A 57,671-nucleotide genomic window follows, 5' to 3' on the forward strand; every position below is an offset into this window, starting at 1 on the left:
TTAATCGCGGGGTGGAGCAGTATGGTAGCTCGTCGGGCTCATAACCCGAAGGTCGTTGGTTCAAATCCGACCCCCGCAACCACGTTATTGTATAATAGTGATAGTAGTAAATGAAATTCAGATTTATGAAGTTTTATAATGTGATTTATTTTCCTTGATTAAATACAAAAAGTATCAAACTATAAAAGATATTATTGATTGCAGCTGTGTAACTTCAATGCACATTAGTCTTTCCTATTTGAAGGAGGTAGAAGCTGTTTTTTCTTATTTTTTCTAATACAATATTTATTTAAATATTCGAATAGTATTAAAGGAACTTATGTTTAATGATGTTTTAGAAACATATATGTACCTATGTAAAGTTAATTAAAATTTTTGCATGTATTGTAACTTTGTATATTTAGATATTATACTATTATTGTCAATGTAAATACAAAAAGGAAAAAAGTTAAAAAATTATTCTAATAATGTTGTTAGCAACTGAGTAATTGAGATCACTAGGATGAATAAAGAAATTTTATTTGTGGTAGAGGCTGTTTCTAATGAAAAATCGGTGCCTAAAGAAAAAATTTTTTTGGCATTAGAATCAGCTTTAATCACTGCGACTAAAAAACAATACCAACAAGATATTGATATAAGAGTGACAATTGATCGAAAGTCGGGAAAAATATGTACTTTTCGTAGGTGGATTGTAGTAGATCAAGTTGTTCATCCTACTAAAGAAATTACGTTAGAAGCCGCTCGTTTGGAGAATTCAAAAATTAGTATAAATGATTATATTGAAGATATCGTTGAATCTGTTGGATTTGATCGAATTACAACTCAAACAGCTAAACAAGTAATTATTCAGAAATTACGTGAAGCAGAACGTATGATTATTATTGAGCAGTTTTTAAATCGTCAAGGAAGTATTATTACGGGAGTAATAAAAAAAATAAATAGAAATGCTATTCATGTAGATTTAGGAAATAATGCAGAAGGTATAATTAAAAGAGAAGATATGTTGCCTAGAGAAAATTTTAGATTAGGGGATCGAATACGTGGAATATTATGTTTAGTAAAACCTGAGTCTAAGGGGCATCAATTATTTATAAGTCGTACTTGTACTGAAATGTTAATTGAATTGTTTCGTATTGAGGTTCCTGAAATCGGAGAAGAAGTTATTACAGTAAAATCAGCAGCTAGAGATCCTGGATCTCGATCTAAAATTGCTGTCAAAACAAATGATAAGCGTATTGACCCGATAGGAGCGTGTGTTGGTATGAGAGGTGCACGTGTACAAGCTGTTTCTAGTGAATTGGGAGGAGAACGGATTGATGTTATATTATGGGATGATAATCCTGTTCAATTTGTTATTAATGCTATGTCTCCTGCGGACGTTGTTTCTATTATTGTAGATGAAGATAAACATTCAATGGATATTTCAGTTGATGAATCAAATTTAGCTCAGGCTATTGGTAGAAATGGGCAAAATATTCGATTAGTCTCTCAATTAAGTGGATGGGCATTGAATGTAATGACAACTCATGAATTGGAGAAAAAACGACAATCTGAATTGTATAATACAATAAATATTTTTGTTCATGTATTAAATATAGATGAGAAATCTGCTAGAGTTTTAATTGATTCTGGATTTTCTTCGTTGGAAGAATTGGCATATGTACCTATTACAGAATTATTGTCAATAGGGGGGGTATTTGATATAAAAACAGTAGAACTCTTAAGATCTAAGGCAAAACAAGCTTTAACAAATTTCACTGAATCTGGTGGTAGCATCGGGTCTATGCATAAAAGTAATCAAGATAATTGTGATAGTGTTAATGCAGTATCGGAATTATTAAAGTTGTCTGGGTTGAAATATGAAATAGCGTTAAAATTAGTTGAGCACGGCATTTATACATTACAGGATTTAGCTGAACAAGATATTTTAAGTTTATCTGAAATTAAAGAGCTAACAACAAAGGAAATTGGGGATTTAATCATGGAAGCTCGTAATATTTGTTGGTTTAATCGTAACAACAAATAAGTGATATAATATATTTTTAATTCAATGTTAATATAAAGGGTTATTATGACATCGTCGCACATGACAATTCAGACATTTGCTATTGAGATGCAGATGTCTGTAGATCGTCTAATACAGCAGTTTTTAGATGCAGGAATTACTAAAACTGCGTTTGATTTTGTTACAAAAAAAGAAAGAGAAATTTTGTTTAAACATATGAATTGTAATAAAATAGCAGTGTTTAATAAGCTTTCTTTACAAAGAAAGATACGTAGTACTTTAAATGTATCTAGTATGGATGGAAAAAATAAAAAAATACAAATAGAAGTGCGTAAAAAACGTGTATATATGGTGAAATGTTCTATTCAAGATTCTTATTCTGTTGCTCAATCGCATATTTTGTTACAGAATAAGAAAAAAAATAATAATCTTAAACATGACGATAGTGAGTTGGTTGTCGAATGTAATTTAAAAAATAGCAAGTCAATGCCTGTATATGCTAATAATATAGATATTTCTGTTTTTACCCCAAAAAGTGTAGTAGAAGAAGATTGTTCGAGTGCAATGCGTGTTCTTTGTCCTACGGAGAAAAAATTAGAAACGAAGATTTGTTGCGTTGTTGATCACAAGACTCAGAAACTTGAAAATATAAGAAAACAAAAAGGACCATTAGATAGTAAAGGTAATAAATTTAATTATGATCAAGATTTAAATAATGTATTAGAGATCAAGAAAAATATTTCTGATAATTTTCATAAGGTTATTCCCTCGAATGAAGTAATACAAGATAATAGTAATAAATTAGAAAATGATCGAAGAAGTAATGGCAATAAAATTCGTTTAAGATATAAGAATTTAGGGAAAGTAATTAAACATAAACGATATTGTAAATCTAAGTCGTATATAGATATAATGAATGAATCTGAGAAAGAAGAAAAGTTATGTGTTTCTACTACTACATATCGTGTTAATAAAAATAAAAGAAAAAAAAGTATTTTGTTACAAAGTTTTAATAAACCTGTTGACATGATATCTCGAGACGTTGTGATAGGAGAAACAATTAGCGTTTCAGAACTGTCCAATAAAATATCGGTAAAAAGTTCATATATGATTAAAGTTATGATGAAATTAGGATTAAGCATAACTATTAATCAAGTTTTGGACCAAGAGACTGCGCAATTAATTGTAGAAGAAATGGGGCATCGGGCTATTTTACGGCGTGAAAATGAATTAGAAGAATTAGTGATGCATCATGGAGATTTAAATCAAATTTCTGATTCCTCTGTTAGTTCTATTAATAAAATGGTTTACAAAAATAGAGCTCCAATTGTAACAATTATGGGGCATGTTGACCATGGGAAAACCTCTCTTCTTGACTGTATTCGTTCTACAACTATTACTTCTTCTGAAGTTGGCGGTATTACTCAAAGTATAGGAGCATATTGTGTGAATACTGCAAATGGAGGGATGATTACTTTTTTAGATACTCCTGGTCATGAAGCGTTTACACGAATGCGTGCTCAAGGTGTTAAATTAACTGATATTGTTGTTTTGGTAGTAGCTGCAGATGATGGAGTAATGCCACAAACTATTGAATCTATTAATCATATTCATAATGCTAATGTACCAGTGATAGTAGCTATAAATAAGATTGATAAGTCTAAAATTAATATTGATCGAATTAAACAGGAATTAAATAATTATAATTTAATTCCAGAAGAGTGGGGTGGACATACTCAGTTTGTAAATATTTCGGCTATGTTAAAGATAGGAATTAATGATTTAATAGATTCGATTTTATTACAATCAGAAATGTTGGAATTAAAAACGGTTCATTATGGAATGGCAAAAGCTGTGGTTATTGATTCATTTCTAGATAAAAGTCGAGGTCCTGTTGCTTCTGTTTTGGTCCGTGAAGGAGAATTAAAGTGTGGAAATATTATTTTATGTGGCTCAGAATATGGTCGAGTTAAGGCAATGCGTAATTCATTTGGACGTCTTATTGAGTCTGCTGGTCCATCAATTCCGGTAGAGTTATTGGGTTTATCAGGAACTCCTGTATCTGGGGAAACATTAGTCGTAGTGAGTAATGAAAAGAAAGCTAAAGAAGTAGCTTTATATAGAAAAGAGAAAAAACGTGAAATAAAATTGTCGAGTAATTTAGAGCAATCTACACTAAAAAATATTTTCAATAATATTAATTCTACAAGTAAAGTTTCTGAATTAAATTTTATTGTTAAATCTGATACTGATGGAGCTGCTGAAGTTATTTGTGAGTCTTTAAAAAAATTAGTAGTTAATGGAATTCTAATGAAGATTGTATCTGTATCTATTGGTAATATTACTGAAACTGATGCTGTATTGGCATCAGCTTCTAAAGCTATTATTCTAGCTTTTAATATTAAAGCTGATATTGCGGCTCGAAATATTATTGAATCACATCATATAGATGTTCGGTATTATGCCGTGATTTATGATTTATTAAATTCAGTTCAACAATTGATATGTAGTAAATTAACTCCAAAACATAAATATGAAATCATTGGATTAGCTAAGGTTCGTAATATTTTTAAATCTCCTAAGAATGGGATAATAGCTGGTTGTTTAGTAACTCAAGGTGTGATGAAATCCCATAAAAAAGTAAAAATAATACGTAATGATGTTGTGATTCATGAGGGAGAATTAGAATCATTACGTCATTTTAAAAATGATGTGAATGAAATTAGAAGTGGTGTAGAATGTGGTGTGGGGATAAAAAATTATAATGATATTTGTGCTGGAGATGTTATTGAGGTTTTAGATATTAAATAAAAATCATAATGAATAAAGTATTATAAGTAATAACATGTTTAATTATGTATATTATATATACAATTATGTTTGTTTTTGCGTCGATTAGGTAATGTTAATAAATCGCTGAGATAATTTTTAAAATACGATATAGTACATCGATATGTGTAATAAATGTAATTTAAATAATTAGGGAATTCAAAATGTATACTAGGAGATCGAATCGTATTCAACGTATTTCTCAAGAAATTCAAAGAAAAATTTCTGTGATTATACAACAGAAGGTTCATGATCCTCGTATAGGAGTTCCTACTATTTCAGGAGTACAAGTGTCAAAAGATTTAAGATATGCCAAGGTTTTTATTACCTTTTTGGATAAGAATAGTTCAGAAGAGATTAACAGTGCTATTGCTATATTACAAAAAGCTTCTTGTTTTATCCGATTTTTATTAGCTCGTTCTGTGAATTTTCGTATCATTCCAATATTATCATTTAAATATGATTCCTCATTGATGGTGGGATTAAGGGTAGGAGATTTGGTATCACAGTTAAATAAAAAAAATTATATATAAAATTAGTAATGAACATACATGTAAATAAATGAAAAGATATTTAAATTTGTCTAAGAGACAAATACATGGTATTTTGTTTTTAGATAAGCCATCTGGATTTTCTTGTAATTTTGTTTTAAATAAAATTAAAAGTTTCTTTTATGTAAAAAAGATTGGATATGCTGGAACTTTAGATCCATTAGCAACAGGCATGTTGCCTATTTGTTTTGGAAAATCGACAAAATTTGCTACATATTTGTCGAATTCTGATAAACGATATTTAGTTTCAGCTAAATTAGGAGAAAGTACTGATACCTTCGATTCAGATGGAGTAATTATACGTGTTTCAACTGTTCAATGTAGTGAAAAAAAAATAGAAAATTGTTTGAGCTCTTTTGTAGGTAAATCTTATCAAATTCCTCCAATGTTTTCAGCTGTGAAATATCATGGGGTGCCTTTATATAAATATGCCAGAAAAGGTATTTGTGTATTTAGAAAACCTAGAGAAATTTATGTATACAGTTTATCTTGTATTAATAAAATAGATAATATCATTGATTTAGATATTTATTGTTCTAAGGGAACTTATATACGTAGTATAATACATGATATAGGGGAATGTTTAGGATGTGGAGCACATGTTATAAGGTTACGTCGATTAATGATATCACAATATGTGCCTGATTTTATGATAAAAATTAAAACTATAGAAGATATTTTTTATAATACAGTTCTTAATGACACGGAAGTATTAAATAATCTTGATAAATTGCTAGTAGCTCAAGAAAATCTTGATAGATTCAAATAATTTATAACTTATTAGAAATTACAGTCTTTAATAGTTTATTATATTATATATATAATTTTAAAACTAGTGTGTTTTTATATACATGTTATGCAATCGTATAATATTAAGAGTATAAAGGTAAAAAGATTGTTTAATAATAATTGTATGTTAGATTAAAGATGAAGATGCAAATTATATTTTTATAGAATTAAGAAGTGATAAATGTGTTTTGTTTAATATGTTTAAAGAGTACAATTTTAAATTGTTATTTTTTATGAAAGGTAGTGTATATGTCTTATAATATGAAAAAAAAAAGTGAGATTATTTTAAAATTTGGGCATAATATTAAAAATACTGGAATTACTGAAGTACAAGTAGCTTTATTGACTGATCGTATTAATCATTTAAAATGCCATTTTGATAAGAACAGAAACGATCATCATAGTCGTTATGGCTTATTAAAGTTAGTTGCTCAACGTCGTAAATTATTAAAATATTTAAGAAACAATAGTATTTTTCGTTATAATAATTTAATTAAAATTTTAGAATTGCGTCATTAAATATAAAACAATCGGTTAATTTTGATAATCAAATGATTGATTTTAGTTGAATAATTAATTCAAGTTTGTGAGATATATTTGGTAGATACATTATCTTAGATAAGTTGTTTATATGGTTTAAGAAAAAAGCCAATTTTTAGCTGTATTGAAAAGAATTGGTTTAATTGTTTTTATTTTTAATAAAAAAAGGATATTACTTTGATAAATTCAACTATTTATAAATTTCAATATGGGAAACATACTATAATTTTAGATACTGGCACTATAGCTCGTCAGGCTAATGCGTCAGTTATGGTAAGTATGGATGACACTACTGTTTTGGTTACTGTAGTGGGCTCTGATCAAGTGAAAATAGATCAAGATTTTTTTCCTTTAGTTGTAAATTATCAAGAACGTACTTATGCTGCTGGTAAATTTCCAGGAGGTTTTTTTAGAAGAGAAGGTAGACCTAGTGAGAGCGAAATTTTGACTGCTCGTTTAATAGACAGACCAATACGTCCATTATTTCCTAAAGGTTTTTATAATGATGTTCAGATAATTGCTACTGTGGTTTCAGTAAATCCGCAAATATCCCCAGATATTGTTGCTATAATAGGAGCATCTGCTGCTTTGAGTTTGTCTGATATTCCTTTTTTAGGGCCTATAGGAGTAGCAAGAGTTGGGTATATTAATAATCAGTATGTTTTAAATCCTACTATTTCAGAACTTGCTAATAGTAAATTAGATTTGGTTATTTCAGGAACTGAATCCAATATTTTGATGGTTGAATCGGAATCGTCTTTATTGAGCGAAAAGGAAATATTGAATGCTATTATATTTGGTCATGAACAACAACAAATAGTGATTCATAACATTAATAAATTGGTTCAAGAAATTGGTAAATCTAAATTTATTTGGAAAAGGAAAGAGCTTGATTTGTCTTTACAAAAATATTTATCTGATTTATATGAATCGCGTTTAAATTGTATTTCTATTGTTCGAGATAGAAAAGGACGTCAAATACAACTAAATAATATAAAACAAGATGTTATTGATTTTTCTTGTATCAAATATAGTAATACTATGAATGGTAATGAAATAATGTATTTTTTAAATTATTTAGAAGTACAATTATTACGTCAATATATTTTAAAAAATAATTTACGTTTAGATGGTCGTTCTCAGGACATGATTAGAGAAATAGATATAAAAATTGGGGTGTTACCTAGAACTCATGGATCAGCATTATTTACCAGAGGAGAAACCCAGGCTTTAGTTGCCGTTACTTTAGGTACTGAACGTAATGCTCAAAATTTAGATGAACTTACAGGGGATCGGGTAGATCGGTTTTTGATGCATTATAATTTTAATCCATATTGTGTAGGAGAAATTGGTATAGTAGGAGCTCCAAAAAGACGTGAAATAGGTCATGGGCGTCTAGCAAAACGAGGCATGTTGGCAGTGATGCCTGATTCTAATGAGTTTCCTTATACTATACGAGTGGTATCGGAAATTACTGAATCTAATGGATCGTCTTCTATGGCCTCGATTTGCGGAGCATCTTTAGCGCTGATGGATGCTGGAGTGCCTATTAAAGAATCTGTAGCAGGAGTTGCTATGGGGTTAATAAAAGAAGAGAATGAATTTGTAGTGTTATCTGATATTATTAGCGATGAAGATCATATTGGCGATATGGATTTTAAAGTTGCCGGGGGTAAACAAGGTATTACTGCATTGCAAATGGATATTAAAATTAATGGGATTACTTATGAAATTATTCATGTTGCTTTAGAGAAATCAAAATTAGCACGATTAAAAATTTTAAATTTTATGGAACAAGTAATTAAGATACCTCGTAAAAATATATCTGAATTTGCTCCTAGGATATATAATATTAAAATTAATCCGGATAAAATTAAGGATGTGATAGGTAAAGGGGGTTCTGTCATTAGAGCTTTAACCGAAGAAACAAATACTATTATTGATATTGAAGATGATGGATTGATAAAAATAGTTTCTTTGAATGCAGAAAAGGCGAAACAAGCTATGTCTAGAATTCAAGAAATTACGGCTAATATTGCTATAGGTTCTGTTTATACTGGAAAAGTTACTCATATTGTAGAATTTGGAGCATTTATTACTATATTTTCAGGAAAAGAGGGGTTGTTGCATATTTCTCAAATTTCAGAAAAAAGAATTGGAAAAGTATCTGATTATTTAAAATTAGGACAAGAGGTATTAGTAAAGGTTTTAGATATTGATCGGCAGGGAAGAATTCGATTGAGTATGCGTGGAATTAATCACATGAAATAGAATAATATGATCGAATCTAGAACTGAATAGGTTTTTATGTAAATAATGATAAGCATGAGTTCGGTGTGTATTGCTGTTTGTGAAAATATAATAATAAGAAAATGTTAGTAGTTGTTTCTTATAGTTTTGATGGTATTTTATTTTTATAATGTGTTGTATTATTAATATTTGATCTGAAACTTTAGTTGTATTAGTTATTGATCTTTAAGGTAAGGTGTAATTATTTAATTTCAATATAAAAGTATCATAGGAGTCTAGATGTTTCAAAGTGAGAGTTCTTTTAGTAATTTAGGGTTAAATGCTTGTCTTATTAGTATGTTAAAAAAAGTAGGATACAAAAAGCCTTTACCTATTCAAGAAAAATGTATTCCTTTGTTATTAAAAGGGCATGATATCTTAGGTATAGCACATACTGGTAGTGGTAAAACTGCTGCATTTTTGTTACCGTTATTGCAAAGTATAAATATTAATACAGCATCTACTCAAGGTTTGATAATAACTCCTACTAGAGAATTAGCTATTCAAATTGGTCAAGTATGTATAGATTTTATTAAATATATATCTGGAATTAGTGTTGCAATTTTATATGGAGGACAAAATTACAACATTCAGTTAAATGATTTAAGAAAAAATCCACATATTATTGTGGGTACTCCAGGTAGGTTGTTAGATCATTTAAATAGAGGTACGGCAAATATATCAAAATTAAAAATTTTAATAATAGATGAAGCTGATGAAATGTTGCGTATGGGTTTTATTGAGGATGTAAAGCTTATTGTGAATAAAGTTCCGGTAGATCGACAAACGGCTTGTTTTTCTGCTACTTTTCCTGAAAATATAAAAAAAATAAGTTATAAATTTATGAATACCCCAAAAGAAGTGTGCATATGTAATATTGATATACATCCTCCTGATATAAAACAAAATTTTTGGTTAGTAAAAAGAGGGATGATTACTAAACATGAAGCATTAATTCGTTTTTTAGAAATAGAAGATTATGATGCAGCGATTGTGTTTGTTCGAACTAAATCTGAAACATTGAGAATTTCTGAAATTTTAGAAAATTTTGGTTATAATAGTGCTGCATTAAATGGTGATATGAATCAATCTATACGACAAAAAACTGTATCTCGTTTAAAGTATGGTACTTTAGATATATTAATATCTACTGATGTTGCTGCTCGTGGGTTGGATATTCAGCGTATAAGTTTAGTAATTAATTACGATGTTCCAAATAATTATAATTCTTATATACATCGTATAGGAAGAACAGGTAGAGCCGGTAGGATTGGAAAATCTTTGTTATTCGTGGAACGTCAAGAGTATAATTTATTAAATAGTATTAAAAGAGGAGAAAAATTTAATATTTCAGAAGTACAATGTCCTACATCTCATGATTTAATTAATTCTAGATTAATGAAGTTTTCTAATAAAGTAGCTCAATATTTGCATTCTGATGATTTACTAATTTATCGTTCTTTGTTGACTAGAATTAAACCTGATAAACAGAGTGTAACTATGGAAAATCTTGCTGCTGTTTTATTAAAAATAGCGCAAGGTAATCGCCCGTTGGTATTACCTTATGAAACTGCTATTGTAAAAAATAAAGTAATGTGTGTTCAAGGACAGAACATGTCTAATATAAAAAATAAATATAATGGCGGTAACATGAGTGTTAATCGTTCTAAAAATTTTGGGCAAAAAAGATGTTATGGTGGTGGTGTTGTTGGTGGTAATAATAAACACGATAAAAAGAATGTTGATACAATTAATATTGTTAATTCTATAGGATTATATCGTGTATCGATAGGACGGAATGATGGAGTGAAAATAAAACACATCATTCAAGCAATTTTGAGTAAAATTAATGTCGATTATTTTAATATTGGTGATGTAAAGTTATTTGATTCTTATTCTATTATTGAAATTTATAGAACTAATGTCATTAATAAAAAGATTATTAATTTTGCATTGTCATCATGTATTGAAATTTTAAATAAAAAAGTGCAAATTAAATATTTAGGCAATATTTCTGCTGATCGTAGCAATAAATCATACTTTAAAAAGTTATGCCCGATGAAATTTAATAGTTCTAAAAAAAAATTTTTGTGATAGAAGATATGCTTGATATTATTTAATTTTGGTAAATTGGCTGTGTATAAGATTTGATAAGGTTGATTGATTTTTATGAGTACAAAATACTAATACGTATAGGTTATGTATTTTATCAATGTATCTATGTATTTGCATTAGGTAAGTAAATAAATAATAAGATTAGCACATATGTAATATAGAGAATAATAATAGTTTTGATGTGATGTCTATGCAGACAAGTTGGAGTGTAATTTCTAGAATAATGGGTATTAATATATGGCAATTAAGATATCCTGTTTTATTAACAAATACAGAACCAGTTTATTTTTTATTAGTGAAGCTTAGATTATTAATAATATCAGATGTTGTAGTGTGTATAGATGATCTTTTTATTAAAGATGTTTTTAGAGCTATGAGTATACATTGCTCAGAGGTATATATACTTACTGTTGATCGGTTGAATCGTCTTTTTTTGCCTAAAACTTTTTTAAGTTATTGTTGGTGGATGGGGGTAGAGGCATTATGTGATTTTCGGTGTATAACTTTTTGTACTACTTCTTTAGAGATACTAAAAAATGATGCCGATTCTAAACGTGTTTTATGGGATCAGATTTGTCGATTTATGTATGCAAGTAAATATTATGCATAGTCGATAGATGGTGTATTATCTATAATTGATGATTGAATTATAATTATTTTTGTGTATGAGTAATATGTTTAATTTGATATTAAATAGGTTAATGATGATATCATCAGGTGTTGTCTCGTTTTTGATGTATTATTTTCATTTCTGTGATGCAAATAAAATTTTAAAAATCATATGTAATAATAACAATTGGTCAGGTTTTTGAAAATTTAACTGTTTTAATAATAAATCATTTTATATGAATATTATTATAAAGAATTATATTTTTGTAATTTTTTAAGATTATAAAATTTTACTCATGTAATAAAATATAATTTGATTTAATATATTGATAAATTTAAATAAGATGTAATGTTATCAGGTAAATAGAAAATTATTGTAATTCGGATTAGTTTTGTTTGAGAAACAGTTATGTGAAGCAGTGTATTCAATTGTAAATATGTATTTTTATAAATAGTTAACTAATGTTTTTAAAAATTATTTTAATGTATTAATATTACTTATTTTATGATATAATTAATTCTAATTTGTGTTTGTTCTAATTTTATATTATTCTGTTATAATTATGTCTAATGTTATAAATGACAGTGAAAATAATATATAACTTGATCTGAGCATATATCCTGTTTCAAAAATTTTTAACATTAACAGGACATGTGCTCAGATCAAGTTATATCTAGGAGATATAATATGAGAGTATTAAAATTTGGAGGAACTTCATTATCTAATGCACAGCAGTTTATGTGTGTGGCTAATATTATTAACAAAAACTCAAAAAAAGAACAAATAGCCGTAGTATTATCAGCTCCTGCAACAATTACAAATTATTTGGTTTTAGCTATTGATAATACGTTGCATGGGTTGGATGTATTAAAAAGTATTTATAGTATAAAAAATTTTTTTATTACTTTGATAAAAGATATAACTCAAATTCAATCAGAATTTAATTCTTCAGTTTTAAATTCAATATTGGAGAAAGAGTTTGATCGTTTAAAGAAATTATTATATGGTGTTTCATTATTAAATTTTTGCCCAGATAATATAAATGCTGATATCATTTGTTTAGGAGAAAAGTTATCTGTAGTCTTAATGAAAGAGATTTTGACTACACAAAATTTAAAGGTGATTGTTTTAGATCCTGTAAAAGTAATTGTAACTAGAGGGGGATATTCTACATCTATAGTTAATATTGAGGAATCAACTCAACGTATTCAGAGTATTTCTATTGCTTGCGATGAGATAGTGTTAATGGCTGGATTTACTGGGGGTAATAAATATGGAGAATTAGTGACTTTAGGACGTAACGGATCAGATTATTCAGCTGCTATTTTATCGGCGTGTTTAAGAGCGAATCTTTGTGAAATTTGGACAGATGTGGATGGAATTTATACGTGTGATCCTCATCAAGTACCTGATGCTAAATTGTTACGTACGTTATCTTATACAGAAGCTATGGAACTTTCTTATTTTGGAGCTAAAATTCTACATCCGCGGACTATTGTGCCTATTGCTCAATTTCATATTCCTTGTTTAATAAAAAATATTTTTAATCCTGACGGTTCTGGAACATTGATAGGTTCTTCTGATAATATTACTACTAATATAGTCAAAGGGATTACATATTTAAAAAATATGGTGATGTTAAATATTTCTGGTCCAGGTATGAAAGGGATGATTGGTATGGCAGCTCGAGTATTTGCTTCAATGTCTAGAGCAGAATGTTCGGTGGTATTAATCACTCAATCATCTTCGGAATATAGTATTAGTTTGTGTGTGCCTAATCAGGAGTGTGAGAAGGCTTGTGATGCTTTAAATGAAGAATTTCATTTAGAATTAAAAAATAGATTATTAGAACCAATAGATTCAGTTCTTGATTTAGCAATTATTTCAGTTGTAGGTGATGGAATGAGGACTCAATTAGGGTTAGCAGGAAAATTATTTGGAGCATTAGCTCGTGCTAACGTAAATATAATTGCTATTACTCAAGGATCATCAGAACGTTCTATTTCTGTAGTTGTAAAAAATAATGTTACTGCTATTGGAGTGAAAACGGTTCATCAAGTGTTGTTTAGTACTGATCAAGTAATTGACGCATTTATTATTGGGGTAGGAGGCGTTGGTAATGCTTTGATAAAACAAATTTATAAACAATATTTTTGGTTAAAAAATAAGCGTATAGATTTGCGTGTATGTGGAATTATTAATTCTCAAATTATGTTTATTAATATGGATGGTATTGACTTGAATCATTGGAAATCATTATTAATGCAATCTCAAGAATTATGTGATTTAAAAAAATTAATAACTATTATTCAAAAATATCATTTATTAAATCCAGTTATTGTTGATTGCACCAGTAGTTTGCAAGTAGCAAATTGTTATGTAGATTTTTTGTTAGGAGGTTGCCATGTAATTGCTCCTAATAAAAAAGCTAATACCGGTTCAATGGAATATTATAAAAAGCTTAGGAGTGCTGTGACAGCATCTCGTCGAAAGTTTTTATACGATACTAATGTTGGTGCTGGGTTGCCAGTAATAGAAAATTTACAAAACTTGTTAAGTGCTGGAGATGAGCTAATAAGATTTTCTGGTATTTTGTCTGGATCATTGTCTTATATTTTTGGAAAAATAGATGAAGGATTATCGTTATCTAAAGCAATATTATTAGCTAAAGAAAATGGATATACTGAACCTGATCCTCGTGATGATCTTTCAGGTGTAGATGTAGCACGAAAATTATTAGTGCTTGCTAGAGAAGTAGGATATGAATTAGAACTGAAAGATATATATATTGAACCTGTGATACCTAATAATATTCTTTATAATAATTTTCATTCTATTAATGATTTTTTTAAAAGATTATCATCTTTAGATAATTATTTTATTTGTAAAATTAATGAAGCTAAAAAATTGGGTCGAGTATTACGTTATATTGGAAATATACAAAAAGGAGAATGTTGTGTTAAAATAGAATTTGTAGATCATAATCATCCTTTATGTAAAGTAAAAGATGGTGAGAATGCCTTAGCATTTTTTACACAATACTATCAACCATTGCCTTTAATTTTAAGGGGATATGGAGCAGGAAATAATGTTACAGCAGCAGGGGTATTTGCTGATTTATTACGTACCTTATCTTAATTTTTATAAGATTTTAAAAATTTGAAGGGAGATATTGAATTAAATATGATTAGAGTATACGCTCCAGCGTCTATAGGAAATATAGGAGTTGGTTTTGATACCTTGGGTATAGCGATTACTCCGATAAATGGAGATTTATTAGGAGATTGTGTTAGTGTTGAAAAATCTGACAACTTTATCATTAAAAATATTGGATTATTTTATGATCAATTACCTATTGAACTAGAAAAAAATATTGTTTTTCAGTGTTGGAAAAGATTTTGTGAATATTTATGTAAGAAATATCCTCCTGTCATGATTACTTTAGAAAAAAATGTTCCAGTATCATCTGGTTTGGGATCTAGTGCTTGTTCTATAGTAGCAACGTTAATAGCTATTAATCATTATTATGGATGTCCGTTAGATAATGAACAATTATTTAAATTAATGGGGGAAATAGAAGGGAAAATTTCTGGATCTATTCATTTGGATAATATAGCTCCTTGTTTTTTAGGAGGTATGCGTATTTCTCTTGTAGTTTATGACAATATTAATCAATTAATACCTAGTTTTGATAATTGGATATGGGTTATAGCGTATCCAGGAATTAAAGTATCAACTGAGATGTCTAGATCAGTATTACCTGATAAATATAGTAGAAAAGATTGCATTACTCATAGTCAATATTTATCTGGATTTATACATGCGTCTCATACTAATCAAGAATCTTTGGCAATTAAATGCATGAAAGATATTATCGCAGAACCTTATCGAGATAAGTTATTACCAGTGAATTTATCTGTGATAAAAAAGAGTCTTAGAGAAAAAGGAGCAGTATCTTGCGGTATTTCTGGATCAGGGCCTACTATATTTGCATTATGTAATGTTGCGCATGTGGTTAATGATGTTTTTGATTGTTTATCAGATTTATATATAAAAAATAATTTAGGTTTTGTAAAGGTTTGTGTTTTAAGTAAGTTGGGAGCTCGTATTTTGTTGGAATAATATATGAAATTATTATATAATATTAAACATAGTAAAGAAAAAGTTAGTTTTTCTGAGGCCCTTATACGAGGTTTAGGAAAAAATCAGGGATTGTTTTTCCCCATTAATTTGCCTAAATTTTCGAGTTCTGAAATTGATACGTTATTGAAAATGAATTTCATAGAACGAAGTGCATATATACTATCAAAATATATAGGGGCTGAGCTGTTATATGAAAATATTTTAACTTGCGTTAAAAATGCATTTACTTTTCCCGTTCCATTAGTTTTTATCAAAAAAAATATTGCGATTTTAGAATTGTTTCATGGTCCGACTTTAGCTTTTAAAGATTTTGGTAGTCGATTAATGGCAAGCATGTTGATGAATCAAGTTAAAGAAGGTTATAAATTAATTAAAACAAAACCTTTGGTGATTCTTACGGCTACTTCAGGAGATACGGGAGCTGCAGTAGCTCATGCCTTTTATGGATTGAAAAATATACATGTTTTTATTTTGTATCCTAAAGATAAAATTAGTATATTACAAGAAAAATCATTTTGTACATTAGGAGGTAATATAACTACTATTTCGGTTGATGGAGATTTTGATATTTGTCAAAGTTTAGTGAAACAATCTTTTGAAGATGATTTTTTAAAAAAGAAATTACATTTAAATTCTGCGAATTCCATTAATATTAGCAGATTATTAGCTCAAGTTTGTTATTATTTTGAAGCATTATCTCAAATTTCCGAACGAATACGTGCTACTAATAAATTAGTAATATCAGTTCCTAGTGGAAATTTTGGTAATTTAACAGCAGGACTTTTAGCTCAGTCTTCTGGATTACCGGTTCAATGTTTTATTATTGCTACTAATTTAAATGATACGGTTCCTAGATTTTTACAGTCTGGTATATGGAACCCTTTGCCTACTCTTTCAACATTATCTAATGCAATGGATGTTAGTTGTCCTAGTAATTGGAGTAGAATAGAGGAGTTATTTAGAAGGGAGAAGAGATCTTTTGACGAATTAAAATATGGGTGTGTTAATGATGAGTTGACTAAAGACACAATAAATAAACTTTCAAAGTTAGGATATATCGCTGATCCGCATACTGCAGTAGCATATCAAGTATTATGTGACCAATTGAATTGTGGTGAATTTGGAATATGTCTTGGTACTGCACATCCCGCTAAATTTAAAAAATTAATAGAATTTGTGTTAGATAAAAAAGTAAATGTATTGTTACCTGATGTTTTAAAAAATCAAATAAAATTACCTATTTTATCATATAGAATATCGGGGTGTTTTTCTAAATTACGTGATTTAATTTGTTCTATTGTATTATAATGGAATATGTAATTTGTTTAACAAGATAATAGAAGTAATGATTTCTGAGAGAATTTAATAAATACATAGGAGTTTATTGATAAAAATATTGAAAGTATAATAGTTAGTGTATATATATTTTATATTTTCTACACAGCGAGAAAATATAGGGGGTGTGTGTTATGTTATTTTTTTTGATCATGATGAGATCGTTGTTTGTGTTGAAAAAAAAAGTTTTTAAAAACAAAAGTTTATTGAAGCTTGAAAAGTATGGTTTTTGCCCGCATATCAAGTTCATGGTCTGATTAAAATTATCTATTTTTTTAATATATATGATATATGGAGATATTTAGATGGGAAAGATTATTGGTATTGATTTAGGCACAACCAATTCTTGTGTTGCAATTATTGACGGCAATAAGCCTCGTGTATTAGAAAATAGTGAAGGGGATAGGACAACTCCTTCTGTTATAGCGTATACACAGGATGGTGAAATTTTAGTAGGTCAACCGGCTAAACGCCAATCTGTTACTAATCCTAAAAATACTTTATTTGCTATAAAACGTTTAATTGGTCGTCGGTTTCAGGATAAAGAAGTGCAGCGAGATGTTAATATTATGCCATACAAAATAATTTCTGCTAATAATGGGGATGCTTGGATAGATATTAAAGGACAAAAAATAGCTCCACCGCAAATTTCAGCTGAAATATTAAAAAAAATGAAGAAAACTGCTGAAGATTATTTGGGAAGTCAGGTTACTGAGGCCGTTATTACGGTTCCTGCTTATTTTAATGACGCTCAGCGTCAAGCTACTAAGGATGCTGGTCGTATTGCTGGTTTAGAAGTAAAACGAATAATAAATGAACCTACTGCAGCGGCATTAGCATATGGCTTAGATAAAGCAACTAAAGGTAATAGAATTATAGCTGTGTATGATTTAGGAGGAGGTACTTTTGATATTTCGATTATAGAAATTGATGATGTTGATGGAGAAAAAACTTTTGAGGTATTAGCTACTAATGGAGATACTCATTTAGGAGGAGAAGATTTTGATAGTCTTTTAATTAATTATTTAGTAGATGAATTTAAAAAAGATCAAAGTATTAATTTATATAATGATCCTTTAGCAATGCAAAGATTGAAGGAATCTGCAGAAAAGGCAAAAATAGAATTGTCAACATCCCAACAAACTGACGTAAATTTACCTTACATAACAGCAGATAACACTGGTCCTAAACATATGAATTTACGAGTGACTCGTGCCAAATTAGAATCGCTTGTAGAAGATTTAGTAACTCGTACTATGGATCCTCTTAAATTAGCTCTTAAAGATGCTAATTTATCTGTAGCTGATATAAATGATGTTATTTTAGTAGGGGGGCAAACTAGAATGCCTTTGGTTCAGAAGAAGGTGTCTGAATTCTTTAATAAAGATCCTCGTAAAGATGTTAATCCTGATGAAGCAGTAGCTATAGGGGCAGCTGTGCAAGGGGGAGTATTGTCGGGAGATGTAAAGGATGTATTATTGTTAGATGTAACTCCTTTGTCTTTAGGTATTGAAACTATGGGTGGAGTTATGACTCCTTTGATTTCTAAAAATACTACTATTCCTACTAAACATAGTCAGGTTTTTTCTACAGCTGAAGACAATCAAGCAGCTGTGACTATCCATGTTTTACAAGGTGAACGTAAGAGAGCGAATGATAATAAATCATTGGGACAATTTAATTTGGATGGTATAGCTCCAGCTATGCGAGGTATTCCGCAAATAGAAGTAACTTTTGATATTGATGCTGATGGGATTTTACATGTATCTGCAAAAGATAAAAATAGTGGCCGAGAGCAACAAATTACTATTAAAGCTTCTTCTGGGTTAAATGAAGAGGAAATAAAAAAGATGGTTCAAGAAGCTGAAGTTAATGCTGAGTTTGATAGAAAATTTGAGGAATTAGTGCAGATTCGTAATCAAGCTGATCATTTATTACATAGCACTCGAAAGCAGTTAAAAGAATTGGGGGATCGTTTATCTATAGATGATAAAACTGCTATTAATAATGCGTTAAAGGAATTAGAATTAGTAATGAAAAATGAAAATAAGGGTGAAATTGAAACTAAAGTACAAGATTTAATAAAAGTTTCTGGAAAATTATTAGAGGCAAGTAGTCAGAAGAGTAAAGAATCTAATGCTACCAATCAGTCTAAAAACACTTCTGATAATAATGCTACTACTTCTTCTGATGCCCATGGAGATGTTGTGGATGCTGAATTTGAAGAGATAAGAAATAAAAAGTAAATATGATGTGTATATGTATAAGTTATATGATTTTAGTAATAATAGAGAAATCAAGAGTATATTCAGTGTTACGTTATAGATCTATTGTTTAAATTAAATTATGCACATATTATAGTTAGTTTACATATTACAATATTTCATACTTATAAGAGTGTTTTAGTTTTGTTCACTATACTGTGAATATAGTTAATATTAATATATTATTGAAAGAGTAATAATAGAGGGATCATGGTTAAATCGGATTATTATGAAATTTTAGGGATTGCTAGAAATGCAAATGATCGTGAAATAAAGAAGTCATATAAACGTTTGGCGATGAAATTTCATCCAGATAGAAATCCAGGTAGTGCTTCTGCTGAAACTAAATTTAAAGAAATAAAGGAAGCATATGAGGTATTAAGTAATCCGGAGAAGCGTGCTGCTTATGATCAATATGGACATGCAGTGTTTGAGCAGAGTGGAGGGATGGGGTCAGGATCGAATTCTGGAGGATCAGATTTTGGTGATATTTTTGGAGATGTGTTTGGTGATATTTTTGGGGGGAACAGGAGAAATCGTTCTAGTAGAGGTTCTGATTTAAGATATGATATGGAGTTGACTTTAGAGGAAGCTGTACGTGGAGTGATTAAGGAGATTTTTGTACCGACTTTGCTAACTTGTGCCCAATGTCGAGGCAGTGGAGCCCGGTCAAGTTCTTCAATAATAACATGTATGACTTGTCGAGGTCAAGGTCAAATACAAATGCGTCAAGGTTTCTTTTCTGTGCAACAATCTTGCCCTTCATGCCGAGGCCACGGGAAAATTGTTAAAGAAATTTGTGGTGTATGTCGAGGTAATGGTCGAGTAGAACGAACGAAAACTTTATCTGTGAAAATTCCAGCTGGAATTAGTGCAGGAGATCGTATTCGATTATCAGGTGAAGGGGAATCTGGTAAATATGGGGCTTCAGCAGGGGATCTGTATGTGCAAGTTCAGATCAAAAAACATCCAATTTTTGATCGTGAAGAGAAAAATTTGTATTGTGAGGTTCCAATTAGTTTTTCTATGGCAGCATTAGGTGGAGAAATTGAAGTTCCAACGTTAGATGGTAGGGTAAAATTAAAGATTCCACCTGAAACTCAAACTGGGAAGCTGTTTCGTATGAGGGGTAAAGGAGTAAAGTCTGTTAGAAGTGGAAGTTGTGGAGATTTATTGTGTAAAGTAGTTGTCGAAACTCCAGTAAGATTAAATGACAGACAAAAAAAATTGTTACAAGATTTATCAGATAGTTTTAATGCCCCTGGGGGGCATAAAAATAGTCCTAGATCAAAAAATTTTTTTGAAGGGGTTAGAAAATTTTTTGATGATCTTACTAGGTCGTAATAAATTTTATTCGTAGAAAATAATAAGGAAACAAAACATAGGGTAGGTGAGTTTATTATAATAAATAAATTAGGCAATACGCTAAGGGGTTAGGGTTTTTATTTGTTTAAAAATTTTTGATTTATATCTAGCTGCTTTGTTTCTATGAATTAATCCTTTAGTAGATTGCCTATCTATGCATTTTTGCATAATGATGAATTGATTTATGGCTAAAGCCTTGTTTTTATTATTAATAGCTTTTTTTACTTTTTTGATAAAAGTTCGTAACATAGATTTTTTACTTATATTATTTGTACGTCTGTTTTTTGATTTTTTGATAGATTTTTTAGAAGATTTGATATTAGCCAATTTTTTTCCCTTTATAATAAGTAAACGCATAGATATATAGCAGCTATGCTAACATAAATAAATAAAAACTTAAAACAACTTTTTTGAAAGAGGGTTTTAAGTTTTTATTTATTTATGTATGAATTATAAATTTTATATGTACAATTATAATACATATTTTGCATTTAAGAACAGTTAAATCTATATTAAATAGATATATATAATAAATTTTAAGAAATTTTTGAAGAATATTTATTATGGAATTAATACGGGGATTACATAACATAAAACCTTATCATAAAGGATGTATATTAGCAATGGGTAATTTTGATGGTTTTCATAGAGGACATCAATTATTAATTAATATATTATGTGAAAAAAAAAAATTATAAATTACCTATTATGGTAATGATTTTTGAACCACACCCTAGAGAATTTTTCTCTAAAATAGTAAGGATTCGATTAAGCAAATTTAGAGATAAAATTCAATATTTATTTACCGCTGGGGTTGATATAATTTTATGTATAGCATTTAATAAAAAATTTGCTTCTACTGAAGCATATAATTTTGTTAAAAAAATTTTAATATATAAGTTAGGGGTGCAATTTATTTGCATTGGTAATGATTTTAGGTTTGGAGCATGTAGGAAAGGAGATTATAAATTTTTGAAAAAAATAGGCAATCAGGAAGGATTTCAAGTAGCATGCATAGAGACTTGTGTTGATAAACTTGGCCAAAAAATAAGTAGTACTTCAATAAAAATTGCTTTAATGGAAGATAGAATTATGGACGCTGAGTTTTTGATGGGTCATGCTTATCGTGTTTTTGGAAAAGTTATTCATGGAAATAAATTAGGTCGTATTATTGGATTTCCAACAGCTAATGTATTTTTACAAGGAAAACAATTACCTATGAATGGTGTGTATGCGGTAACAGTGTATGGTGTTTGTGACTTACCATTACCAGGTATAGCAAATATTGGGATACGACCAACAATTACTGGATCTTCAATTCAACAATTAGAAGTACATATCTTCAATATATCCATAGACTTATATTTACGTTATATTACTGTAGTATTTCTTAAAAAAATACGTAATGAGCAGTATTTTCGATCTATACGTATGCTTAAAAATCAAATTAAGAATGATATGTTAATAGTATGTGAGTATTTTAAAAAATACCCTAATATAATGAGATAGTGATAAATAATATGATTAATTATAAAAATACTTTAAATTTACCTCATACAGAATTTCCTATGCGAGCCAATTTGCCAGATTCCGAAATTAAAATTTTAAAAGATTGGTATGAAAATAATTTATATGAAATAATTCGTATTAAAAAAAATAAAAAGAAACTTTTTTTGTTACATGATGGTCCTCCTTATGCGAATGGTCAAATTCATTTAGGACATGCAATTAATAAAATATTGAAAGATATTATTTTAAAATTTAAAGGATTATCAGGATATAATGCCCCTTATATTCCTGGGTGGGATTGTCATGGGTTACCTATTGAATTAAAAGTAGAACAATTAATTAAAAAAACTGGTTCTTACAATAATATTGATTTTAAAGAGTTTTGTAGTATTTGTAGAAAATATGCTTTAGAACAAATAGAAATACAAAAAAGAGATTTTATTAGATTAGGAGTTTTGGGAGATTGGACGCATCCATATTTAACAATGGATTTTAAGATTGAAGCAAATATTATTAGGACGTTAAGAAAGATTATATCTAATGGATATTTGTATAGAGGCATTAAACCGGTATATTGGTGTACTCAATGTTGTTCTGTGTTAGCTAATTCAGAAGTAGAATATTATCATAATCACTGTTCTAATGCTGTGTATGTTGGGTTTGTTGTTGCTAATAATACTTGTATTAATAAGATATTTAATACTAATGTGTATGAATCGAAAGTTGAATTAATAATTTGGACTACTAATCTATGGACGCTTCCCGCTAATCAGGCTATTTCTGTTCATCCAGATTATATTTATCAATTAATTAAAACAATTGATGGGAAACACATAATTATTGCTGCTGAATTAGTAAATGTTTTTATGAAATGTGTACAGTGTATATCTTGGGTAATTTTAGGGCAAATCTTGGGAGGTGCTTTAGAATATTTAAAAGTAAAACACCCATTTATGTTGTTTAATGTACCTATAATTTTAAGTAAACATATTACGTTAAATTCTGGAACAGGCATTGTGCATATAGCTCCAAATCATGGGATAGATGATTATTTTGTTTTTAAAAAGTATAAACTTAAAAGTAATATTAATAGCATTGTAGATGAGAAAGGATATTATGTATGTAATATTCACCCTGATTTAAATAAGTTGAATATATTTGAATCTAATTCGATAATAATTCAATTATTACGTCAATCAAGAAATTTTTTACATGTTAATTTTAATTATCAACATAGTTATCCTTATTGTTGGAGACATAAAACACCTCTTATTTTTAGAATAACTTCACAATGGTTTCTTGATATGGATCATATGAATTTACGAGAGAAATTATTGAAAGAATCCCAAAAGGTAGTTTGGATTCCAAGTAAGGGATATACTAATATGCAATCTATGATTATTAATAGACCAGATTGGTGTCTTTCTAGACAACGTGTTTGGGGTATTCCAATTCCTATTTTTGTTCATAAAAAAACGGAAGATTTTCATCCGAATACATTAGAGTTTCTGGAAAAAATTGCAAAGCTTGTGGAAAACAATGGTATTCAAGTATGGTGGGATTTAAAAATTGAAGAATTTATTACAGATAAACAGGAAGCTAATTGTTATAAAAAATTGTATGATGTACTTGATGTGTGGTTCGATTCCGGATCTACTCATGATTCTGTAATTTTAGATAAATTTCAATCTTTACAACACAAAGAGTTAAAAATTGATTTATATGTAGAAGGATCAGATCAATATCGTGGATGGTTTATGTCGTCTTTAATCACATCTGTTGCTATTAATAATAAGGCTCCTTATAAACAAGTTTTAAGTCATGGTTTTACTGTGGATTCTCAGGGAAATAAAATGTCTAAATCCCTTGGAAATATTATTAGTCCGAAAGATATAATAGATAAATTTGGGTCAGATGTGTTGAGATTGTGGATTGCTTCTTCTGATTATTCTAAAGATATGACGGTATCAGATAGAAATTTGAAAAGTATTACTGAAATATATAGACGTATTCGAAATACTATACGATTTTGTTTAGCAAATTTAAATGATTTTAATCCAAATAAAGATTTAGTATTGTTTCAACATATGATCGAGTTAGATCGTTGGGCAATAAATCATGCTTTATCGGTGCAATTAAAAATTATATCTAATTATGATAATTATCAGTTTCATAGTGTAATTCAGAATATTATGCAATTTTGTTCAATTGAAATGGGTTCATTTTATTTGGATATAATTAAAGATAGACAGTATACTTTAAAACAAGCTAGTTTAGCTAGACGTTCTTGTCAAACAGCTTTATATCATATTTTAGAAGCTATGGTACGTTGGATTTCTCCAATTTTATCTTTTACTGCAGATGATATTTGGAAATATATTCCAGGACAACGTTCAAGATATGTATTTACTGAAGAATGGTATACGGGATTATCTAGATTAGATAATAATCTACTTATAGATAATGAACTTTGGGATATTTTTATACATGTTCGCAGTAAGGTAAATAAGGTTATTGAACAGGCTCGTACTGATGGAATAATCAAAGGGTCTTTGGAAGCTAAAATAACTTTATATGCTGATTCAAGATTAGCAGATAAATTACGTATATTTGGTGATGAGTTAGCATTTGGATTAATAACGTCTTCTGTTACTGTAGTAAATAATGATGATGTAGGTATAATTACGCAAGATCAAAAAGTAAATGTTGTTGGATTAAAAATCACCTTAGAAAAGGCTCCAGGACAAAAGTGTTTGCGTTGTTGGAATTATACATTAAATCTAAGTCAAAATAATAGTGATGTTGAAATTTGTTCGCGTTGTGTAGAAAATGTGTTTGGTGTAGGAGAAAATCGTAAATTTTTTTAATAATGAATGATGCAAAATAGTGTGGTTAAAAATTATGTTTGGGTATTTTTGACGATATTGCTGACGTTATTAGACATAGGGTCTAAATATTGGATAAAAAATAATTTTTTCATTGGAGAATCAAAAAGTATTTGTTCTGGTATTAATTTTTATTATATTCAAAATTCGGGATTAGCATTTGGATTATTTGCTAATATTGCTCATGTAATATATTTTAAATTAATATTTATTTGGTTATCAATATTTACTTTAATTATATTAATTATAGTATTTTATAAATCAATAGTATGTCATTGTTTTTATGATAGTTTATCTTATTCAATGATTATTGGAGGGGGTTTAGGAAATTTATATAATCGAATATTTTGTGATGCAGTGATTGATTTTATAGATATTTATGTTAGTTATTGGCATTGGCCAGTTTTTAACATAGCAGATGTAGAAATTTGCTCAGGAATTATAATTTTATCTATTAGATATTTTTTAGTTTCGCAAGATAAGTGAAATTTTAATTATATATTTTGAATAAAATAGAGTAGGATTCTGATCATGTAAAATATATAAATTTTTATGTTAATTAAAATACGGAGGAAATCTTGATTAGAATTATATTAGCTAATCCCAGAGGTTTTTGTGCAGGAGTAATTAGGGCGATCAATATCGTAAAGAAAGCCATAAGTATATATGGAATCCCAATTTATGTGAAGCATGAATTAGTACATAATGATTATGTGATTAAAGAATTGTTAAATCTTGGGGTGGTTTTTGTTGAAGATTTAGATGATGTTCCTAATGGTTCTGTTTTGATTTTTTCAGCCCATGGTGTATCAAGGGCAGTAAAAAAGCAATCAAAAGATAAGGAATTAATAGTACTTGATGCAACATGTCCTTTGGTGAGTAAAGTTCATATGAAAGTATTGCGTGCTAGTAAAAAAGAGATGGAAATAATATTAATAGGACACGCTGGACATCCAGAGGTTTCAGGAATAATTGGGCAATATGAATATATCAATAATACAGATAGAAGTATATATTTAGTACAATCCAAAAAAGACGCCTGGTCAATTAAGGTGAATTATCCCGATAATTTATCTTATGTTACACAAACAACTTTATCAATAGACGATACTGTAGAAATAATTGAAATTTTAAAAAGGAGATTTCCTCGAATATTAGCGCCTAAAAAGAATGATATTTGTTATGCTACATCGAATAGACAAGTCGCTTTAAAAAAATTGGCGTTGTTAACAGAAGTAATTTTAATAGTGGGATCAAAGCAATCATCGAATTCTAATAGATTACTTGAATTAGCTTATAAAATTGGAAAGCCTGCTTATTTAATTAGTGATGCTAGTTATATTCAAGTTGATTGGATATGTAATGTCAATACTATTGGAATTACTGCGGGAGCGTCTACTCCAGAAATTTTAGTAGAACAAGTAATAGATAGATTACGTATGATAAGTTTATGTGATGTTGTAGTTGAACATATGATTGGAAAACAAGAAAATATGTTTTTTGATATACCTCAGAGATTACAATGATAATATAATCAAAAAAAGTATATGAATAGTTTATTGTTGGTTTATATATAAGTATTTTTTGATTTTAAAGAATTTTTTATCTTATATCATAATTATTTTTGGATACATAATAAATAGAGTAATGTATAATTTATACTAATAATAAAATTACAGGTATTTTATCTATGATAAATAATATTCCTATTAGGATTGCTGTAACAGGGATAACTGGCAGAATGGGAACAGAAATAATAAAGTATATTATACAAAGAACAAGTCAAGAAATTAGAAAAAAAATTGTTTTAGGAGCTGCGATAAGTAGTACGAAATCTGAGATTTTTGGCATGGATGTAGGAAATTTTATAGGGTCTTCTAATATTGGAGTGTATATTGCTAATGATGTTGAATCAGTGAAAAAGGATTTTGATGTATTAATTGATTTTACCAGTCCTGTATCTACTATGAAATATTTAAAATTTTGTATATTGAATAATAAAAATATGGTTATTGGTACTACTGGATTTAATAAAATTGATCGTCGTGTAATTAAGGATGCATCTGAAAATATAGGAATTGTTTGTTCTGCTAATTTCAGTCTAGGAATAACTGTAATGTTAAAGTTATTAAAAGATATGTCAGAGAAAGTTATAAAAAATTTTATAAATATCGACATAATTGAAACTCATCATAATAAAAAGAAGGATATACCTTCTGGTACAGCTTTAATGATACGTAATATGTTGATCAAGGATCAATTAATAAATGATTTATGTAGAAAAATATCTTGTTATGATAATATTCAGACTAATGATCAATTAGATGAACAAAATAAGTTTAGTCGTCATGATACTCAAGAAGATAATATTATGATTCATTCAGTACGAGCTGGAGATATTGTTGGGGATCATTCAATTTGGTTTACGGGGATAGGAGAGCGTTTAGAAATAACTCACAAAGCATTTGATAGAGTAATATTTGCACGTGGGGCAGTTTTTTCTGCGGTTTGGTTAGTAGAACAATCAAAAATTGGATTATTTGATTTAAATGATGTATTAGAGTTAAATATGTAGTTATAAATTTGATGATATTGTATGTAATGATATTTATTGTATTTTTAATATTATTCAATTATAATAAATTTAATATTTGTATTACTAAAATAGTGATTATGTATATATAGATTATACATGTTTTTAAAAAGTTAGGATTAAATTAGATGATAATAGTTTTAAAAATACAGAGGTGTTTTATTGAGAATTGCATTATTAGTGTTAGAAGATGGTAGCAGGTTCTATGGACAATCAATTGGAGTACATGGAGAGTCAGTTGGGGAAATTGTTTTTAGTACTTCAATTACGGGATATCAAGAAATTATAACTGATCCTTCTTATGCTCGTCAGATAGTTGTATTCACTTATCCTCATATTGGTAATGTTGGTATTAATAAATTTGATAATGAATCGGCTCGTATACAAGTAGCAGGATTGGTGATACGCAATTTAACTATTATTTCTAGTAATTTTCGTTCCGTGTTATCTTTATCTGATTATTTAATACAACATAATATCGTTGGTATTTCTAATATAGACACTCGTCAATTAACTAGATTGATTAGAAAAAAGGGAATACAACGCGCTTGTATTACGACGTTTGATAGATTAGATATGCAATTAGCTGTACGTAAGACTTGTGAATATTCAATTGATTGTCAATCAAATTTAGCTTATGAAGTAAGTACATCTCATAAATATATTTGGAATCAAGGAACTAATTATTCTAGTATGCAATGTAAACATGATACTTCTGTGATTTTTTCCAGAAAATTTTTCTATAACGTTGTAGTATATGATTTTGGTATTAAATATAATATTATGCGTATATTAGTGGATTATGGTTGTTTATTGACAGTAGTTCCAGCTAATACTCAAGCTCAAGAAGTGATTGATATGGATCCGGATGGTATTTTTTTATCTAATGGCCCAGGAAATCCGAACGAATATATAGAAATTGTTAGTGTCATTAAAATTTTTTTATTAAAAACAAATATTCCTATTTTTGGAATTTGCTTGGGACATCAATTATTAGCTTTAGCTTTAGGAGCTAAAATAATAAAGATGAAATTTGGACATCATGGGTCCAATCATCCAGTCAAGGATCTAGAAATTAATAAGGTCCTAATTACCACTCAAAATCATAATTTTGTAGTAGATATGATGACTTTACCAAATATTTTTCAGGTAACTCATATTTCATTATTTGATGGAACATTGCAGGGTATTAAATGTTTGAATAAACCTGTTTTTGGATTTCAAGGACATCCAGAAGCTAGTCCAGGTCCTCATGATTCTGTGTTTATTTTTAATTATTTTATTGAGTTAATTAAAAACTATCTTAGTTACAATAGTGCTCGAGAGTAATGTATATGCCAAAACGTACCGATATAAAGAGTATTTTGATATTAGGAGCGGGGCCTATTGTCATAGGTCAAGCTAGTGAATTTGATTATTCTGGGACTCAAGCATGTAAAGCATTACGTGAGGAGGGATATCGTTTAATATTGGTAAATTCTAATCCTGCTACAATTATGACAGATCCCGATATGGTTGATTCTACTTATATTGAAGCGATTCAATGGGAAATTGTATATAAAATTATACAAAAAGAACGACCAGATGCTTTATTATCGACTATGGGTGGTCAAACAGCTTTAAATTGTACTTTAGATTTAGAGAAGAAAGGTATTTTAAAAAAATTTAATGTTGAGACAATCGGAGTAACGATAGATTCTATTCATAAAGCAGAAAATAGACAAAAATTTCAAGAATCTATAAAGAGAGTGAAATTAGAAACTCCTAAATCTGATATTGCTCGCAATATAAATGAAGCGATGTCAATTCTTAACAATATTGGTTTACCATGTATTGTTCGTCCATCTTTTACTTTAGGAGGAAGTGGAGGTGGTATTGCTTATACTATAGAAGAGTTTGAACATATTTGTCAACGTGGTTTATTTTTATCACCTAATCATGAATTGCTGATTGATGAATCTTTAATTGGTTGGAAAGAATTTGAAATGGAGGTTATGTGCGATCTTAAAGATAATTGTATTGTGGTATGTTCTATCGAAAATATAGATCCTATGGGAATTCATACTGGTGATTCTATTACTGTAGCTCCAGCTCAAACATTAACTGATAAAGAATATCAAATTATGAGAAATGCTGCGTTTCTAGTATTGCGAGCAATTGGAATAAAATCTGGAGGAGCAAATGTGCAATTTGCAGTGAATCCAAATAATGGACGTATTCTTGTTATTGAAATGAATCCAAGAGTATCAAGATCTTCTGCTTTAGCTTCTAAGGCTACTGGTTTTCCTATTGCAAAAATTTCTGCTAAATTAGCAATAGGATATACTTTAGATGAATTATCTAATGATACTACAAATGGTCGAATTCCTGCTTCTTTTGAACCTTCTATTGATTATGTAGTCACAAAAATCCCTCGTTTTGATTTTAATAAATTTCCGGGCCAAAATAATAGATTATTAACAACTCAAATGAAATCAGTAGGAGAAGTGATGGCAATTGGTCGGAATCAACAAGAATCGTTACAGAAAGCAATACGTGCCTTAGAAATAGAAGGGATATTTGGTTTAAATGGTAAAGTTAATATTAATGATTCTAATGCGTTTAAAATAATTATTCGTGAACTGCAATATGCTAGTGATGATCGATTGTGGTATATTGCTGATGCATTTCGTTATGGTATGTCGTTAGATCAGATTTTTGAGTTAACTAATATTGACCGTTGGTTTTTAAGTCAGATTCAAGAAATTATACAATTAGAAAACGATGTGAAATTGAAAGGCATATTATTTCTTAATAAAGAAAATTTATTTTTCCTTAAACAACAAGGATTTTCTGATGTGAGGTTAGGGCAATTGACGAATACTTCGGAAATTAAAATTCGAGAATTGAGAAATTTGTATGATATACATCCTTCGTATAAACACATAGATGCATGTTCGGCAGAGTTTTCTACAGATACTGCGTATATGTATTCCAGTTATGACGGTGAATGTGAACATGATAGAATTAATAATGATAAAGAAACTGTTATGATTTTAGGAGGAGGTCCGAATCGTATTGGACAAGGGATTGAATTTGATTATTGTTGTGTTCATTCAGCTATAACTTTACGCGAAGAAGGATATAACGTAATTATAGTGAATTGTAATCCAGAAACTGTTTCTACTGATTATGATATATCTGATATTTTGTATTTTGAGCCGGTTACATTAGAAGATGTTTTAGAAATTATACGTATTAATAAATTAAAAGGAGTAATTGTGCAGTATGGTGGTCAAACTCCATTAAAATTAGCTACGTTTATAGAAAAATATGGTATTCCTATTCTTGGAACTAGTGCAAATATAATAGATCAAGCAGAAAATAGAGAACGATTTAAAAGCGCAATAAAATATTTAAAGTTAAAACAACCAAATAGTGTTACTGTATCTTCTATCAAGTTAGCTTTAAAAAATGCGAAAGAAATTGGATATCCTATTGTAGTTCGCCCTTCTTATGTATTAGGAGGTAGGGCTATGCAAATAGTATATAATAAGAAAGAATTATTATATTATTTAAAAGATGCTATTCAGGTCTCTAATAATGCACCAGTTTTGTTAGATCATTTTTTGGAAAATGCAATAGAAGTAGATGTAGATTTAGTATGTGATGGTATACAAGTATTTATTGGAGGTATTATGGAGCATATTGAATATGCAGGAATTCATTCTGGAGATTCAGCTTGTTCCTTGCCAGCATATACCTTAGATAATAATATTCAAAACATCATACGGCAACAAGTAGAAAAAATAGCGTTATATTTTAATATTAAAGGATTAATGAATGTACAGTTAGCTATTAAAAAAAATGAGGTATATATTATAGAAATTAATCCAAGAGCTGCTCGTACTGTTCCATTTGTTTCTAAAGCTATTAATGTAGCGTTAGCGAAAATTGGGACTCGTGTAATGTTAGGCCAATCTTTATGTGATCAAAAAGTTTTTCAAGAAATAATACCGCCTTATTTTTCAGTAAAAGAAGTAGTTTTGCCTTTTAATAAATTTTTAAATATTGATCCGAAATTAGGGCCTGAGATGCGATCTACTGGAGAAGTTATGGGAATTGGACGTACTTTTGAAGAGGCATTTGCTAAAGCAACATTAAGTAGTAGTCAATTTAAGATAAAAAGTAATAATTATTTAGGTTGTATATTATTATCGTTATCTGAGAGAGATTTAAAATTAGCAGTGATGGATTTAGTAGTTACATTTCTTCAGAAAGGTTTTATATTGGAAGTTACTCCAAAAACGGCAGATATCTTAAAAAAAATTGGTATTGCTTCTAAAATGATCAAAATAATAAATATAATTAATACTCAATATTTACTTGATAAAATGAAGAATGGTAAATATAGTTATGTTATTGATACAACTAATACATTATGTTGTGAGATGAATCATGATTCTTCCATATTATTAAGAAGTATGGCTTTGAAAAGTACTATTCATTATAGCACTACGGTACAAGGGGGATCTGCTGTTGCTATGTCTATCACTGAAGATCCTACAAAATATATTAGATCTATTCAAGATCTGCATATTGGATTAATTAATAGTATTTAATTTTTTATTGTTGTATAAATAAATTTATGATATTTACATATTTAGTTTAAAAAAGTTAATATTAATATATTTTGAATTAAATATAATTTTATATCTTGATATAAAGAGTGTCATGATCAGTTTAATATCCATACTAACAATTAATCATGTTATTGGGAGGAAAAATATTATTCCTTGGTATTTTTCTATAGATATGAATTGGTTTAAATATCATACTACAAATAAACCAATTATTATGGGGAGGAAAACATTTGAGTCTATAGGAAAAAAATCATTATCAAATAGGATAAATATAGTTTTAAGTAATCGATTGTCAAATAATAATAATGAATTTAATAATGTTATTTTTGTAGATGATCCTAATAAAGTGCTATCTTTATCTTTAGTAAATAAAAGTAAAGAGATTATGGTTATTGGAGGCAGTGCATTATATAAGATTTTTTTTCCTAAATGTACGCGTATGTATTTAACGTATATCAATACTGTTTATAATTATGGAGATAAATGGTTTCCTAGTTATAAAAAAGGGGATTGGAAAGTAATATGTGATATTTATAAAACATGCAAATCTTCTTGTAATAAGACGATGTATACTTTAAACTTTAAAATTTTCGATCGGTGACAATTTTAATCTAAACATTCGAGTTAACAAGGAGGATTACAAGGTTGGCGTATGATTGTTTTGTTTTCCCACTTTAATGCAGTTAATTCTCCTCCCCAACAACAACCAGAATCTAGTCCATAAATTCCAGGGGGGGTTTGAGTATTTTTTAATGATGCCCAATGCCCAAAGATTATGCTATATCCAGTAGTAGTCTTCAGTTTTGAGAATTTGAACCAAGGATAAATGTATGGAGGAGCATATTGAGGAAGATGTTTATATTGTAAATTTAACGTTCCATTCAAGTCAATATATCTCATTCTAGTAAATAAAATAACATTGTGTTGTATTTTTTCTAATTGATTAATATCAATATTGTGAATTTTAATTTTATTTTTTGAAGTTCTATTAGTAAAGAACAGTAATTCTGGATGATTGCTAATTAAAATATTTTCTATTTCTTGAGCATACAATTGTGCTTGATTAATACTCCATTTGGGATACAGCCCAGCATGACTCATTAATAATTTTTTATTTTTATCTATATAAAGGATAGATTGATGACGTAACCAATCTATTAGTTCATCTGAATCTGGAGCATTAAGAATATCATTAAAATGATGATTAGTTCTTTTTTTTTTTATAGAAAAAAATGTTTCAAGTAAATGTAAATCGTGGTTTCCTAATACAGTGCAAGCGTTTTTTTTAAAGCTTTTTATTAAACGAAGAATTTCTAATGAATTTGGACCTCTAGCAACTAAATCTCCAGTTAAACAAAGAAAATCAAAATCGGGGTCAAAATTAATATAATCTAGCATATGTCTTAAGTTTTTGTAACAACCATGAACATCACCTATAAAGTAGGTAGCCATCATTATTTTGTATTAATAAAATATTTATTTTATTTTATTATTATCTTGTATATGAAGAGATAATATATATGTATATGCGGTGTATGATAACAATTTAATTGTTGAAAATCAATATATTAACATTTATTATGTAGTATTTCTGCAAGCATACAGAATTGTTGAATAGTTAGATTTTCTGATCTTAATGTTGTATCAAGTCCGCATTTTTGCATTTCTTTTGTGTTGAATAATGAAGATAAACTATTTTTAATGATTTTACGTCTTTGATGGAAAGCGATTTTCGTTAAAAAAGAGAGTAATCGTATATCAACAATGGGATAGGGAAAGTGTGCATGATAAGGAGTAAATTGTATTATCATAGATTCTACTTTTGGAATAGGTATAAAGGATTGTTTTGATACTTCTAATCGTGATGATACTTGATAATGGTATTGAGTCATTATACTTAATCTGCCATATTCTTTACTGTTGGGCTGTGCTATAATTCGTTTGCCTACTTCTTTTTGTAACATAAAATGCATATCATAAATAATTTTAGTATATTTAAATAAATGTACGATTAATTGTGTAGCAATATTGTAAGGTAAATTTCCTATTAATCGAATTTTTTGATTAGATTTCAGAGGTATAAGATTAAAAAAATTTATTTTCATAACATCTGTATTGAAAATTTTTAATTTTTTAGTGTTAAAATTTTGAAAGAGTTTTTGAGTTAATTGAGGATCACGCTCTATTACTATTAAAAAGTCAACAACATTCAATATTGGTTGAGTTAAAGCTCCTAATCCTGGTCCAATTTCTATTATAGTTTGTTTGTGTTGAGGTTGAAATATATTAATTATAGAATTAATTATATTTTGGTCTGTTAAAAAAATTTGCCCCCATTTTTTTTTAATTATATGATTTTTATAATGTATTTTTTGCATAATTATAAGCATTTTTTATCATATTAATAGCGGTTTTGATAGCTAAGGTCATACTATTATTATTTGCAATACCTAATCCAGCTAGTTTTAGAGCGCTACCATGATCAACAGAGGTTCTAATAAAAGGTAATCCAAATGTGATATTAACGGATTTTCCGAATCCAGAAAATTTTAGAACGGGTAATCCTTGATCATGATACATAGCTAAGATTACATTTGCATATCGTAAATATTGTGTTTGAAAAATGGTATCTGCAGGAAATGGTCCAATAATATTACAGTTCATATTGGTTTTTCTCAGATTATTTAGGGCAGGTATAATAGTTGTAATTTCCTCTGATCCAATATATCCTGATTCTCCGGAATGTGGATTTAATCCGCATACATAAATGGTAGGATTCGAAATATTAAAATATTTTTGCAATCCTTGTACAAGGGTAGTAATAGTATTATGAATAGTTTGTTGAGTAATAAATTGAGATACTAAAGCTATGGGGATATGTGTAGTTACTAACGCTACATTTAGTTTATTATTACTTAACATCATTACGGGGGAGGTGTTTGTTTTACTGATTTTAGCTAGAAATTCGGTGTGTCCACTAAATGAAATCCCTCCTTTATTTAAAATAGATTTATTTATTGGGCCAGTAACTAAAGCTGAAAATTCTCCGTTAATACATCCTGTTGCAGCTCTATTTAAGGTGTTAATAATATAGTTATTGTTGGCTACGTTTAGTTGGCCAGGGATAACGGGTTGGGATAATGACATATCTAATATAGATATTTTTCCGGGTTTAAAAGGTAACGTTGTGTTATTAATATAGTAGGGTACTAGTGTTAATGGAAGATTAAGAGTTTTTGCTCTGTCTAATAGTAAATTAGAATCTGCACATATTATTAAGTCTATGGGCCATTTTTTTTGAACAGTCATAATAACTATGTCCGGACCAACCCCAGATGGTTCTCCTGGAGTAATGATAATTTTTTGAGGTTTATTAGCGTTGAATTGAATCATGTTTATTAAGAATTTTGATATATGATTCAGATTTTAATTTTTGAATCCAATTATTTAAAGTTTCATTGTATTTTTGAGATAATAAAAATAAATAAGCTCGTTCTCGTATTATTTCAGAGTAATTTACTTTTTTAATATCTATTAATTTTATTATACCCCATTTATTAAAAATATATATAGGATCGCTGATTTGATTTTTTTTTAGGGCGAGTAAAGATTTTTGTACCGATAAATCAAAGTGATCTAAATCTATCCACTGTTCTAAATGGTCGTAGTTTTCAGAATAAAAATTTTTCGATTTTTCTTTCAGAACTATATCAAAAGTAGTACGATGATTTTCGAGTTCTGTTTTTAGTTGTAGTAATTGTTTTTTGATATATTGTTCGTTGGATACATGTTTGAAAAGAATGCTATTTATTTTTACTCTGATTATAGGAAATGTATGTTGTTTGTCAAGTATATCTTGAATCGCTAAAATATGAATACCGTCATAAGAATGAATTGGACCGATAACGTCTCCTGGTTTTGCTGATTGTAGAGATTGATCAAAAATCATTGGAATATTTTGCCATGAGATCCACGATGTTTTTTTTACTGTAATTCTTGGAAAGATATTGTTACTGTAATATGTATATATTAAATCTTGAGCATTTGTTTTAGATTCTATTTTTTTAATTAATAGTCTTGATAAATTATTGTAACTGTTAATTTGTTGAGATGATGGATATATGGGTAGCTCAATAATAATATGCATTAATTTAAATTTTTTTTTGAAATCAACAAAATTTGATTGTTGGATGATGTCATTGATTTCATATGAAGAAATATTAATATGTTGACATATTGCGTGATTGCATATGACTTTGTTAAGTATTTCTTGATAAATTTCTGAAGAATATTGTGTATAATTTAATCCATACTTATTTAAATGTGAAAGAAATTGGGTGTGTGTCATGTTTCGGGATTGAGTAATGTGATCGATTATATGATCAATTTGATTATAATTTATATTAATGTTTTTTTTATTTGCTACTTGAGTAATGAGATGATCTGTAATTAATTGCTCTAATGCAATTTTATATAAATACTTATCTTTAGTAAGATGGTCAGGGGAATTGAAAGGATTTAGTTTTATAATGTTAATCTTATTTAGAAGGTCACTGTGTAGAATGATTGCATTATTAACTAATGCTACAGTTTTATCCGTAGTTTGTAAAATACTGTAAGTTGTATTTATTTTTAAAAACAGTAAAACTAAAAATAAAAATTTAAAATATTTCATTAGATACTATATATCATGAGTTAGTGTTGTAATATAATTTATATTATATATGTTGATATAAGGTATCATACTGGATTGTAAAAGTTTATAAGGATTTTGATAAAATTTAGATTTTGAATTATTTATTTTAAAGTAAAATTGTATTTTTTTATCATATGAATGAGTGTTTAACGTTTTATTCCAGTCAGTAATTTTTCGTTCAAAAAGTATACTAATAATCCAACATGGAGTAATTCGTTGTATTCCTATAGTTTGATTAATAATATAGTTAAATTTTAAATTATGATGTTGTGAGTAGCTTATTTTCCAATTTTTCAATAACGGGTAGTAGATAGTAGTGCCAATTTGAGAAATTGTTTGATAATAAAGTAATGGATTGTGGAGAATCGGAGTATTTTTAAGATATTTCGAATTTATATATCTGTAGTTTATTTGAAGTATATGATGGGTGTTGTTGTATTCTAAGGCAAGATTACTGAAAGAGAATTTATTGATAGGAATATGAAATTGTGTTTCAGAATGTATATTCCAGTAGTTATTAATATTCCAGTGTCCTATTCCTGAAAGTAGTAAAAATTTAGAAGTGTATGGATGACAATATGTTTTATTTGCGTCATAATTATGATATATAACTTTTTTTTGTTGATTAATATTAAAAAGATTGCCTACAGATATGTAGAATAATTCGTTTCTTTTTTTAAAACATCGAGCTGTTATTGTACTTTTAATTTGATTGGCAGGTGCTATTCTATCTAATCCACTATATATTGAGTCATGGAATAAGTTGTTATAAGTCATATGAATGAATTTGGTATCGTATATTCCAATATTTCTTTGGCAATAATAAGGAGTATATAAGTATTGTAATTTTGGTTCTAGAAAATGTTTATATTTTTTGGAAATATTTGTTTTTTGTTGAAAAATCATGCTTCCTTGTATTTTTAATTGCGGAATAATTCGGCTGACTTTATTTTGTAAATGATTCATTTTATGTTTTTGATTATTATAGTAATTAATATTATTTTGTTGGTAGTGTGTAATTTTTAATTTTGTTTCAGCGTTGAATTTAATCCAAGGATTATTTATTGTAAAGTTTATTTTTGGTTCTGTGTGTATTCTAATTGATGTAGGATTAAGATAGTGAGATGGGATGAATCTTGAAAATTGATTAAATATTTGAAAATAAAATAGTTTTTTGTAAATATTAAAGTGTATATATAGTTCTAGTTGTGGAGATGCTATGTAAGTGAAGTAGTTGTTTTTTATTGTTTGATTTGTATGGAAATTTGAATTTCCTAGATAAGCTATATTTAACTTGTAATGCTTATTATTATAGTAAAAAAAGATTTTTTGATCTATAAAATCATTAGGGAGTTTTGTTTTCTTTTGTATCGTATTATTATTTGAAGAAAAAGTTGAATTATTATTTGATACATAATTTATATTACAATACCATTTTTTATATATAAAACCATTGTGTTTCCAATATAATTTAGATAGTATATTATTATAAGAATAGTAATTAGCAGGGTGTTGTGTGATGTTATCGCTTATGATATCTGCGGTGATTGATCCTGATCCTAATTTGAAAAAGTAATGTATTTTTGTTTGTAATTTAATTCCAGAATTAGATGAATAATATGGGGAAATAATTCCAGAATAATATTTTGAAAAGATTAGAGGATATGGAATTTTTAATATCAAACCATGTTTTGCGCTATGTTTAATATTAGGAATATAAGATTCTAAGATATTTTTGTTGTTCAGTGAAAAAGATAAATAAGGACTATAAAATATTGGAATATTTTTAATAGTAAGATATGCATTCCAAATATCAATATTATTTGTATAATGGTCATATATGATTTTTGATCCTCTTATATACCAAGAGTTTGTATTAGAAGTACATGTAGTAAATCCCCCTTGATTTAAAATGATATAGTGATTGTGTTTAATTTGAGTAATATATTTAGCTTTACCGTAAATATTTGGTTGATATATATGATATTTGCTATTGTGAAATTTGTTTTTTTTATTATTTAAATCAAATTGAGCAGAAGATCCTTCTATTTGAATAGAATTATTGTGATAATGTACATTGCCATCGGCAAATAGTGTTGTTGCATGATATAATTCATGATTATTTCGGTAATAAAATATTGTTAATTTGTCGGATTTGACAATATTATCATTGTGTTGAATATTAACATTTCCGATAAATTGAATGTTTTGAGGATAATTAATTTCTATTCTATCAGATTGAGTATGTATTGTTGTAAATGTATTGGAATAGGAGTTGTTATTTTGTAGAATTTGTGATGTATGTAAATGGCATGAATTGTTAGGAGAATTATGAGCTAATGATATTTGTGTATAAAGTATTAGCCAAATCAAATTAATAAGTTGTATTTTACAATATAATTGCGGTGACATCACTCAGTCTGTTGTTAGATTATGTATGACTAAGAATACTAGTAGTATTCTTAGATTCAAATAAAGATATAACAATATATTATATTGTTATTTGATATGGTTTTTATATATTGAAAATTTACAATACAATTATGTTATATTGATATATTTTAAAAAATTATCTAGAAGTACGGATTTATAACGTATGTTACATGACATATTATATGTATTATAATTAGGGCATAAAATCATGATAATATATTCATATTTTATTTTAAAAAAGAAGGTTGATTATCTTCATATTCTTGAATCATTGAATTATTTAATAAGGTTAAACTAATTTTATCTAAGTTATTGATCATGAAGTTTTTATAAAAGTCATTTATTTGAAATAGATATTTGTTATTTTTTGTATGTATGGTTTGATTATATAAATTTACGGTAATATTCATTACTTTGTTTTTGCATGTGTTTATTTCTTCAAATAAAGAGTTGACTTCTAATTCTGATAAGATTGTAAGTAATAATCGATTATTGAAGCTATTTTCATAAAAAATATCCGAAAAACTTGGTGCTATGATTACTCGAAATCCATAATCAATAAGAGCCCATACTGCATGTTCTCGGGATGATCCACATCCAAAATTTTTTCGGGTTAATAAAATATTAGCATCTTTATAATTAAAATTATTAAGTATGAAATTATAATTTAAAGAGTTAGGTGCATTTTCAAGAAAACGCCAGTTAAAAAATAAATATTTTCCAAAGTTATCTCTCGTGGTTTTTTGTAAAAATTGTTTAGGAATGATGCAATCCGTATCAACATTAGCAATATCTAAAGGTAATACAATTCCTGTATGCTGATTAAATGATGTAGTTTTATTCATGTTTCTCCATAAGTTTTATTATTAATTAAAATATGTACGAATATCAACAAAATGTCCAGCAATGGCAGCAGCTGCTGCCATTGCTGGGCTTACTAAATGAGTAAGTCCTCCTCTACCTTGTCGTCCTTCGAAATTTCTATTACTTGTGGAAGCGCATCGTTCTCCTTGTTTTAGTTGGTCATTATTCATAGCTAAACACATTGAACAACCAGGTAAACGCCATTCAAATCCTGAGTTAATGAATATTGAATCTAATCCTTCTTTTTCTGCTTGTTTTTTAACTAATTTAGAGCCGGGAACTACTATGGCTTGAACATTATCTGAAATTTTATAGCCTTTGACCACATCAGCAGCTAATCGTAAATCTTCAATTCTTGAATTCGTACATGATCCTATAAATACTTTATTGATGGGAATATTTGTTAGATAAGTATTAGGTTTTAATTTCATGTAATGTAAAGCTTGTTCTGCAGATTGTCGTTCTACAGGATTTGTGAAGGATTCTAAATTTGGTATAGGTTGATCGATAGCGATTACTTGACTAGGATTTGTCCCCCAAGTTATTTGAGGTTTAACATAAGATATATCAATATTAAATATTTTATCAAAATTAGAGTCTGGGTCAGAATATAGAGAATTCCAATATATAAGAGCTTTTTCCCAATTTTTATTGGTTGGAGAAAATTTTTTATTTTTTAAATAATGATAAGTGGTTGAATCTGGAGCTATTAACGCGGAAGAGGCCCCCATTTCAATAGTCATATTACATAAAGTCATTCTTTCTTCCATACTCAATTGAGTAATGATGTTTCCAGAAAATTCTACTATATGATTAGTAGCTCCTCCATTTCCGACTTTTCCAATAATAAATAAAATAAGATCTTTTGCTGTAATTTTTGGGGGTATTGTTCCAAACAAATTAATTTTCATAGATTTATATCGGGGTTGCCGTAGGGTTTGTGTTGCCAGGACATGTTCTATTTCTGATGTTCCAATACCAAATGATAAAGCTCCGAAAGCTCCATGAGTTGCGGTATGAGAATCTCCACAAGCAATGGTCATTCCAGGTAATATAAGGCCTTGTTCTGGAGCTAACACGTGAATAATCCCTTGATTAGGATGATTTAAGTCAAACAATTGAATTTTAAAATCTTTACAGTTTTTAGTTAATTGATCTAGTTGTATTTGAGCTGTTTTTGAAATGGAGTTTAAATCTTTTATAGTAGTAGGTACATTATGATCCATAGTAGCAAAATTTTTATTAGGTCTTCTAACTGTACGATTTTTAGTTCTAATAGATTCAAAAGCTTGAGGAGATGTTACTTCATGTAATAAATGGCGATCGATGTACAATATCGGCATATCATTTTTATGCTCGTATACTATATGCGAATTATATATTTTTTGATATAATGAATACCCCATGATAACACCTCTTCTGTATTATGTATTTTATTTTTTATATATTAATGAAGTGATAATATCACCCATTTCGTTAGTACCTATTATTTTATTTGGTTGATTTGATTTAGTAGATATATCTAGAGTACGATATCCTAATGTTAATGCTTCATATACTGATTTTTCAATAATTGTGGCAATATGATTCAGTTGCAAACTATATCTAAATAATAAAGCAGCAGAAAGAATTTGAGCTATGGGATTAGCTAAATTTTTTCCAGCAATATCTGGAGCAGATCCTCCAGCTGGCTCATATAGTCCAAAATTATTTTCGTTCAAACTAGCAGAAGGTAATATACCTATTGATCCGCATATCATAGCACATTCATCTGATAAAATATCTCCAAATAAATTTGGGCATAAAATAACATCAAATGCGGATGGGTTTTTTATTAATTGCATAGCAGCATTATCTACATATAAATGTTGTAGTTTGATATTTGGATAATAATGTGTAGCTAATTTTGATACGGTTTTTCTCCAGAGCATGGAAGTGCGTAATACGTTTGCTTTATCTATAGATGTAACGTGTTTATGTCTTTTTTGGGCTAGCTTGAATGCAAAATGTGCAATGCGTTCAATTTCAAATCGATGATAAATAGCGGTATCAAATGCATATTCTTTCAATCCTGTTCCTGATTGGCCATGAGGTTGACCAAAATAAATACCTCCGGTTAATTCCCGTACACATGCAATATTTAAACCATTAGGAATAATTTTTGGTTTTATAGGAGATAAATGTATTAGGTTATTGGGTAAATATATAGGCCTTAAATTAGCGAATAAATTAAAATGTTTTCTTAAAGTTAATAATGCACCGTATTCTGGCCGTTCTATTCTACTTAAATGATCCCACTGAGGACCACCAACTGATCCAAATAATATGGCATCTGATTGTTCACAACATTTTATAGTATTTTTAGAGAGAGGAGAGCCTTCTAGATTAATTGCTTTACCTCCTATTATATGTTCTGTTGTAGTAATATTGATTTTAAATTTATTTTTTATTGCGTTAATTATTTTAAGTGCTTGATTTATTATTTCTGGTCCTATACCATCTCCTGGTAGTATTGCAATACGATAATTATTTTTCATAAATATTTTTGGATTGGTGTTTAAAATATAGTTATTATTTTTATTTTAATTTTAACACTTTTTATTTTTTATAATTTTTCTTGTACGCCAAATGCTATTTAAAGCTTGAATTATAGCTTTAATTGATGCTTCAATGAAGTCTGAAGATAATCCTGCTCCATGGAATTGACGATTTTTATATGCAATGATGACGTTAACTTGCCCTAATATATTATGATCACATTCTTTAGAGTTAAGTGTATATTTTTTTAAATTTATAGGTAATTTTGTGATGTTGATTAGTGTTTCATAAATTGCGTTTATTGGACCATTTCCAACAGTGGAATGAGAACATATGTGTTTTTGTTTTCCGCAATATAATTCAATAAGAGCTTTAGATATGCCAGAAGAATTAGTATAAATATTGAAGGATTGTATTTTAAAATAATCTATTGGTTCATTAAAATTATCTATAAAAGCTAATGCTTCTAAATCGTAATCAAACACTCTTCCTTTTTTATCAGCTAATTGTAAAAAAATATTATATAATTTATCCATATTATAATCTTTGTCTTGGTAGCCCATTTTTTTCATATGGTATTTTACAGCTGCTCTTCCAGATCTAGGTGTTAAATTTAATTGTATTTTTTTTAATCCAATACTTTCTGGGGTCATTATTTCATAATTTTTTCTATTTTTTAGAATTCCATCTTGATGAATACCAGAAGAATGAGAAAATGCATTAGATCCTACTATTGCTTTATTTGATGGAATAGGTATGTTACATAGTTGACTGACTGTTTTGCTAGTATTATAAATTTCTTTATGGTGAATATTAGTATATGAATTTAGTAGATCTTCGCGTATTTTAATGGCCATGATTATTTCTTCTAAGGCAGCGTTTCCTGCTCGTTCTCCAATTCCATTAATGGTACCTTCGACTTGTCTAGCTCCGGCTTGTATAGCAGCAATAGAGTTTCCAACTGCCATTCCTAAATCGTTGTGGCAATGAACAGAGATGATAGCTTTATCTATGATGGGTATTTTAGTGTATAATGCAGTAATAATTTCACCAAACTGGTATGGAGTAGAATATCCAACGGTGTCTGGAATATTGATTGTTTTGGCTCCAGCTTGGATGGCGATTTCAACTATTCGACATAAATTATCTATTGAGGTACGTCCTGCATCTTCGCAGGAAAATTCAATATCATCAGTGTATTTTCTTGCATATTGTATCGCGTGTACAGTCATTTCTATAATTTGATTGAAATTTTTTTTTAGTTTAGATCTAATATGTATATTAGATGTTGGTAAAAATATATGAATTCTAAAATTTTGTGCAATTTTTAAAGCTTCAGCTGCTATATCAATATCTTTATCTATACATCTTGCTAGACCACATACTATACAATTTTTTATCTGTTGTGCTATTGTGCGTACTGATTTAAAATCTCCTGGAGAAGATATTGGAAATCCTACTTCTATTATATCTACTCCTAATTTTTCTAAAGCAAAAGCAATTTGTAATTTTTCATTAACTTGTAAGCTAGTTTGCAAAGATTGTTCTCCATCTCTTAAAGTGGTGTCAAAAATAATTACTTGCTGCTTCATAGAATTAAAAGATTTTTTTAAATAAAAATGTTGAGAAACAGATCATATACTGTATATGAATAGAATTCAATTTTAATATAAAAGGTTTTGTTAATATTTATGTAACAATAAATTGTTACACTGCATTTAATTTAATCTAATTAAATATGTTTTGTCAACTATAATGATGCGAAATATTATTATATATTTTGCTTCAAAATAAAAATTAATTTTTTTAGAAATCTAAAAATATAGTATACTATAAAATATGTTTTATAAAAGAAAGTATCAGAGATTATTAAATAATAGAATGTGTATTTTATCTCTGTGTAGATATAAGATAAATTTATTTTGTATGCATCATAAAAGCGTATTATTACATGAAGCTATAGAAGCTTTAAATATTGATCCTTCTGGGATATATATAGATGGAACATTTGGGTCAGGAGGACATTCTAGATTAATTTTATCTAAGTTAACAAAATTTGGTCGATTAATAGCGTTTGATAAAGATCATTTGTCTGTGGAAATTGGGAAAACAATTTTTAATCAAGATTCTAGGTTTTCTATTGTGCATATGTCTTTTTCTAAAGCGATGAACTATGTTCATAATGTGAAGCTTTTAGGTTCTATTAATGGCATTTTATTAGATTTAGGGATATGTGAAAATCAATTATTTGATGCTAATCGAGGTTTTTCATTCATTAAGGATGGTCCATTAGATATGCGGATGGATATTACTACAGGACAAACAGCAGCGCAATGGATAGCTATGTCATCTCAAGAACATATTACATGGGTTTTGAAGAATTTAGGGGAAGAAAGATTTTGCAAGAAGATTGCAAAATCTATTTTATTTCATAGAAGAATTCGACCCATTGTAAGGACACATGAGTTATCAAAAATTGTTAGTGATATTATAGTTCCGAGTCGAATTAAAAAAAATAGTTGGAATAAGCATCCTGCAACTCGAAGTTTTTTAGCGATTCGTATGCATATTAATAAAGAATTAGAAGCAATAGCAAAGGTATTAAAGGATATGTATAATTTATTGTCTAATAAAGGTAGATTAGTGATTATTAGTTTTAACTCTTTAGAAGATCGACTAGTAAAACATTTTATTTATAAACATAGCCGTATTTTTCCAGAACTTCCTAAATTAGCTTTAACTGAATCTCAAATAATTAATATTTTTTCAAGTAGTTGTCAATTTAAAAATATAGGTAAAATTATACCTACTAAGCAAGAGATTAAAGAAAATATACGAGCTCGTTCTGCAATTTTACGCTGTGCTGAAAAGATAGATAAGACTTATATAAATAGATATGATTTATCGAAAACAATTTAGTTTGATTAAAATTATTTATACAGATTTGTATATTTATGGGAAAGTAAAGTTGGTTTTGTTATTATTTATTATAATATCTTCTATTTTAGTTATTTTGATCACTCATCAGACTAGGTGTATACTGATAGATCGTGAGAGGTTATTGTTGGAGAAACATACGTTAGATACAGAATGGAATAATTTAATATTAAGAAAAACACAATTGTCTAATCATGTTCGTATTGAACATATTGCTATCAATAAATTACAGATGCGCTATAGAGATCCAATGTTAGATAATAAAATATATGAATAACAATTATATGTGTATTATAAGTATAAATAAAATACTATACATATTATATAATAATAAAAATATTGGTTATTAGTTATAATATTTAGATATAAATCTTATGATTTTTTTTAAGAATAGACGTTTATATATAGCATATAGTGGTGTTTTTTTTATGTTTTTTATTTTAAGTGCAAGATTAATTTATTTGCAGATTATATCTTCAGATCATTTGATCAATGAAAGTAATAAACGTGTATTAAGAATAAAAAGTGTTTCCGAATCTCGAGGAATGATTACTGATAGGATGGGGCGAGTATTAGCAGTTAATGTGCCGACTACATCGATTTGGGTTGATCCTAAAGTAGTTCATAAATGTAGTGAGATGAATTTTGATATTGTTAAGTGGAGTGCGTTATCTAGTATTTTAGGTTTGTCTTTAAAAAAATTATTATGTTTTATAAATCAACATAATTTAGATCGTTTTTTATATTTAGCACGTCGGATAGATTCCGCTATAGCAGAACATATAAGTCAATTAAAATTGCCAGGAGTATATATACAGCAAGAATCGAAACGATATTACCCTGCAGGGTCTGCAGCAGCTCATCTTGTTGGAGTAACCAATGTAGATAATCAAGGGATTGAAGGGGTAGAAAAAAGTTTTAATGGCTGGTTGGCTGGTTCTCCTAAAACTAGATTGGTTTATCAGGATCGGTTAGGTAGAGTGGTTGAAGATATTAATTTATTGAATGAGGGCCAACTTTCTAAAAGTATTGAATTAAGTATCGATGAACGTTTACAATATGTAGCATATCATGAATTAAATAATGCTGTTAATATACATAAAGCAAAGTCTGGTAGCGTAGTTTTAATAGATATTAATACTGGAGAGATTTTAGCTATAGCAAATAGTCCATCATATAATCCTAATAATTTTTCATCCATAAAACAGTCCATGATGAGAAATAGAGCAATTACTGATGTTTTTGAACCAGGGTCGACGGTTAAACCTATTGTGATAATGACAGCATTACAACATGATATTATAAAAAAAGATAGTATAATTAATACGTTACCTTATATGATTAATGGACATCGAATAAAAGATGTATCTTTTAATAATCAATTAACTATTAGTGAAATTTTAAAAAAGTCTAGTAATGTTGGTGTTTCTAAATTGGCATTGGCTATGCCAGTATCTATTTTGTTAAATTCATATTTAAATTTTGGTATGGGACAATCAACAAATGTTGGATTGATAGGAGAAAATAAAGGTAAATTATATTCGTCTAATCGATATGATTCAGACATAGAACGTGCGGCTCTTTCATATGGATATGGATTAATGATTACTCCGTTACAATTAGCTAGGATGTATGCTATTATTGGAGGATTAAGTTTATCTCGTCAGATTTCTATCATAAAGCTTGATAAATCCAAATCCATTCCTTTAATATCTCCATCATCAAATCAAATATTTTCAAAATCATTGATGCGCACTGTTATCAATATGATGGAAGTTACTACTACGTCTCATAGTGGTTGTCATCAAGCAGCGATAGAAGGATATCGAGTTGCAGTTAAGACGGGTACTATTAAAAAAGTTGGATCTCAAGGAAAATATATTAATAAATATATAGCATGCACTGCAGGAATAGCCCCGGTTAGTAATCCAAGGTTTGCATTAGTCGTGGTGATTGATGATCCAAAAAATGGATTTTATTATGGAGGGATGGTATCTGCGCCAGTGTTTAAATCTATTATGAGCAGTACTTTAAAAATAATGAATGTGGATCCAGACTGTTTCAATAATATATGATAATATTTTAAGATGAGTGATGTAAGTAATTGTTATTATATATTTCCTATTAATAAATTACGCGAACTTGTTATACCATGGGTTTTTAATGAGCTCATTTCTTCTGCATTGGTTATAACAGCATTACAATTAGATAGTAGAAATGTTACTGTAGGTAATTTGTTTATAGCAATAAAAGGACATAAAACTGATGGAAGATTATACATTAAACATGCTATTAAAAACGGAGCAGTTGCTGTTTTATTAGAATCTACTAATAATGATAATTTTTTAGCACAGAATATTGTTAATAATGTTAGTTCGTGTGTACCTATCATTAATTTTTATAAGTTAAATCAGGCTGTTTCTAGTATAGCGGGTCGGTTTTATGGACATCCATCACGGAATTTAAATTTAATCGGAGTGACAGGAACTAATGGAAAGACCACGATTAGTCATTTGTTAGCTAATTGGGTAGAGTTATTAGGGGAGAAAAGTGCTGTTATGGGTACTATAGGGTATGGCATGATAGGTAGTATGTGTGTATCTAATTGCACTACATTTTCTGCAATTGATACACAAAGAATATTGAATCAATTTATACAAAGTGGAATTAAATTTGTTGCGATGGAGGTATCGTCTCATGGATTGGATCAATATCGTGTAGATGCATTGTATTTTGATGTAGCAATATTTTCAAATTTAACATCTGATCATTTAGATTATCATGGTGATATTAATAAATATATAATGGCTAAATGGAGGTTATTTAGTGAATTGTGTGTAACTAATTATGTAATTAATGTTGATGATTATATTGGGTATGAATGGTTATCTTATTTACCTAATTCAGTAGCAGTAACAATTCAAGATAATTTGCCAAAATTTTGGAAAGGTGAATGGATAAAATTAGTTAAAGCAAATTATTTTGTTTATGGAACTGATGTATTTTTTCATTCGAGTTGGGGAAATGGGATTATTCGTAGTCAATTATTAGGAGAGTGTAATGTTAGTAATTTATTATTAGCTTTAGGAGCTTTATTGGTATTAGGATATCCTTTAATGGTATTGTTGAGTATAGCTGATCAATTAAAACCTATATGCGGACGATTAGAAAAGTTTAAATCATTTAATAAACCTACAATTATAGTGGATTATGCGCATACTCCAGATGCTTTGGAAAAAATTTTAAGATTTTTAGGTGCACAATTATGTAAAAAAGGAAAATTGTGGTGTGTTTTTGGTTGTGGGGGAAATAGAGATAAGTTAAAACGTTCTAGGATGGGTATTGTGGCAGAACGTTATTCTGATTATGTAGTAATAACCGATGATAATCCACGTACTGAAAATTCTCAATCGATTATAGATGATATTATCTTAAAAATAAAACATTCTGAAAAAATTACAATTATCAAAAATCGTGTTCAAGCAATAGAGACTGCTATTTGTCAAGCTGATTCAAATGATTTTATATTAATTGCTGGGAAAGGACATGAAAGTTATCAAATTGTAGGTAATGATTACCTAAAATATTCTGATCAGGATATAGTTAGAAATATTTTGGAAAACTTTATTACATGATACAAACATAGTTATGGTTCCATTTAGGCTTCATGAAATAGCATGTTTTATAAACGCCAAATGTGTTGGTTCGGATGTTATGATCAATACTATTAGTATTCATTCTGATTTAATTGAAGAGCAATGTATATTTATTGCGTTAATAGGTAATCGTTATGATGGGCATGATTTTGTGGAACAAGCAGTTATGGCTGGAGCTAAAGCATTATTGGTAAATCGTTATGTATCTTTAGATATACCTCAATTAATAGTTTGTGATACGCGTGATGCGTTGTTAAAAATAGCTGGATGGATACGTCGTCAAGTATCTTCAAAAATTATTGCTATTACTGGGTCAAGTGGAAAAACTTCAGTTAAGGAAATGACTGCGTCTATATTAAAAGAATGTGGAACAGTAATAGCAACTCAAAAAAATTATAATAATTTTATAGGGGTTTCTATAACATTATTGAAATTGACTTATGGAATTGATTTTGCAGTTGTGGAATTAGGATCTAATAAGTTAGGAGAATTAAAGAAATTAGGAGAAATTGTTGGTGCTGATGTAGCTTTAGTTAATAATATTTTTTCATCTCATTTATCAGGTTTTGGTTCGTTAACTACGATAAAAAAAGAGAAAGAGAAAATTTTTTATGGAATGTCAATTGATAACGCTCAAGCTGTTATAAATTTAGATAGTTATTCTTTTGTACAGGGAAATTCAATATTATTGAATTTTAAAAAAAAATGGAGTTTTTCTTTATACAAAAAAGGTATAGGAGTGAATTTTTTTGCAAGTAATGTTATTTTATATGAGCATGGAATTCGTTTTACTTTGCATAGTCCGAATGGATCGGCCCCCATTTTTATGCCAATATTGGGCATACATAATATATCTAATATTTTAGCTGCTAGTGCTCTTTCTTTTGCAGTAGGAGCTAGTTTGTCTAATATTGTACATGGATTACAAAAGATGAATGCCTTACCTGGTAGGCTATTTCCGTTTATTTTAAATCGAGGTAAATTATGCTTAATAGATGATACTTATAATGCAAATATTGGATCAATGATTGCAGCGATTAATGTTCTGAGTTTTATGCCTGGTTATCGCATATTGGTAGTGAGTGATATGTTAGAGTTAGGAGATTTAAAGATGGCTAGATATTATCATTGTTATATTGGCAGATTAATTTTGGGGAGTAATATTGATTATATAATAACTATAGGAGACTTAAGTCATTTTATATTAAAAATTTTTAAAAAAGGAAAACATTTTCAAAGAAAAACTGCATTGATTTTTTATATAAATAAAATTTTGTCTCAAAATCGATTAATTAGTATTTTAATAAAAGGAGCTAGAAAGTTTAAAATGGAACAAGTAGTAGATGCTGTGAGAAAAACTCACGATGTTGTTATTAGATAAGTTAATGGGGTTATATAAAATGCTGTGCTTATTTATGTCCAATCATCATGTTATAGATACTGTGTTTTTTAAAAGTTTTGCTAGTTTTTTTTCTGCTTTAGTTGTTGCATTAGGAATAGGATCTGTAGTTATTATTTGGTTGCGTCATTTATGTGTATTTCAAACCATACGTGTTGAATGTCCTGACACCCATCGATTAAAGCGCGATACTCCTACAATGGGAGGAATAATAATGTTAATATCGTCAATTGTTTCGATATTAATGTGGGCTGATTTATCTAATTTATACGTATGGTATGTGTTGTTCATATTTATAGTATATGGTTTATTAGGTTGGATTGATGATTTTTTAAAAATAAAACGAAAAAATGCTTTAGGCATGAGGGGGTTAAACAAATATTTTTGGCAAACATTAAGTGCTTTTTTATTGAGCATAGTCATATTTATGATGAGGATAGATTGTATAAATACTGATTTAGAAGGATGGTATTATTTAAAGGATATAGTATCTAAATTAGATATTTGGGGGGTTTTATTATCATATTTTGTGATCGTAGGTACGAGCAATTCTACTAATTTGTCTGATGGATTAGATGGGTTGGCGATTGTTCTTATAATACTCATAACAACTGGATTAATTGTAATTGCTTGGATTAGTAGCAATGTATATTTTTCTAATTATTTGCAAATATTATATATTGATCGTGTTCAAGAATTAATAATTATATGTGCTGCTATTATAGGAACAGGGCTTGGGTTTTTATGGTTTAATAGTTATCCAGCACAGATATTTATGGGAGATACAGGTTCTTTATCATTTGGAGGAGCAATTGGAGTAATAACTGTGTTATTACAACAAGAATATTTATTATTAGTAATAGGAGGTATATTTGTAATGGAATCATTATCTGTAATTTTACAGGTAAGTTATTTCAAGATTTTTAAAAAGAGAATATTTAAAATGACTCCTATTCATCATCATTTTGAGTTACAAGGGTGTCCAGAGCCAAAATTAGTTGTGAGGTTTTGGATTATATCATTGGTTTTGTTATTACTTGGCTTAACTATTGTGATATTTAAAATAATATAGTTATGAATACAACAAAGTATAAAAAAGCACAAGTTGTAATTATTGGATTAGGAATAACTGGGTTGTCTTGTTTAAATTTTTTTTTGATACGAGGTATTATCCCTAAAGTTATAGATACTCGATTACGTCCTCCTGCAATAAATCAGTTGCCTAGTTTTATTGAATTTTGTTTTGGAAGATTGTGTGATGAATGGATATTACATGCTGATTTAATAGTGGTTAGTCCTGGGGTTCGATTAGATGATCCAGTATTAATAGAGGCTAGGAGAATGGGAATAGAGATTATTGGAGATATTGAGCTATTTGTTCGAGAAATAACTGTGCCAATAATTGCCATTACCGGGTCTAATGGGAAAAGTACAGTGACTCAATTAGTAGGTAATATGGCTAGATATGCTGGGTGGAAAGTTGGGATTGTTGGTAATATTGGCATTCCTGCTCTTACTTTATTAAATAACAATTACCAATTGTATATATTAGAAATATCAAGTTTTCAATTAGACGTAACGTATAGTTTATGTGCTGCAGCTGCTACTATTTTAAATGTTAGTGAAGATCATATGGATCGTTATGCAGCTGGAATTGTAGACTACAGTAGTTCTAAAAACCGAATTTATAATAACGCTATTACTTGTGTAATAAATTTTTTGGATCCTTTAACATATCCTGTATCTTGTAATTATGGGCGTCTTGTGAGTTTTGGAGTTGATTCAAATTCTGCAGATTATAGAATAGAGTATTGTAAAGGGAAAGCCTGGATAGTAATATATGGTGAATACATATTAGATTGTTTTGAATTGCATATAAATTGTCATATTAATTATTACGCTAATATTTTATCTGCTTTAGCGTTATCAGATAGTGTTAATATTCCTCGTATGGCATCTTTACAGTCTTTAAGATATTTTTCTGGGTTATCACATCGTTTTCAATTAATTTATACAAATCGTAATGTGAAATGGATTAATGATTCTAAGGCTACTAATGTTGCTGCTACAAAGATAGCTATTAATGCTGCTTTGTCAATATTGGCTAGTGGTGATTTACATTTGTTATTAGGAGGAGATGGAAAATTAGCTAATTTTTTTGAGTTAACAGCTTTAATTACAAAATATGAAATACATTTATATTGTTTTGGAAAAGATGGTTTTTTTTTAACGAAATCTGGTTCTAAAAATATTTTTTTGACCAATGATATAATTGATGCAATGAATATCATTTGTCGCCGAGTGAGAAGAAAAGATATAGTTTTGTTGTCTCCTGCATGTTCTAGTTTAGATCAATTTTTATCATTTAAATATAGGGGGGAGCTATTTACTTATTTATCTAGAAGATTAGGATGATATATATCAGATATATATTTGTTGATAAAAATAATATTTTTAAAATTTAGTAAATAAATAAGATATAGTTTTACCATGATATTATTATATGATCGAATGTTGTTTGGATTATTATTAGGATTAATTTGTATTGGTTTTATTATAACTAGTTCTGGATCTATCCCAGTAGGTATTAATATAGCCGGTGATCCTTATTTTTTTATAAAACGGGCAATTATTTACTATATTATTACATTTTTAATATCTTTAATAGTGTTAAACATACCTATAGTTGTTTGGAAAAATTGTAGTTTTATAATGTTATTATGTAGTTTTTGTATGTTAGTAGTAGTATTAATTTTTAATAATACTATTAATGGAGCTTCAAGGTGGGTCATATGGGGATCTTTATGCGCTCAACCTTCAGAATTATCAAAATTATTTTTTATTTTTTATTTTGCTAATTATTTAGAACGCAAGTTGATAGAAGTTCGCAGTACTTTTTGGGGTGTATGTAAACCTATTATAATAGTGTTTTTATTATCATTGTTATTATTAAGACAACCAGATTTTGGTAGTATTATAATTTTATTTATTATTACTTTATATATATTATTCTTGTTTGGAGCAAAGTTGAATCAACTTGCATTGATATTTATATTAAGTATTTTTTTTATTATATTATCTGTTGCATTGAAACCTTATCGTATACAACGAATGTTATCTTTTTGGGATCCTTGGAAGGATCCATTTGGTAATGGATATCAATTAACTCAATCATTAATGGCTTTTGGTCGTGGTGGATATTTTGGACGTGGATTAGGTAATTCTATACAAAAATTGGAATATCTTCCTGAATCGCATACTGATTTTGTTTTTTCTATTTTAGCAGAGGAGTTAGGATTAGTTGGATCAATTTTAGTTTTGATGATATTATTTGGAGTTGTATTCCGAGCTATGATTATTGGTACTCATGCATTATATTATAATCAAAAATTTTCCAGCGTTTTAGCGTATTCCATTGGAATTTGGTTAGGAATACAAACATTTATAAATGTAGGAGTAGTTAGTGGAATTTTACCTATAAAAGGATTAACATTACCGTTTATTAGTTATGGAGGATCTAGTTTTTTAATTACAACAATAATAGGCATGTTATTAATTCGGATAGATTTTGAGATTCGTTTAATTAAACATCAGGCTTTCTTTGAAAAATAGACAAGGGTGGGATGATAAATGCGTGTAAAAAAAAAATAAAGACGATATTGATAATAGCAGGTGGAAGTGGAGGGCATGTGTTCCCAGGGTTATCGGTAGCGCGATATTTAATGAATCATGGATATAAGGTAGTTTGGTTAGGATCTAAAGAGAATATTGAATCTCAATTAGTGCCGAGGCATGGGATAGATATTAAATTTATTTATATGAAAGGATGGCGTGGAAAAAACATATATAAGAAGTTGGTTACATTGTTATTTTTAATGTTTTTATCAATATACCAGGCATTAAAAATTATAAAGTACTGGAAGCCTGATATAGCTTTAAGTATGGGTGGGTATGTTGCTGGCCCTAGTAGTTTGGCTGTTGTTTTATGTAGAATTCCATTAATTATACATGAGCAAAATAGAGTTATAGGATTAACTAATCGATATTTATCTTTTTTTGCTGCAAAAATATTTCAAGGTTTTCCTGATGTTATTGCTAATGCTATTACGTTAGGCAATCCATTACGACATACGATTTTATCTATTCCTAAACCAATTAATCGATGGAAATATCGTACTGGTCCAATTCGGGTTTTGGTAATGGGCGGTAGCAATGGAGCTTATATTTTTAATAAGGTTGTACCAAAAATTTTTGAACAATTATTTAGTAAGTTAATTATATGGCATCAATCTGGAGAAAAAGATTTTGAACGTGTACTCAAGGCATATCGAAAGACAAAACAAAAAATTAATTATAAAATAACGCCATTCATTGATGATATAGCACAAGCGTATTCATGGGCTGATGTTGTAATATCTCGATCTGGAGCATTGACAGTAAGTGAAATAATTTATGTTGGTTTACCTGCGATATTTGTACCATTTCCTTATCATAAAGATAAACAGCAATATTGGAATGCTTTACCTTTGATGAAACTAGGGTCAGCGATAATTGTTGAACAAGAGAAGTTTACTAGTGATTATATTAGTCGAGTTTTAGAATCTTGGAATCGAAAAACATTACTAGTTATGGCAAAGCGAGCTAGATCTTTAATTACACCTAATGCAACAAAATTAGTTGCTCAAACAATAATACAATATTTAAAAGAAAAAAAATATTAGTAACGCTATTTATTTATATGCAATCATTCCAATTGACAAATGATATTTTACCAGTAATTAATCGTTATTATATTAAACAAATCCATTTCATTGGGATAGGCGGAGCTGGGATGAGTGGTATTGCAATTATATTAGCGCATCAAGGATATAATGTGACTGGTTCTGATATAGAAGAAAGTGATATAACTCAATATTTATTAAACTTGGGAGTAAAAATATTTTTTGGTCATTGTAGTGAGAATGTAAATAATGCAGATCTTGTAGTTATATCTAGTGCTATTAATTTAAATAATATCGAATTTCAAGCAGCGAAACGTTTAAAAATTCCTATTATGAGACGAGCAGAGGTTTTATTTGAATTAATGAGATATAAATATGGTATAGCTATTGCTGGAACTCATGGAAAAACTACAACTACTGCTATGTTAGCTAATATTTATGTTGAAGCAGGATTAGATCCAACTTTCATAAATGGAGCAATAATAAGATCAGAGGGAGTTCAATCCCGGTTTGGGTGCAGTTGTTATTTTATAATAGAAGCAGATGAAAGCGATAAATCATTTTTATGGTTGTATCCTACAGTAGAAATAATTACTAATATTGATTTTGATCATATGAGTGCATATCAAAATAATTACGAATTTCTTAAAAAGGCATTTGTTGAATTTCTAAATCATTTACCAGTATATGGTTATGCTGTGATATGTATTGATGATCCAGCGATTCGAAGTGTTTTGTCTAATGTTAATAGGAAAATTATTACTTACGGATTTAGTAAAGATGCAGATTTATGTATTTTGAATTATCATCAATACAGGGAGAAAAGTAAGTTTACTGTTTTAATAAAAAATAAAAAAAAATTAGAAATAATTTTAAATATTCCTGGTTATCATAATGTGTTAAATGCTACAGCTTCTATAGGTGTATCTATTGAAGAAGGAATACCTGATTTAGTTATTTTAAGAGCCATGTTAAATTTTCAAGGAACAAATCGTCGTTTTGAAAATTTAGGATTTTATTCTTTAAAACAGATAAATGGGCGAGTTGGAAAAGTTATGATAGTAGATGATTATGGACATCATCCTACTGAATTACATGCAACTATAGCAACTGTTCGGTCTGGATGGCCTGATAAGAGGTTAATTATGGTATTTCAACCACATCGATTTACCCGGACATGTGAATTATATGATAGTTTTATTCATGTGCTTTCTACTGTAGATGTTCTTTTGATATTAAATGTTTATCCTGCTGGAGAAAAACCTATTTTAAATATAAACAGTCAAACTTTATGTGATGCAATTAATAAATATGGTAAAATTAAACCGGTGTTTGTATCTAATGAATATATTTTATTAAAAATTTTATTAGGGTTACTTGATAATGGAGATTTGCTCTTGATTCAAGGAGCAGGTACTATAGGAAATAAAATGCGCGCTTTGTTTTTAAAAAATCAAAAATCTTGATTATTTCAAGATAATAGTACTCATATATAGTAAGCATTGTTGCTATATATCTGTTGATATAGTATGTCTTAATAAAACAATTTAAATCAGTACAATATTTTAGATTACATTAATATAATGTTAGCTAAATTTGGGATAGGATTAAGATATTATCTTAATCGTCGACTAATAATAGGATGGATTTTTTTCTTTGTTTTGATATTAAGCATTTTTTGGATTATATCCAGAGTGGCTTTGATTTGGATTCATGATTATTGTTGTGATCCTATATCTTATGTTATAGTGACTGGGAATCGTTATTTTACTACTAATAATGATATTAATCATTTAATTGTACAATTAGATAAAATAGGATCATTTATAACACAAGATGTAAATGTGATTCAAAGACAAATCAAAAAATTACCGTGGATTAAGCAAATTAGTGTAAGAAAGCAATGGCCAGATACATTAAAAATTCATATAGTAGAGTATATACCTGTAGGATATTGGAATAATGAGTTAATTATTAGCACAA

Annotated in this window: 41 protein-coding genes, 1 tRNA gene and 1 pseudogene (1 of these 43 only partly in view); 33 read left to right on the forward strand and 10 right to left on the reverse strand. The window is 28.5% G+C overall.

Features of this window, described 5'->3' with window-relative positions; all coding sequences use genetic code 11:
• Positions 1 to 5: 5 nt before the first annotated feature.
• From BVAF_RS00500 to dnaJ, 14 genes are all read left to right on the forward strand, one after another.
• A tRNA-Met gene (locus BVAF_RS00500) sits at positions 6 to 82 on the forward strand.
• Between the two features lie 420 nt (positions 83 to 502).
• Positions 503 to 2,026 (forward strand): transcription termination factor NusA, encoded by a 1,524-nt coding sequence (gene nusA, locus BVAF_RS00505; RefSeq protein WP_013516436.1) that lies wholly within the window; start codon positions 503 to 505, stop codon positions 2,024 to 2,026.
• A gap of 60 nt (positions 2,027 to 2,086) precedes the next feature.
• The gene (gene infB / locus BVAF_RS00510; RefSeq protein ID WP_013516437.1) at positions 2,087 to 4,816 is read left to right on the forward strand and encodes a translation initiation factor IF-2; all 2,730 of its coding nucleotides are present in this window, start codon (positions 2,087 to 2,089) and stop codon (positions 4,814 to 4,816) included.
• Positions 4,817 to 4,998: 182 nt separating this feature from the next.
• Positions 4,999 to 5,367, forward strand: a complete 369-nt coding sequence (gene rbfA, locus BVAF_RS00515) for a 30S ribosome-binding factor RbfA (protein ID WP_013516438.1) — start codon at positions 4,999 to 5,001, stop codon at positions 5,365 to 5,367.
• 28 nt (positions 5,368 to 5,395) lie between these two features.
• The gene (truB, locus tag BVAF_RS00520; protein ID WP_013516439.1) at positions 5,396 to 6,154 is read left to right on the forward strand and encodes a tRNA pseudouridine(55) synthase TruB; all 759 of its coding nucleotides are present in this window, start codon (positions 5,396 to 5,398) and stop codon (positions 6,152 to 6,154) included.
• 269 nt (positions 6,155 to 6,423) lie between these two features.
• Positions 6,424 to 6,693: a 30S ribosomal protein S15 gene (gene rpsO, locus BVAF_RS00525; protein WP_013516440.1), complete on the forward strand. Its 270-nt coding sequence runs from the start codon at positions 6,424 to 6,426 to the stop codon at positions 6,691 to 6,693.
• A 198-nt stretch (positions 6,694 to 6,891) separates the two neighbouring features.
• Positions 6,892 to 8,985 carry a polyribonucleotide nucleotidyltransferase gene (gene pnp, locus BVAF_RS00530; protein WP_013516441.1) on the forward strand — a complete coding sequence of 698 codons (2,094 nt, stop codon included), beginning with the start codon at positions 6,892 to 6,894 and terminating at the stop codon, positions 8,983 to 8,985.
• 258 nt (positions 8,986 to 9,243) lie between these two features.
• Complete coding sequence (locus BVAF_RS00535; protein WP_013516442.1) at positions 9,244 to 11,097, forward strand: DEAD/DEAH box helicase; 1,854 nt, start codon at positions 9,244 to 9,246, stop codon at positions 11,095 to 11,097.
• A 205-nt stretch (positions 11,098 to 11,302) separates the two neighbouring features.
• Complete coding sequence (locus BVAF_RS00540) at positions 11,303 to 11,728, forward strand: DNA polymerase III subunit psi (protein ID WP_083826947.1); 426 nt, start codon at positions 11,303 to 11,305, stop codon at positions 11,726 to 11,728.
• A 687-nt stretch (positions 11,729 to 12,415) separates the two neighbouring features.
• On the forward strand, positions 12,416 to 14,866 hold the full coding sequence (gene thrA / locus BVAF_RS00545) for a bifunctional aspartate kinase/homoserine dehydrogenase I (protein ID WP_013516444.1): 2,451 nt from the start codon (positions 12,416 to 12,418) through the stop codon (positions 14,864 to 14,866).
• 45 nt (positions 14,867 to 14,911) lie between these two features.
• Positions 14,912 to 15,850 carry a homoserine kinase gene (thrB, locus tag BVAF_RS00550; protein ID WP_013516445.1) on the forward strand — a complete coding sequence of 313 codons (939 nt, stop codon included), beginning with the start codon at positions 14,912 to 14,914 and terminating at the stop codon, positions 15,848 to 15,850.
• Positions 15,851 to 15,853: 3 nt separating this feature from the next.
• On the forward strand, positions 15,854 to 17,179 hold the full coding sequence (gene thrC, locus BVAF_RS00555; protein WP_013516446.1) for a threonine synthase: 1,326 nt from the start codon (positions 15,854 to 15,856) through the stop codon (positions 17,177 to 17,179).
• 332 nt (positions 17,180 to 17,511) lie between these two features.
• Positions 17,512 to 19,452, forward strand: a complete 1,941-nt coding sequence (gene dnaK / locus BVAF_RS00560; protein ID WP_013516447.1) for a molecular chaperone DnaK — start codon at positions 17,512 to 17,514, stop codon at positions 19,450 to 19,452.
• 228 nt (positions 19,453 to 19,680) lie between these two features.
• The gene (gene dnaJ, locus BVAF_RS00565; RefSeq protein WP_013516448.1) at positions 19,681 to 20,814 is read left to right on the forward strand and encodes a molecular chaperone DnaJ; all 1,134 of its coding nucleotides are present in this window, start codon (positions 19,681 to 19,683) and stop codon (positions 20,812 to 20,814) included.
• An 81-nt stretch (positions 20,815 to 20,895) separates the two neighbouring features.
• Here dnaJ and rpsT read toward each other — a convergent pair whose 3' ends face one another.
• Positions 20,896 to 21,162, reverse strand: a complete 267-nt coding sequence (gene rpsT / locus BVAF_RS00570; RefSeq protein WP_013516449.1) for a 30S ribosomal protein S20 — start codon at positions 21,160 to 21,162, stop codon at positions 20,896 to 20,898.
• 236 nt (positions 21,163 to 21,398) lie between these two features.
• Between rpsT and ribF the strand changes: the two are divergent.
• The 8 genes and pseudogenes from ribF to BVAF_RS00610 all read left to right on the forward strand — a co-directional run bounded on the left by ribF (position 21,399) and on the right by BVAF_RS00610 (position 33,045).
• Positions 21,399 to 22,344: pseudogene (gene ribF / locus BVAF_RS00575) on the forward strand (bifunctional riboflavin kinase/FAD synthetase).
• Between the two features lie 11 nt (positions 22,345 to 22,355).
• Positions 22,356 to 25,211 carry an isoleucine--tRNA ligase gene (ileS, locus tag BVAF_RS00580; protein ID WP_013516451.1) on the forward strand — a complete coding sequence of 952 codons (2,856 nt, stop codon included), beginning with the start codon at positions 22,356 to 22,358 and terminating at the stop codon, positions 25,209 to 25,211.
• Positions 25,212 to 25,217: 6 nt separating this feature from the next.
• A complete protein-coding gene (gene lspA / locus BVAF_RS00585) occupies positions 25,218 to 25,715 on the forward strand; it encodes a signal peptidase II (protein WP_148259506.1) in 498 nt (165 codons plus the stop codon).
• Between the two features lie 95 nt (positions 25,716 to 25,810).
• Entirely contained in the window at positions 25,811 to 26,755 is a 945-nt protein-coding gene (ispH, locus tag BVAF_RS00590; RefSeq protein WP_044026158.1) for a 4-hydroxy-3-methylbut-2-enyl diphosphate reductase, read from the forward strand.
• A 164-nt stretch (positions 26,756 to 26,919) separates the two neighbouring features.
• Positions 26,920 to 27,804, forward strand: a complete 885-nt coding sequence (gene dapB / locus BVAF_RS00595; protein WP_013516454.1) for a 4-hydroxy-tetrahydrodipicolinate reductase — start codon at positions 26,920 to 26,922, stop codon at positions 27,802 to 27,804.
• Between the two features lie 180 nt (positions 27,805 to 27,984).
• Entirely contained in the window at positions 27,985 to 29,151 is a 1,167-nt protein-coding gene (gene carA, locus BVAF_RS00600; RefSeq protein WP_013516455.1) for a glutamine-hydrolyzing carbamoyl-phosphate synthase small subunit, read from the forward strand.
• 5 nt (positions 29,152 to 29,156) lie between these two features.
• Entirely contained in the window at positions 29,157 to 32,423 is a 3,267-nt protein-coding gene (gene carB / locus BVAF_RS00605) for a carbamoyl-phosphate synthase large subunit (protein ID WP_013516456.1), read from the forward strand.
• Positions 32,424 to 32,535: 112 nt separating this feature from the next.
• Positions 32,536 to 33,045 (forward strand): dihydrofolate reductase, encoded by a 510-nt coding sequence (locus BVAF_RS00610; protein ID WP_013516457.1) that lies wholly within the window; start codon positions 32,536 to 32,538, stop codon positions 33,043 to 33,045.
• A gap of 23 nt (positions 33,046 to 33,068) precedes the next feature.
• On the opposite strand, the gene BVAF_RS00615 is transcribed toward BVAF_RS00610, so the two are convergent.
• The 9 genes from BVAF_RS00615 to leuA all read right to left on the reverse strand — a co-directional run bounded on the left by BVAF_RS00615 (position 33,069) and on the right by leuA (position 44,567).
• Entirely contained in the window at positions 33,069 to 33,896 is an 828-nt protein-coding gene (locus tag BVAF_RS00615; RefSeq protein ID WP_013516458.1) for a symmetrical bis(5'-nucleosyl)-tetraphosphatase, read from the reverse strand.
• A gap of 116 nt (positions 33,897 to 34,012) precedes the next feature.
• On the reverse strand, positions 34,013 to 34,822 hold the full coding sequence (rsmA, locus tag BVAF_RS00620) for a 16S rRNA (adenine(1518)-N(6)/adenine(1519)-N(6))-dimethyltransferase RsmA (RefSeq protein ID WP_013516459.1): 810 nt from the start codon (positions 34,820 to 34,822) through the stop codon (positions 34,013 to 34,015).
• Entirely contained in the window at positions 34,803 to 35,837 is a 1,035-nt protein-coding gene (gene pdxA / locus BVAF_RS00625; protein ID WP_013516460.1) for a 4-hydroxythreonine-4-phosphate dehydrogenase PdxA, read from the reverse strand. The genes rsmA and pdxA overlap by 20 nt, the downstream gene beginning before the upstream one ends.
• Complete coding sequence (locus BVAF_RS00630) at positions 35,818 to 37,119, reverse strand: peptidylprolyl isomerase (protein WP_013516461.1); 1,302 nt, start codon at positions 37,117 to 37,119, stop codon at positions 35,818 to 35,820. Before BVAF_RS00630 ends, pdxA begins: the two co-directional genes overlap by 20 nt.
• Positions 37,120 to 37,125: 6 nt before the next feature.
• Entirely contained in the window at positions 37,126 to 39,552 is a 2,427-nt protein-coding gene (gene lptD, locus BVAF_RS00635) for an LPS assembly protein LptD (RefSeq protein ID WP_013516462.1), read from the reverse strand.
• Positions 39,553 to 39,800: 248 nt separating this feature from the next.
• Positions 39,801 to 40,418, reverse strand: a complete 618-nt coding sequence (gene leuD, locus BVAF_RS00640; protein WP_013516463.1) for a 3-isopropylmalate dehydratase small subunit — start codon at positions 40,416 to 40,418, stop codon at positions 39,801 to 39,803.
• 21 nt (positions 40,419 to 40,439) lie between these two features.
• Entirely contained in the window at positions 40,440 to 41,843 is a 1,404-nt protein-coding gene (gene leuC / locus BVAF_RS00645) for a 3-isopropylmalate dehydratase large subunit (RefSeq protein WP_013516464.1), read from the reverse strand.
• 27 nt (positions 41,844 to 41,870) lie between these two features.
• Complete coding sequence (gene leuB / locus BVAF_RS00650) at positions 41,871 to 42,974, reverse strand: 3-isopropylmalate dehydrogenase (RefSeq protein ID WP_013516465.1); 1,104 nt, start codon at positions 42,972 to 42,974, stop codon at positions 41,871 to 41,873.
• Between the two features lie 51 nt (positions 42,975 to 43,025).
• Entirely contained in the window at positions 43,026 to 44,567 is a 1,542-nt protein-coding gene (leuA, locus tag BVAF_RS00655; protein ID WP_013516466.1) for a 2-isopropylmalate synthase, read from the reverse strand.
• A 334-nt stretch (positions 44,568 to 44,901) separates the two neighbouring features.
• On the opposite strand from leuA, the gene rsmH reads away from it, so the two are divergent.
• The 11 genes from rsmH to BVAF_RS00710 all read left to right on the forward strand — a co-directional run.
• A complete protein-coding gene (rsmH, locus tag BVAF_RS00660) occupies positions 44,902 to 45,894 on the forward strand; it encodes a 16S rRNA (cytosine(1402)-N(4))-methyltransferase RsmH (protein ID WP_013516467.1) in 993 nt (330 codons plus the stop codon).
• The gene (ftsL, locus tag BVAF_RS00665) at positions 45,872 to 46,189 is read left to right on the forward strand and encodes a cell division protein FtsL (protein WP_013516468.1); all 318 of its coding nucleotides are present in this window, start codon (positions 45,872 to 45,874) and stop codon (positions 46,187 to 46,189) included. Before rsmH ends, ftsL begins: the two co-directional genes overlap by 23 nt.
• Before the next feature lie 97 nt (positions 46,190 to 46,286).
• On the forward strand, positions 46,287 to 47,987 hold the full coding sequence (gene ftsI, locus BVAF_RS00670; protein WP_013516469.1) for a peptidoglycan glycosyltransferase FtsI: 1,701 nt from the start codon (positions 46,287 to 46,289) through the stop codon (positions 47,985 to 47,987).
• A gap of 12 nt (positions 47,988 to 47,999) precedes the next feature.
• Positions 48,000 to 49,547 (forward strand): UDP-N-acetylmuramoyl-L-alanyl-D-glutamate--2,6-diaminopimelate ligase, encoded by a 1,548-nt coding sequence (murE, locus tag BVAF_RS00675; protein WP_013516470.1) that lies wholly within the window; start codon positions 48,000 to 48,002, stop codon positions 49,545 to 49,547.
• A 13-nt stretch (positions 49,548 to 49,560) separates the two neighbouring features.
• Positions 49,561 to 50,949 carry a UDP-N-acetylmuramoyl-tripeptide--D-alanyl-D-alanine ligase gene (gene murF / locus BVAF_RS00680; protein WP_013516471.1) on the forward strand — a complete coding sequence of 463 codons (1,389 nt, stop codon included), beginning with the start codon at positions 49,561 to 49,563 and terminating at the stop codon, positions 50,947 to 50,949.
• Between the two features lie 4 nt (positions 50,950 to 50,953).
• A complete protein-coding gene (gene mraY, locus BVAF_RS00685; protein WP_013516472.1) occupies positions 50,954 to 52,039 on the forward strand; it encodes a phospho-N-acetylmuramoyl-pentapeptide-transferase in 1,086 nt (361 codons plus the stop codon).
• Between the two features lie 2 nt (positions 52,040 to 52,041).
• Complete coding sequence (gene murD / locus BVAF_RS00690) at positions 52,042 to 53,382, forward strand: UDP-N-acetylmuramoyl-L-alanine--D-glutamate ligase (protein WP_013516473.1); 1,341 nt, start codon at positions 52,042 to 52,044, stop codon at positions 53,380 to 53,382.
• 75 nt (positions 53,383 to 53,457) lie between these two features.
• Positions 53,458 to 54,579 carry a putative lipid II flippase FtsW gene (gene ftsW / locus BVAF_RS00695; protein ID WP_013516474.1) on the forward strand — a complete coding sequence of 374 codons (1,122 nt, stop codon included), beginning with the start codon at positions 53,458 to 53,460 and terminating at the stop codon, positions 54,577 to 54,579.
• 11 nt (positions 54,580 to 54,590) lie between these two features.
• Positions 54,591 to 55,688 carry an undecaprenyldiphospho-muramoylpentapeptide beta-N-acetylglucosaminyltransferase gene (gene murG, locus BVAF_RS00700; protein ID WP_013516475.1) on the forward strand — a complete coding sequence of 366 codons (1,098 nt, stop codon included), beginning with the start codon at positions 54,591 to 54,593 and terminating at the stop codon, positions 55,686 to 55,688.
• Positions 55,689 to 55,705: 17 nt separating this feature from the next.
• Positions 55,706 to 57,154 carry a UDP-N-acetylmuramate--L-alanine ligase gene (murC, locus tag BVAF_RS00705; protein WP_013516476.1) on the forward strand — a complete coding sequence of 483 codons (1,449 nt, stop codon included), beginning with the start codon at positions 55,706 to 55,708 and terminating at the stop codon, positions 57,152 to 57,154.
• Positions 57,155 to 57,271: 117 nt separating this feature from the next.
• Positions 57,272 to 57,671 carry the 5' portion of a cell division protein FtsQ/DivIB gene (locus BVAF_RS00710; RefSeq protein WP_013516477.1) on the forward strand. It continues 410 nt past the right edge of the window, so the window shows 400 of its 810 coding nt (coding positions 1-400); it begins with the start codon at positions 57,272 to 57,274; its stop codon lies off the right edge, out of view.

Origin of the sequence: Candidatus Blochmanniella vafra str. BVAF (genome assembly GCF_000185985.2) — a bacterium.
GTDB classification, from domain to species: Bacteria; Pseudomonadota; Gammaproteobacteria; order Enterobacterales; family Enterobacteriaceae; genus Blochmanniella; species Blochmanniella vafra.

Excerpts from the sequence above, each read along its gene's own strand:
- nusA (WP_013516436.1), top strand. The coding sequence starts at position 503 with ATGAATAAAGAAATTTTATTTGTGGTAGAGGCTGTTTCTAATGAAAAA.
- infB (WP_013516437.1), top strand. The coding sequence starts at position 2,087 with ATGACAATTCAGACATTTGCTATTGAGATGCAGATGTCTGTAGATCGT.
- rbfA (WP_013516438.1), top strand. The coding sequence starts at position 4,999 with ATGTATACTAGGAGATCGAATCGTATTCAACGTATTTCTCAAGAAATT.
- truB (WP_013516439.1), top strand. The coding sequence starts at position 5,396 with ATGAAAAGATATTTAAATTTGTCTAAGAGACAAATACATGGTATTTTG.
- rpsO (WP_013516440.1), top strand. The coding sequence starts at position 6,424 with ATGTCTTATAATATGAAAAAAAAAAGTGAGATTATTTTAAAATTTGGG.
- BVAF_RS00535 (WP_013516442.1), top strand. The coding sequence starts at position 9,244 with ATGTTTCAAAGTGAGAGTTCTTTTAGTAATTTAGGGTTAAATGCTTGT.
- BVAF_RS00540 (WP_083826947.1), top strand. The coding sequence starts at position 11,303 with ATGTCTATGCAGACAAGTTGGAGTGTAATTTCTAGAATAATGGGTATT.
- thrA (WP_013516444.1), top strand. The coding sequence starts at position 12,416 with ATGAGAGTATTAAAATTTGGAGGAACTTCATTATCTAATGCACAGCAG.
- thrB (WP_013516445.1), top strand. The coding sequence starts at position 14,912 with ATGATTAGAGTATACGCTCCAGCGTCTATAGGAAATATAGGAGTTGGT.
- thrC (WP_013516446.1), top strand. The coding sequence starts at position 15,854 with ATGAAATTATTATATAATATTAAACATAGTAAAGAAAAAGTTAGTTTT.
- dnaK (WP_013516447.1), top strand. The coding sequence starts at position 17,512 with ATGGGAAAGATTATTGGTATTGATTTAGGCACAACCAATTCTTGTGTT.
- dnaJ (WP_013516448.1), top strand. The coding sequence starts at position 19,681 with ATGGTTAAATCGGATTATTATGAAATTTTAGGGATTGCTAGAAATGCA.
- ileS (WP_013516451.1), top strand. The coding sequence starts at position 22,356 with ATGATTAATTATAAAAATACTTTAAATTTACCTCATACAGAATTTCCT.
- lspA (WP_148259506.1), top strand. The coding sequence starts at position 25,218 with ATGATGCAAAATAGTGTGGTTAAAAATTATGTTTGGGTATTTTTGACG.
- dapB (WP_013516454.1), top strand. The coding sequence starts at position 26,920 with ATGATAAATAATATTCCTATTAGGATTGCTGTAACAGGGATAACTGGC.
- carB (WP_013516456.1), top strand. The coding sequence starts at position 29,157 with ATGCCAAAACGTACCGATATAAAGAGTATTTTGATATTAGGAGCGGGG.
- BVAF_RS00610 (WP_013516457.1), top strand. The coding sequence starts at position 32,536 with ATGATCAGTTTAATATCCATACTAACAATTAATCATGTTATTGGGAGG.
- BVAF_RS00615 (WP_013516458.1), bottom strand. The coding sequence starts at position 33,896 with ATGGCTACCTACTTTATAGGTGATGTTCATGGTTGTTACAAAAACTTA.
- rsmA (WP_013516459.1), bottom strand. The coding sequence starts at position 34,822 with ATGCAAAAAATACATTATAAAAATCATATAATTAAAAAAAAATGGGGG.
- pdxA (WP_013516460.1), bottom strand. The coding sequence starts at position 35,837 with ATGATTCAATTCAACGCTAATAAACCTCAAAAAATTATCATTACTCCA.
- BVAF_RS00630 (WP_013516461.1), bottom strand. The coding sequence starts at position 37,119 with ATGAAATATTTTAAATTTTTATTTTTAGTTTTACTGTTTTTAAAAATA.
- lptD (WP_013516462.1), bottom strand. The coding sequence starts at position 39,552 with ATGTCACCGCAATTATATTGTAAAATACAACTTATTAATTTGATTTGG.
- leuD (WP_013516463.1), bottom strand. The coding sequence starts at position 40,418 with ATGAATAAAACTACATCATTTAATCAGCATACAGGAATTGTATTACCT.
- leuC (WP_013516464.1), bottom strand. The coding sequence starts at position 41,843 with ATGGGGTATTCATTATATCAAAAAATATATAATTCGCATATAGTATAC.
- leuB (WP_013516465.1), bottom strand. The coding sequence starts at position 42,974 with ATGAAAAATAATTATCGTATTGCAATACTACCAGGAGATGGTATAGGA.
- leuA (WP_013516466.1), bottom strand. The coding sequence starts at position 44,567 with ATGAAGCAGCAAGTAATTATTTTTGACACCACTTTAAGAGATGGAGAA.
- rsmH (WP_013516467.1), top strand. The coding sequence starts at position 44,902 with ATGCATCATAAAAGCGTATTATTACATGAAGCTATAGAAGCTTTAAAT.
- ftsL (WP_013516468.1), top strand. The coding sequence starts at position 45,872 with ATGATTTATCGAAAACAATTTAGTTTGATTAAAATTATTTATACAGAT.
- ftsI (WP_013516469.1), top strand. The coding sequence starts at position 46,287 with ATGATTTTTTTTAAGAATAGACGTTTATATATAGCATATAGTGGTGTT.
- murE (WP_013516470.1), top strand. The coding sequence starts at position 48,000 with ATGAGTGATGTAAGTAATTGTTATTATATATTTCCTATTAATAAATTA.
- murF (WP_013516471.1), top strand. The coding sequence starts at position 49,561 with ATGGTTCCATTTAGGCTTCATGAAATAGCATGTTTTATAAACGCCAAA.
- mraY (WP_013516472.1), top strand. The coding sequence starts at position 50,954 with ATGGGGTTATATAAAATGCTGTGCTTATTTATGTCCAATCATCATGTT.
- murD (WP_013516473.1), top strand. The coding sequence starts at position 52,042 with ATGAATACAACAAAGTATAAAAAAGCACAAGTTGTAATTATTGGATTA.
- ftsW (WP_013516474.1), top strand. The coding sequence starts at position 53,458 with ATGATATTATTATATGATCGAATGTTGTTTGGATTATTATTAGGATTA.
- murG (WP_013516475.1), top strand. The coding sequence starts at position 54,591 with ATGATAAATGCGTGTAAAAAAAAAATAAAGACGATATTGATAATAGCA.
- murC (WP_013516476.1), top strand. The coding sequence starts at position 55,706 with ATGCAATCATTCCAATTGACAAATGATATTTTACCAGTAATTAATCGT.